The organism is Bradyrhizobium sp. UBA2491, assembly GCF_002341725.1.
Lineage (GTDB): Bacteria > Pseudomonadota > Alphaproteobacteria > Rhizobiales > Xanthobacteraceae > Bradyrhizobium.
This window is the reverse complement of sequence record NZ_DDOP01000050.1, coordinates 102,637-160,307: the sequence shown is the minus strand read 5'-3', so window position 1 is coordinate 160,307 and position 57,671 is coordinate 102,637. Positions and strand designations below refer to the sequence as shown.

At 65.1% G+C, this 57,671-nt stretch carries 45 protein-coding genes (2 of these 45 only partly in view); 22 read left to right on the top strand and 23 right to left on the bottom strand.

Annotated features, from left to right (window positions below):
- Positions 1–134, top strand: partial view of a polysaccharide deacetylase family protein gene (locus tag B2W55_RS17255; RefSeq protein ID WP_080891155.1) — the end only. The gene continues 874 nt to the left of window position 1, outside the view; the window shows 134 of its 1,008 coding nt (coding positions 875–1,008); the start codon falls outside the window, past its left edge; the stop codon is at positions 132–134.
- Between the two features lie 37 nt (positions 135–171).
- Here the strand turns inward: B2W55_RS17255 and B2W55_RS17250 are convergent, their stop codons facing one another.
- The 3 genes from B2W55_RS17250 to B2W55_RS17235 form a co-directional block, all read right to left on the bottom strand.
- Positions 172–4,191: a hypothetical protein gene (locus tag B2W55_RS17250; RefSeq protein WP_081725950.1), complete on the bottom strand. Its 4,020-nt coding sequence runs from the start codon at positions 4,189–4,191 to the stop codon at positions 172–174.
- A complete protein-coding gene (locus B2W55_RS17240) occupies positions 4,127–5,611 on the bottom strand; it encodes a toll/interleukin-1 receptor domain-containing protein (RefSeq protein WP_024582429.1) in 1,485 nt (494 codons plus the stop codon). The genes B2W55_RS17250 and B2W55_RS17240 overlap by 65 nt, the downstream gene beginning before the upstream one ends.
- A gap of 161 nt (positions 5,612–5,772) precedes the next feature.
- On the bottom strand, positions 5,773–6,879 hold the full coding sequence (locus B2W55_RS17235) for a formylglycine-generating enzyme family protein (RefSeq protein WP_160306779.1): 1,107 nt from the start codon (positions 6,877–6,879) through the stop codon (positions 5,773–5,775).
- A gap of 210 nt (positions 6,880–7,089) precedes the next feature.
- Here B2W55_RS17235 and B2W55_RS17230 point away from each other — a divergent pair, with 210 nt between their 5' ends.
- Positions 7,090–7,416 carry a GrlR family regulatory protein gene (locus B2W55_RS17230; RefSeq protein ID WP_024582432.1) on the top strand — a complete coding sequence of 109 codons (327 nt, stop codon included), beginning with the start codon at positions 7,090–7,092 and terminating at the stop codon, positions 7,414–7,416.
- 24 nt (positions 7,417–7,440) lie between these two features.
- Here B2W55_RS17230 and B2W55_RS17225 read toward each other — a convergent pair whose 3' ends face one another.
- Positions 7,441–8,577: an MFS transporter gene (locus tag B2W55_RS17225; protein WP_043855750.1), complete on the bottom strand. Its 1,137-nt coding sequence runs from the start codon at positions 8,575–8,577 to the stop codon at positions 7,441–7,443.
- A 120-nt stretch (positions 8,578–8,697) separates the two neighbouring features.
- Positions 8,698–9,984 carry an ATP-dependent Clp protease proteolytic subunit gene (locus tag B2W55_RS17220; RefSeq protein ID WP_024582434.1) on the bottom strand — a complete coding sequence of 429 codons (1,287 nt, stop codon included), beginning with the start codon at positions 9,982–9,984 and terminating at the stop codon, positions 8,698–8,700.
- Here B2W55_RS17220 and B2W55_RS17215 point away from each other — a divergent pair.
- The 3 genes from B2W55_RS17215 (at position 9,983) to B2W55_RS17205 (ending at position 12,906) form a co-directional block, all read left to right on the top strand.
- The gene (locus B2W55_RS17215) at positions 9,983–10,120 is read left to right on the top strand and encodes a hypothetical protein (protein WP_160306781.1); all 138 of its coding nucleotides are present in this window, start codon (positions 9,983–9,985) and stop codon (positions 10,118–10,120) included. The genes B2W55_RS17220 and B2W55_RS17215 overlap by 2 nt on opposite strands.
- Positions 10,121–10,212: 92 nt before the next feature.
- A complete protein-coding gene (gene thrS / locus B2W55_RS17210; RefSeq protein WP_024582435.1) occupies positions 10,213–12,258 on the top strand; it encodes a threonine--tRNA ligase in 2,046 nt (681 codons plus the stop codon).
- 84 nt (positions 12,259–12,342) lie between these two features.
- Positions 12,343–12,906 (top strand): nitroreductase family protein, encoded by a 564-nt coding sequence (locus B2W55_RS17205; RefSeq protein ID WP_024582436.1) that lies wholly within the window; start codon positions 12,343–12,345, stop codon positions 12,904–12,906.
- A gap of 78 nt (positions 12,907–12,984) precedes the next feature.
- Here the strand turns inward: B2W55_RS17205 and B2W55_RS17200 are convergent, their stop codons facing one another.
- Positions 12,985–15,468: a putative bifunctional diguanylate cyclase/phosphodiesterase gene (locus tag B2W55_RS17200; protein ID WP_024582437.1), complete on the bottom strand. Its 2,484-nt coding sequence runs from the start codon at positions 15,466–15,468 to the stop codon at positions 12,985–12,987.
- 276 nt (positions 15,469–15,744) lie between these two features.
- Positions 15,745–16,815 (bottom strand): hypothetical protein, encoded by a 1,071-nt coding sequence (locus tag B2W55_RS17195; RefSeq protein ID WP_024582438.1) that lies wholly within the window; start codon positions 16,813–16,815, stop codon positions 15,745–15,747.
- 269 nt (positions 16,816–17,084) lie between these two features.
- Here B2W55_RS17195 and B2W55_RS17190 point away from each other — a divergent pair, with 269 nt between their 5' ends.
- Positions 17,085–18,113, top strand: a complete 1,029-nt coding sequence (locus B2W55_RS17190) for a patatin-like phospholipase family protein (protein WP_192827277.1) — start codon at positions 17,085–17,087, stop codon at positions 18,111–18,113.
- A gap of 2 nt (positions 18,114–18,115) precedes the next feature.
- Here the strand turns inward: B2W55_RS17190 and B2W55_RS17185 are convergent, their stop codons facing one another.
- Both B2W55_RS17185 and B2W55_RS17180 read right to left on the bottom strand, forming a co-directional pair.
- A complete protein-coding gene (locus B2W55_RS17185; protein WP_024582440.1) occupies positions 18,116–18,544 on the bottom strand; it encodes a CBS domain-containing protein in 429 nt (142 codons plus the stop codon).
- Positions 18,545–18,729: 185 nt separating this feature from the next.
- Entirely contained in the window at positions 18,730–19,527 is a 798-nt protein-coding gene (locus tag B2W55_RS17180) for a rhomboid family intramembrane serine protease (protein WP_024582441.1), read from the bottom strand.
- 490 nt (positions 19,528–20,017) lie between these two features.
- On the opposite strand from B2W55_RS17180, the gene B2W55_RS17175 reads away from it, so the two are divergent.
- From B2W55_RS17175 to B2W55_RS17165, 3 genes are all read left to right on the top strand, one after another.
- Positions 20,018–20,572, top strand: coding sequence for a PAS domain-containing protein (locus tag B2W55_RS17175; protein ID WP_024582442.1), 555 nt, complete (start codon positions 20,018–20,020; stop codon positions 20,570–20,572).
- Between the two features lie 110 nt (positions 20,573–20,682).
- Positions 20,683–22,416, top strand: a complete 1,734-nt coding sequence (locus tag B2W55_RS17170; protein ID WP_024582443.1) for an adenylate/guanylate cyclase domain-containing protein — start codon at positions 20,683–20,685, stop codon at positions 22,414–22,416.
- A gap of 136 nt (positions 22,417–22,552) precedes the next feature.
- Positions 22,553–23,515: a hypothetical protein gene (locus B2W55_RS17165; protein WP_024582444.1), complete on the top strand. Its 963-nt coding sequence runs from the start codon at positions 22,553–22,555 to the stop codon at positions 23,513–23,515.
- Between the two features lie 67 nt (positions 23,516–23,582).
- Here B2W55_RS17165 and B2W55_RS17160 read toward each other — a convergent pair whose 3' ends face one another.
- Together B2W55_RS17160 and B2W55_RS17155 are read right to left on the bottom strand one after the other, a co-directional pair.
- Positions 23,583–23,969, bottom strand: coding sequence for an ester cyclase (locus B2W55_RS17160; RefSeq protein WP_029879420.1), 387 nt, complete (start codon positions 23,967–23,969; stop codon positions 23,583–23,585).
- A gap of 24 nt (positions 23,970–23,993) precedes the next feature.
- Positions 23,994–25,163, bottom strand: coding sequence for an acyl-CoA dehydrogenase family protein (locus B2W55_RS17155; RefSeq protein WP_080891157.1), 1,170 nt, complete (start codon positions 25,161–25,163; stop codon positions 23,994–23,996).
- A 148-nt stretch (positions 25,164–25,311) separates the two neighbouring features.
- Between B2W55_RS17155 and B2W55_RS17150 the strand changes: the two genes are divergently transcribed.
- Together B2W55_RS17150 and B2W55_RS17145 are read left to right on the top strand one after the other, a co-directional pair.
- Positions 25,312–27,669 carry an Orn/Lys/Arg decarboxylase N-terminal domain-containing protein gene (locus B2W55_RS17150; RefSeq protein ID WP_024582447.1) on the top strand — a complete coding sequence of 786 codons (2,358 nt, stop codon included), beginning with the start codon at positions 25,312–25,314 and terminating at the stop codon, positions 27,667–27,669.
- A gap of 18 nt (positions 27,670–27,687) precedes the next feature.
- A complete protein-coding gene (locus tag B2W55_RS17145; protein ID WP_024582448.1) occupies positions 27,688–28,248 on the top strand; it encodes a GNAT family N-acetyltransferase in 561 nt (186 codons plus the stop codon).
- Positions 28,249–28,606: 358 nt separating this feature from the next.
- Here B2W55_RS17145 and B2W55_RS17140 read toward each other — a convergent pair whose 3' ends face one another.
- On the bottom strand, positions 28,607–28,828 hold the full coding sequence (locus B2W55_RS17140) for a dodecin (protein ID WP_024582449.1): 222 nt from the start codon (positions 28,826–28,828) through the stop codon (positions 28,607–28,609).
- 239 nt (positions 28,829–29,067) lie between these two features.
- Between B2W55_RS17140 and B2W55_RS17135 the strand changes: the two genes are divergently transcribed.
- The gene (locus tag B2W55_RS17135; RefSeq protein WP_024582450.1) at positions 29,068–29,649 is read left to right on the top strand and encodes an HdeD family acid-resistance protein; all 582 of its coding nucleotides are present in this window, start codon (positions 29,068–29,070) and stop codon (positions 29,647–29,649) included.
- A 42-nt stretch (positions 29,650–29,691) separates the two neighbouring features.
- On the opposite strand, the gene B2W55_RS17130 is transcribed toward B2W55_RS17135, so the two are convergent.
- Complete coding sequence (locus B2W55_RS17130; protein ID WP_024582451.1) at positions 29,692–30,432, bottom strand: DUF4239 domain-containing protein; 741 nt, start codon at positions 30,430–30,432, stop codon at positions 29,692–29,694.
- Positions 30,433–30,589: 157 nt separating this feature from the next.
- Between B2W55_RS17130 and B2W55_RS17125 the strand changes: the two genes are divergently transcribed.
- Positions 30,590–31,534 carry an ornithine cyclodeaminase family protein gene (locus tag B2W55_RS17125; protein WP_024582452.1) on the top strand — a complete coding sequence of 315 codons (945 nt, stop codon included), beginning with the start codon at positions 30,590–30,592 and terminating at the stop codon, positions 31,532–31,534.
- A 127-nt stretch (positions 31,535–31,661) separates the two neighbouring features.
- On the opposite strand, the gene coaA is transcribed toward B2W55_RS17125, so the two are convergent.
- The 4 genes from coaA to B2W55_RS17105 form a co-directional block, all read right to left on the bottom strand.
- Positions 31,662–32,597, bottom strand: coding sequence for a type I pantothenate kinase (coaA, locus tag B2W55_RS17120; protein WP_024582453.1), 936 nt, complete (start codon positions 32,595–32,597; stop codon positions 31,662–31,664).
- A gap of 98 nt (positions 32,598–32,695) precedes the next feature.
- A complete protein-coding gene (locus tag B2W55_RS17115; RefSeq protein ID WP_024582454.1) occupies positions 32,696–34,954 on the bottom strand; it encodes a xanthine dehydrogenase family protein molybdopterin-binding subunit in 2,259 nt (752 codons plus the stop codon).
- Positions 34,951–35,433 carry a (2Fe-2S)-binding protein gene (locus tag B2W55_RS17110; protein ID WP_024582455.1) on the bottom strand — a complete coding sequence of 161 codons (483 nt, stop codon included), beginning with the start codon at positions 35,431–35,433 and terminating at the stop codon, positions 34,951–34,953. Before B2W55_RS17110 ends, B2W55_RS17115 begins: the two co-directional genes overlap by 4 nt.
- 4 nt (positions 35,434–35,437) lie before the next feature.
- Positions 35,438–36,298 carry an FAD binding domain-containing protein gene (locus B2W55_RS17105; protein WP_024582456.1) on the bottom strand — a complete coding sequence of 287 codons (861 nt, stop codon included), beginning with the start codon at positions 36,296–36,298 and terminating at the stop codon, positions 35,438–35,440.
- A 343-nt stretch (positions 36,299–36,641) separates the two neighbouring features.
- On the opposite strand from B2W55_RS17105, the gene B2W55_RS17100 reads away from it, so the two are divergent.
- Entirely contained in the window at positions 36,642–38,063 is a 1,422-nt protein-coding gene (locus B2W55_RS17100; RefSeq protein ID WP_024582457.1) for a hypothetical protein, read from the top strand.
- A gap of 137 nt (positions 38,064–38,200) precedes the next feature.
- Positions 38,201–39,811, top strand: a complete 1,611-nt coding sequence (locus B2W55_RS17095) for an ABC transporter substrate-binding protein (RefSeq protein WP_024582458.1) — start codon at positions 38,201–38,203, stop codon at positions 39,809–39,811.
- A gap of 629 nt (positions 39,812–40,440) precedes the next feature.
- Here the strand turns inward: B2W55_RS17095 and B2W55_RS17090 are convergent.
- A complete protein-coding gene (locus tag B2W55_RS17090) occupies positions 40,441–42,450 on the bottom strand; it encodes an SPFH domain-containing protein (protein ID WP_024582459.1) in 2,010 nt (669 codons plus the stop codon).
- A gap of 348 nt (positions 42,451–42,798) precedes the next feature.
- On the opposite strand from B2W55_RS17090, the gene B2W55_RS17085 reads away from it, so the two are divergent.
- Positions 42,799–43,653: a transglutaminase-like domain-containing protein gene (locus B2W55_RS17085; RefSeq protein ID WP_024582460.1), complete on the top strand. Its 855-nt coding sequence runs from the start codon at positions 42,799–42,801 to the stop codon at positions 43,651–43,653.
- Positions 43,654–43,672: 19 nt separating this feature from the next.
- Here the strand turns inward: B2W55_RS17085 and mntR are convergent, their stop codons facing one another.
- Positions 43,673–44,167 carry a manganese-binding transcriptional regulator MntR gene (gene mntR, locus B2W55_RS17080; protein WP_024582461.1) on the bottom strand — a complete coding sequence of 165 codons (495 nt, stop codon included), beginning with the start codon at positions 44,165–44,167 and terminating at the stop codon, positions 43,673–43,675.
- 524 nt (positions 44,168–44,691) lie between these two features.
- Between mntR and B2W55_RS17075 the strand changes: the two genes are divergently transcribed.
- Complete coding sequence (locus B2W55_RS17075; RefSeq protein ID WP_024582462.1) at positions 44,692–47,484, top strand: TonB-dependent receptor domain-containing protein; 2,793 nt, start codon at positions 44,692–44,694, stop codon at positions 47,482–47,484.
- Between the two features lie 31 nt (positions 47,485–47,515).
- Here the strand turns inward: B2W55_RS17075 and B2W55_RS17070 are convergent, their stop codons facing one another.
- The 3 genes from B2W55_RS17070 to B2W55_RS17060 form a co-directional block, all read right to left on the bottom strand.
- Positions 47,516–48,655, bottom strand: a complete 1,140-nt coding sequence (locus B2W55_RS17070) for an amidohydrolase/deacetylase family metallohydrolase (RefSeq protein ID WP_024582463.1) — start codon at positions 48,653–48,655, stop codon at positions 47,516–47,518.
- Positions 48,656–48,714: 59 nt separating this feature from the next.
- On the bottom strand, positions 48,715–50,643 hold the full coding sequence (locus tag B2W55_RS17065; protein WP_024582464.1) for a patatin-like phospholipase family protein: 1,929 nt from the start codon (positions 50,641–50,643) through the stop codon (positions 48,715–48,717).
- A 102-nt stretch (positions 50,644–50,745) separates the two neighbouring features.
- Positions 50,746–51,897 (bottom strand): zinc-binding dehydrogenase, encoded by a 1,152-nt coding sequence (locus B2W55_RS17060; protein ID WP_024582465.1) that lies wholly within the window; start codon positions 51,895–51,897, stop codon positions 50,746–50,748.
- A gap of 141 nt (positions 51,898–52,038) precedes the next feature.
- Between B2W55_RS17060 and B2W55_RS17055 the strand changes: the two genes are divergently transcribed.
- Positions 52,039–52,521: a hypothetical protein gene (locus B2W55_RS17055; RefSeq protein WP_024582466.1), complete on the top strand. Its 483-nt coding sequence runs from the start codon at positions 52,039–52,041 to the stop codon at positions 52,519–52,521.
- 44 nt (positions 52,522–52,565) lie between these two features.
- Here B2W55_RS17055 and B2W55_RS17050 read toward each other — a convergent pair whose 3' ends face one another.
- Positions 52,566–53,663 carry a hypothetical protein gene (locus B2W55_RS17050; RefSeq protein ID WP_145987226.1) on the bottom strand — a complete coding sequence of 366 codons (1,098 nt, stop codon included), beginning with the start codon at positions 53,661–53,663 and terminating at the stop codon, positions 52,566–52,568.
- A gap of 108 nt (positions 53,664–53,771) precedes the next feature.
- On the opposite strand from B2W55_RS17050, the gene B2W55_RS17045 reads away from it, so the two are divergent.
- The 4 genes from B2W55_RS17045 to B2W55_RS17030 form a co-directional block, all read left to right on the top strand.
- Positions 53,772–54,425 carry a GDSL-type esterase/lipase family protein gene (locus tag B2W55_RS17045; RefSeq protein WP_157817282.1) on the top strand — a complete coding sequence of 218 codons (654 nt, stop codon included), beginning with the start codon at positions 53,772–53,774 and terminating at the stop codon, positions 54,423–54,425.
- Positions 54,426–54,528: 103 nt separating this feature from the next.
- Complete coding sequence (locus tag B2W55_RS17040; RefSeq protein ID WP_024582469.1) at positions 54,529–55,464, top strand: acyl-CoA desaturase; 936 nt, start codon at positions 54,529–54,531, stop codon at positions 55,462–55,464.
- A gap of 277 nt (positions 55,465–55,741) precedes the next feature.
- Positions 55,742–57,301 (top strand): FAD-dependent monooxygenase, encoded by a 1,560-nt coding sequence (locus B2W55_RS17035; RefSeq protein WP_024582470.1) that lies wholly within the window; start codon positions 55,742–55,744, stop codon positions 57,299–57,301.
- A gap of 137 nt (positions 57,302–57,438) precedes the next feature.
- Positions 57,439–57,671: the 5' portion of a PilZ domain-containing protein gene (locus B2W55_RS17030; protein WP_024582471.1), read on the top strand. Its footprint extends 385 nt past the window's final position; the window shows 233 of its 618 coding nt (coding positions 1–233); its start codon is at positions 57,439–57,441; the stop codon falls past the right edge of the window.

Sequence of the window (57,671 nt, the reverse complement as noted above, 5' to 3'; positions counted from 1 at the left end):
AGGGCTACGACTTCGTCACCGTGACGGAGCTGCTCAAGGCGGGCGAGCCGGTGATCAGTTCGTCCTGCTACGACCAGACCGTCGGAGACACCGACCAGTATGACGAGTTGGCGCGCCAGATCGAGGCGCATTGAGGTCACGGCCGTGCCCGCCCCACGGCAGCGCAACGCGCTATTGCGCCGAAATATCGTGCAGGACCGATTTCGTATACGAGATGACGTCGTTGCCGTTCTCGAAGTATGGCGCGACATCGACGTCGCCAGCGCCGGAGCCGGTCGCCATCAGGGTGCCGCGTGCGGTCTTGATCACCGCCAGGTCGAGCAAGCTGCTGCGATAGTCCAGTTTGGTCACAAGTTGGCCCGAAGCCACGTCAGTGACGATCAATGAATTGTCGTCCGATACGCTGACGATCGATTTGCCCGATGGTGAAAACTTTGCCGACGTCACATAGGGCGATCCGTGATGATTGATATCCCTCGGTTTGCCGCCCGCCAGGTTCCAGATATCCACGTCGTAGAATTGAGACGATGCGACCAGCGCCGTCTCATCCGGTGAGAAGTCGAGAGAGTTCACGTCTCCTCTGTGGCCGCTGTAGAAGCGCGGCTGCTCTCGATTGCGAAGGTCGAACACCTCGATCGGACAAATTCCCGCACTGACGGCGACCAGATGCTCGCTGCCGGACATTGCGACGTGCACTTCGGAACCAGCCGAGGCGCAGTCCTTGTCGGTCGGTTTCGACGGCAGCTTCGCAGCGAGCGACAGCCCCCCGGTCTTCGACGTTGGACAGCTCCACTGTGTGTCTCCCCGCAATGGGCACAGCATGACGCTTGCCGCCTCGCCGTTTCGCACCTCGACTGCCAGCAGGGCGCCGGACGCACTGATCGCGACGCCGCGGCCGGTCGGAACGGGATCGCCGGGCAAGGCGATCGTCCGGATCGCCCATTCGGCATCGTCTCGCCTGGTCCAAACCGTGAGCAGCGGCTCGACGCCGCTTGCGATGATCACGTTCGGTGACTGGAACAGCACCTGGTTGAAGTTCGGCTGAGCCGGGTGGCTCGCTCCGTCCGACCGGCCGGATGGAAGTGCCTTCGGCAACTTGCCCGCGGATTTCACATAGACTGCGGCCCGGTCGGTAAAGGCGACCTCTTCCCGGGAGGGATTGAGCGCGACCGAATTGATACGTCGAGGCCGCTTGTCGTCGCCCGGCGGCAAACGATAGCTCAGTTCCGGGATGTTCGCCCTGCCGAGCAGCGGCGTCCACACCCGCGCGGTGCGATCAAGTGACGACGTGACCAACATCGTGGATGCAGAATTGAATCGGACGGTCCGCAACGCATTCAGGTCATCCGCCGAAACTCCCGGTTGCAGGCGTCGAGAGCCGCTGCGTGATGCGAACGTGTCCGCAGCGATCTTGTTCAGCAGACGCCAGGTGCCGGTCTGATAGACCCGCACCGATCCATCAAAATCTGCGGTCGCGAGCAGGCTGCCGTCCGGACTGACGTCGAGGTCCCAAATGGCATTGTCATGCTCAAGTGCAAACGGCAACGGTTTCGCGGTTCGCGACGACGTGTCGACATCCCATATGGTGACCTTGGCGTCGTTGCCGGCAGACAACAGGATCGGCTTGTCCGATAGAAACTTGACCGACTTCACCCTGCCCCTCGCCGACTCCTCCGGACAGAACGGGTGATCCAGGTCATCGAGCCGCAGGAAGCAGATGCGTCCGTCTCCCAGCCCCACCGCGATCGTTTGTTTGGCACGATCGATGTCGACGGCCCAGATATCCGCCGGCGGGAGCGTCTTCGTCAGGTCGATATCCTGCTTCAAGGTCCAGCGTAGCGGATCGCCCCCCTTCGCTCCGCCGGGTTGCGCCGGCACGGACCGGGATCGCTCCCAGATCGCGATGTTTCCCGCTCGCGACGACGTCACGAGCAGCATGCCGTCGGCTGAAAACACGATCTTGAAAACGCTGTCGATACCATGCGGGTTCGCGCGCTTGATTTGCAGGGCATCGAAGCGATTATCCGCGCTCGTCAGATCGAGCAGCACGACCGCCCCCTGATTGAATCCGACCGCTGCGACGTCGCCCTGCGGCGAGACGGCCAGCGATCGGCCCTGCGCCCGGTTGCCGTCAGGGTCGCGCTGGCCGAAATCGACCTCACGCAAGACGGTCCGTTCCGTGGTGACCGCCCATTGATGCAGAATGCCGGTCTTGTCGATCGCAAGCACCGATTTTCCATCGGCGGCAAAATCGGCGGCATGCACCTCGTCTGCGGCACTGAACCGATACAGTTCGTAGACCTGCTGCAACTTGCTCCATACGACGCCGAAACTGGCTTCGCCGAGGGAGACCGCCTCGAGTGCGGTATTGACTTGAGAAATGCGCGTGTATTCGGGCGGGAGGCTCCAGGCCGCCAGGTTGGCCGCAGCCCTCAGCTTCTCCCGCTCGGCAACTTCCCTCTCGCGGGCCTTGGCGTTCATGATCTGCAACGACACAAGCGAAACGCCTGCCAGGATCCCAAGCACGAGGACGATCGAAGTCAGCACGAACAGCCATTGTTGCCGCTTCGAGGCGTCCAGCAACGCCACGATCGACTTGAAGATCGCTTCTGGCGCCATCCGCCGGGCGCTGCTGTCGGGCGACGCCGGCCAATCAACATTGGCGAGATAGCGGGCCGCCCAGTCCGAATTCGGACGGGCCTTGTCGAACCATGACTGGTACTGGCCACGCGCGACCCATTTCAGGGCGATCCGTGCGAGCAACCTCTCGAAGGTCGATTGATTGTCCGGGGCGCCGCTCCAGTCGCGCGCCAAGCGGGCCAGCGACATGATGTTGTCGCCCGATCTCTTCTCGTCGAGCAGCCATTCCGCCTGCAATGGCTGCCAGAGGCGCAGGATGCACTCATGGGTGACGTCGACGGTGTCTTCCCTGGCGAGATGAGGATCGTAGCGAAGATACGCCTCCTCGCGGGTCACGAACGCGCGAACGACGGCGCGGGTATCCTCTTCCGAGGCGCCGATGATCTTCGCGAGCGTTCCGAGCTTTTGCGGCTGGCGGATGTCACGGTTTCGGCTGTCGACCGCGGTCAGCGCACAAAATGCCTGCCGCGCCGCCGGCTTCAGTCGATCCTGCAAGGTATCGTAACGCCGCGTCAACCGATCCGACAGGGTACGGCGCAGCGCAAGCCGCCCTTCCGCCGACATCAGGTCGAGCTTCTCGGGAAGGCCGAAGACCTGGACGAAGTCGGCGAGCCCGATGATCACGTCCTTGCGGCCTTCGGCCGACGTCTTCGCCGCGTAGAGCACCCGCAACGCGTGCTGCATCAGCGGAAGCTTGTCGAGTTCGTCCTCGAGGCAGTTCAGCAGCCATGTCGAAAGGTCCGGCAGGATCTGGCCGCCCCACAGCGTGATCGGCCCCTCGATCGCCTGCTGGATCTGGTAGCGATCGAGCACCGGCGTGAGAAACTGGCTGTCGTTGATCAGCCGCACCAGTCCGGGATAGCGCGAGCACTTCTCCAACTCGTCGGTGCGGATGGTGATGACGATATAGATCTTGCCGCTTGCCGCCGCCGTCTTCAGCAATATGTCGACAAGGTTGACGGCCGCCTCGGAGTCCGACTGGGCATAGCGGAACAACTCCTCGAACTGATCGACCAGGATCATGATCGGGCGCGTGCCGATCCCGGCGACCAGATCGAGCACCGTGTTCAGGTCGCTGGTGCGCCGCTGGGCGATGACGTGGCCCTCGAGAAAGTCCCTGATCTGCGCCGACCGTTCGCCCGTGCCGCCCCCGGTATCCTCCTCGACCTCGCCGACGACCGCATCGGCAATGCCGCGAAACAGATTGTCGACCGGATTGTTACCCGGGTGCAGGTCGCAGAAGATCCAGTCGGATCCCCGGCCAGACAGGAAGCCGGCCTCCAGATGGTTCATCAGCCCGGTCCGCGCCAGGGACGACTTGCCGCAACCGGAGGATCCGGTGATGCAAAGGAAATGGCTGCTCGAAAGCTTGACGATCATCTCGCTGATATGATCGTCACGACCGAAGAAGATGTCGCTCTCGTCCTTCCGGAACGGCCGCAATCCCGGGTAAGGCTCAAGACTGCTGGTGTCGCCGGGTTCCACCTTATCGCGCCTCGCGCTGGGCAATGACGACGCCGAGCTTCGCCAGGAAGCTCGAAATCTCGGCATTGTCGACCTGGTCGGTGACGGTGATCACATGGACGTTCGGGCCGCGCGGGAACGGCAGCGCCGTGGGCGGCGCCCCATTCCCCACCGCGAGCTCGAGCTGGCTGACGTTGAGCTCTCCCGTCGGCCGCCGGATCAACCTGAAATGCGCCTGGGTCCGCTTCTGTCCCTCGGTGCTTTTGCCGTAGGCGAGGATCAGGGCGTTGTTGTCGGCGACTGCGTTCGCCAGCGTCTGTCCGGTCAGGTCGTAGTCGAGATGATCGACGTTGACGTGGTCCGCCAGCGCGTCGGCGATCTTCTGCGCGAGTTCGCTGTCGGGGCGCGCCGCGTCGATGACGACAAAAGGCGCCGCAGGATTGCGGCCACGGAATTTTCCGGCACGACGCTCGTCGGACCGCCGCTGCGCGGCAAGGTCGTCGAGCTTCTTCAACAGATATTCCTCGAACTCGACGAAATTTCCGATCTGGCAATCGCTGATGCTCTTGAGAAAGGCGCCGTAGTCGGATTCGAGATCCTCGACATCAAAGCTGGCCGACCGCCAGAGGAATATCGGCTTGCCGGCCTGCCGAGCCATGTCACATTGGGCGCGGACCAGGCGCAAATCGGATCCAGGCACGAGCTTGCCCGGACTAGCCCCGAGCAGCTGAACGTATGCGTCGCATTTGGCCAGCGCGCGCTTGAACGCGGCGGCGAACGTATCGCCTTCGCGAACATCGAGCTCCGGATCGAATGCGCGGACCACGAGCTTGTTCGCTTCCATCGTGGTGGCGAGCCGCTGCGTTTCCGGTTTGACGTCGGTTGCCGGATACGCAACGAAGACGGCCGTGCCGGTCTGATCCGACTGGTCGTTGGTCCGGGCATCCTGATCGTTGGGGGCTTCCGGCGGCAGCATCAGGGCGCGCGCCTTGAGGCCTGCCACGACCTGTTCGAGCGCCGCGCCATACTCATCCCTGGTCGCGGTATCGTTCGGCAATGGATAGCCGTATCTCACCGACCTCTTGTTGCGGTCCGGACCCCAGAACTTGACGAAGATGATGTCCTTGACCGCGTTTCGATACTTCCTGATGCGGTCCTCGTCCTCGTTGAGCGACACCGGCTCGATTTCCACCAGAAACAGCGGCTTTCCGAGCTCGATCAACCGTGCGAATTCCGCTTCGCATTCCTCGGAGCGGCTGAACTCCTCCGAGATGAACAGGATCGCGACGTCACAGGCGACCATCGCCTTGTCAATCTCCACCCGGAAGTTGTCCGACACCCTGGTGATGTCGATGTCGCGCAACACCTCGAACCGCGGGCGGCCGGAGTTGCAGCGCAACTCGTATTTGAGGTCCTCCATGATGAGACCGAGGCGGCTGTTGTCGGACTTGGGACGCGGCTCGGTATCGGCGTGAGAGTAACTGACGAAGATCTTCAGCTTGCGCATCCCAGCCTCCCCTGACCGGCGGAATGCAGCATCTCTCCGTTCCTGGAAATGACCGACCACTTCATCGATTTGATCTTCATTGCTCTCGCGAACCTGACCGGGTTGGTGCAATCGACTTGTCGAGGGAGCGCAAGCGCCGGCGGGCCCGCTCCAGAAAAGCCTCAGAGCGGCCGGGCCACCCTGAAGCCGTAGAAAATGGTGCGCGAGCCGTCGCCATGGCGGTAGGCCGACCTGGCCTGGTTCATGGCGGACGCCCACGATCCGCCGCGCAGCACGCGTGTCGAGCATTGGTCGCTGTCGCCGTCGGCGTTGCTCTTGCCGTCGCCATCATTATCGCCGGCAGATTTCACGGCAGTGCCGTCGGCAGGCGCATTCCTGTAACTGCCGACGTAACAATCCTCGACCCATTGCCAGACGTTCCCCAGCATGTCGTAGAGTCCGAACGGATTCGGCGGGTATGAGCCGGACGGCGCCGTATAGAGGTGACCGTCCAGACATGGAATGAACGCGTCCTTGTGGTCCTTGTCGGTCCCGAAGGTTTGCGCTGCCGCGCGGTCGAGCACATTGGCGTGGCGGCACACCTCGGCATCGTCGCCCACCCAATAGCGCGGGGTCGTCGTGCCGGCCCGGGCGGCATATTCCCATTCGGCCTCGGTCGGCAGCCGGTAGGGTTTCCCCGTCTTCTTGCCCAGCCACGCCGCGTATTTCTTCGCATCGTCATATGACACGCACACCACCGGATCGCGATCGGTCTGCGCAAATCCGGGATTGCGCCAGTTGAGCCCATGCGGGATCACGATGTTCGATACGTCCTCGCTGTGGAATGTGAAGCAATCCTCAGGACGGTATCCGGTCTCCTTGATGAAAGCCGCGAACTCGCCACGCGTCACCGCATATTGTCCGATCGCGAACGGCTTCTTGAACTCGACCTTGTGCTGCGGTCCTTCGTCGTCGCCATCGGACAGCTCGTTGTCCTCGCCTCCGCTCTTGGCGGGATCGGCTCCGGCAGCTTCGCCCTTCGGCGCCCTGGCTTCAGACTGCTCCGACTTGGTGCCCATGAGAAAGCTGCCACGGGGCAAGCCGACCATGGTGGGGCAGACCGAACAGTCCTTGAAGGTCTCGGCCGCCTTCGCGGTGTCCGCCGAGCCGTCCAAAGCAATGAAAAAGACAATCAATATGGCGCAAAAAACAACATGCACGATCGTATCCCCTGACCGAGCAGAAATTTCGGCGGCAGTTTTGCATAGGGGCCTGATATCGTCAATCAAAGGTAGAAATGATCTGCAATGGTTATCGGCGAGCCCCGACCAGCGACCGCTGCGCCGCCAAATCAACGGGCTCGGGCGCCAGCCTCCAGTCCGATTCCGCAGGCATCGCGGTGATGAACACCGAGGGATTTGCGATGCCCGGCATTGCTTGCGCCCGGCGTGCCCCATAGGGTGCGAGCATTGGGACGAACATTTTTCCGGAGGTGGGCATTGCGCGAAGGCTTGTACAAGCTCGAATTTCACACCGTCCATGGCACCGGCGCCGGTGTGCTCTACGCCACAAACGGCAAGCTCCGCGGCGGCAATTCGGCGTTTGCCTTCGTCGGAAACTACGCCGACCGCGATGACGGCATTCACGTCAAGGTCTCGACCCAGCGGCACAATCCCGATCCGGCCTTCCGGCCGCTGTTCGGGACCGACGCGATCACGTTGATGCTGAAGGGCACCGCGGACGGCGACCTGGTCGACTTCGAGGGCGAGGCGCTGCAGCGGCCCGGCGTGAGCTTCAAGGCGGTCCTAACGCGGATCGCCGACTAGCCGCCTGGCGTCGAAGCGAAAGGCCTACTCGGCCGCGGCGGCACGCGCAGCCGGTCGCGGCCGGGTGACGACCACGACCGCAAGCGCCGCGGCGACGAAGGCCGCGGCCACATAGCCCGCGCCATACAGCCATTCGCGCGCGAACAGCAGGCCGCCGATCGCGGAGCCGATGGCTTGGCCGATATACAGCACCGAGGTGTTGAGCGAGACCGACGCCGCGGCGAGCGCCGGCGCCGCACCGACCAGGCGCACCTGCTGCATCGAATTGGTCGATGCGAAGCCCAGGCCCCACACCGCGACCGAGGCGGCCATCAATGCATAGGCGCCGGCGCTCAAGGCCCAGCCCGCGACGCCGGCGAGCAGCAGTCCGGTGAACAGCACCGAGGTCTTCCAGGCGCCCCAGGAATCCACGATGCGCGTTGCGATCGCGATGCCGACGAACCCGAAAATGCCGTAGAGCGCGAACACGATGCCGATGGCATCCGCGTTGGCGCCGGTCAGCTTGGTCAGCAGCGGCCCCATGAAGGTGAACACCACGAACTGGCCGGACATTTGCAGTGTCGTGATCGCCAGCAGCAGGATGACGGTCGGATTGCGGCCGAGATCGGCCCAGGTCCTCAGATCGACCGGCGCGCCGTGCAATCCGCCGGGCAACCGCCACCACAGCAGCAGGCAGCTCGCGAGCCCGCTCAGTGCGATCGCGCCGTAGGTCACCCGAAATCCATAGCGGCTTGCGATCAAGGTGATCAATGGCAGCCCGATCGCAGCCGCCAGCGACCAGCCGAGGAAGACGTAGGCGATCGTGCTGCCGCGCTTCTCCACCGGCACGATCAGCGCGGCGGTGCCGGCCGCTTGCGGCGTGTAGAGCACGCCGATCGCGAGCATCACCATGCGGATGATCAGCAGACTGTCGTAGTCAGGCGCGAAGGCCGATGCCGCATTGGTCAATGTCAGCACCAGCAACGTCGCCGTCAGCAACGCGCGGCGTTCGATCCGGCTGGTCAGCCACGCCGTAACCGGCGACCCCACGCACAACACGATCGCGCCGAAGGTGATCAGGAGACCCGCGGCGTGGATCGTGACGCCGAGTCGGTCGGACAATTCCGCGAGCATGCCGGCCGGCGCCAGCACCGAGCAGCCGGTGACGATGTTGCCGAACATCAATGCAGTGGGAGCGAAGCGTTTCACGCGCCGTTGATAGCAGACCCGAAGATCAATGCAACTGCATCTAAATGCATGACACTTGAGCGAAGCGGCACTTGATTGTCAGGGCGCCCATGCTCATGGCGACGGCGATGCCGCCGGCGTCGCATTGACGCTTGGCGACACCGCTGCCGGAGGCGAACCCGCAGGTTTCGGAGCAGCGGCCGCCGCCGGGCACGACGCCAACAGTTGCGTCCACCCCTGCTCCAGCCCGGTCGTATCGATGTCGAATGTGGTGAGGCCAGACTTGGCGTCAGGCTTGGCGTCGGCCGATGGCGTGCTCTCTGCGACCTCCAGATGCGGCACCGCCAGCATCGCCTTGACGGTGTCCGAACTCACCGGATCGCTCCAGACCTCGTATTTGCCGAACCGCGCCGGCGACCTGCCGAACGCGATGGCCTTGCTGGCGCCGGCCATCATCACCACCGTGCTCTTGCCCGCGGCGCCCTCGTCGAACTCGCGGACGAACATCAGCCGCCCGCGATCCCTGGTCTCGCAGAACAGCCGCCACTCCATCATCCGGTACGCGCTGCCGTCGCCCTTCTTCTCCAACGCGATCTTGCGAACATAGGGCCGCGTTTCCTTCTCCACCGCCCATAAGGTTTCCGGCAACGCCCTGGTGTCGATTCCGAATCGATAGAGTTCCGGCCGCGTCAGCACGTGCAGGTCCTCGAACCTCACCGATCGGATCAGGCCGCTGAGCTCATGGCTGATTCCCATCGCCGCCAGGAATGCGTTGCGGTCGCGATCGGCGCTGACCATCTCGCGCCGCCTGAAATCCGCGACGGCCTGCGGCGGCGGATGCCCGTGAACCACGAACATCAGCTTGGAGTTATGGACTGCGACCACCGCATCGGGCGCCACTTCGCGGCTGGTCGCGCCCAGGAACAGATAGGCGCAGGCCGAGACGCACATCGCGCTGCGCGTGGCGAGTTCGGCCTCGACCTCGCCCTTCGCGGCTTTGATCTTTTGGCAGGCCGCATCGACCTGCGTACCGGTGGAACAGGCCGGCACGCTGGTGCGGCCGACCCGGATCGCCGCCTTGCGGGCACGCAGCAGCCGCGCGATGGCATAGGACTGCTCGACATTGCCGCCCGGCGAATGAACATAGATTGGAAGCTGGGTGTCCTTGACGCCGGCGAGGAAGCGGCGAATCCGCGCCGCGGCATCGCGGTCGATCTCGCCTTCGATCGCGATCCAGCGATCGCAACCGGCACCACAGGCATTCGCCGCACCCGCCGCACCCTTGGCGAGATAGATGGTCAGCCGTTTCGCGAATCCGGCCTTCTCGACCGGTGTTTCCTCCGCCCGCAGCACGCCCGGGACCAGAAGCAACGCCACAAAGAACAGGAGACGGGAAAACATGAACCTTGCAGATAGTGCGATGGCGGAAAACGGCCTTTCGACGTTAGACGATGATCGGCATCGTCGCAACGACTGGAGCCGCCAGAGCCGGGCGAACTTCCTCGGCGAGCTGCGGCCGGAGGCCCCATTTTCTTGATATTGCCGGATTGCAGGCGTCAAATCCCCTGCTATACCGCTGCTTTCCGCTTACCTGCGCTCGTTCGCAGGAGTGAGCTCCAGGAGTCATCGATGACAGAAACGCCTAAATCCGAATCCGGATTCCAGTACAGTCTCTCCAACCTCAAGCCCGCCGAACCCGTGAACAAGATCGCGCTGACGTTTCCCGACGGGGCGAAGCGTGAATTCGCCAAAGGCACCACCGGCCTCGACATCGCCAAGGGGATTTCGCCCTCGCTCGCCAAGCGCACCGTCGCGATGGCGCTGGACGGCACGGTTGCCGATCTCAACGATCCCATTGAAAGCGACGCCAGGATCGAGCTGATCGGCCGCGAAGACCCGCGCGCGCTGGAACTGATCCGGCACGATGCCGCGCATGTGCTCGCCGAAGCCGTGCAGTCGCTGTGGCCGGGCACCCAGGTCACGATCGGCCCGGTGATCGAAAACGGCTTCTACTACGACTTCTTCCGCAACGAGCCGTTCACCCCGGAAGATTTCGCCGCGATCGAGAAGCGGATGCGCGAGATCATCGCGCGCGACAAGCCGTTCACGAAAGAGGTTTGGGATCGCGAAAAGACCAAACAGGTATTCCGCGACAAGGGTGAGGCCTTCAAGGTCGAGCTGGTCGATGCGATCCCCGGCAACGAGCCGATCAAGATCTATTACCAGGGCGACTGGTTCGATCTCTGCCGCGGCCCGCACATGACCTCGACCGGCAAGGTCGGCAACGCCTTCAAGCTGATGAAGGTGGCGGGCGCCTATTGGCGTGGCGATTCCAACAATCCGATGCTGACCCGCATCTACGGCACCGCATTCGCCAAGCAGGAAGACCTCGACGCCTATTTCAAGCAGATCGAGGAAGCCGAGAAGCGCGACCACCGCAAGCTGGGCCGCGAGCTCGACTTGTTCCACTTCCAGGAGGAAGGCCCCGGCGTGGTGTTCTGGCACCCCAAGGGCTGGACCATCTTCCAGCAGCTGATCGCCTACATGCGGCGCCGGCTGCTCGGCGACTACAACGAGGTCAACGCCCCGCAGATCCTCGACAAGGTGCTGTGGGAGACCTCGGGCCACTGGGACTGGTACCGCGAGAACATGTTCGCGGCGCAGTCGGCCGGCGACGAGGCCGAGGACAAGCGCTGGTTCGCGCTGAAGCCGATGAACTGCCCGGGCCATGTGCAGATCTTCAAGCATGGCCTGAAGAGCTACCGCGACCTGCCCTTGCGGCTCGCCGAATTCGGCGTCGTGCACCGCTACGAGCCGTCGGGCGCGATGCACGGGCTGATGCGGGTGCGCGGCTTCACCCAGGACGACGCCCATGTGTTCTGCACCGAGGAGCAGCTCGCGGATGAATGCCTCAAGATCAACGACCTGATCCTGTCGACCTACGCCGATTTCGGCTTTGAAGGCGAGCTCACGGTCAAGCTCTCGACGCGTCCGGAGAAGCGGGTCGGCACCGACGAGATGTGGGATCACGCCGAGCGCGTGATGGCGACCGTGCTGTCGGAGATCAAGGCCACCGGCAGCAACCGGATCCGGACCGAGATCAACCCGGGCGAAGGCGCGTTCTACGGACCGAAGTTCGAGTACGTGCTGCGCGATGCCATCGGCCGCGACTGGCAGTGTGGCACGACCCAGGTCGACTTCAACCTGCCGGAGCGGTTCGGCGCGTTCTACATCGATCACGACGGCTCGAAGAAAGCGCCCGTCATGGTGCATCGCGCGATCTGCGGCTCGATGGAGCGCTTCATCGGCATCCTGATCGAGCACTATGCCGGCAACTTCCCGCTCTGGCTGGCGCCGACCCAGCTCGTGGTCACGACCATCACCTCCGAAGGCGACGAGTACGCCAAGGTGGTGGCGGCCGCAGCGCGGCGCGCTGGCCTTCGGGTCGAGATCGACCTGCGCAACGAGAAGATCAACTACAAGGTCCGCGAGCATTCGCTGGCCAAGATCCCGGCGCTGCTCGTGGTCGGCAAGAAGGAAGCCGAGAGCCATTCGGTCTCGGTGCGCCGGCTCGGCAGCGAGCGCCAGACCGTGATGCCGACCGACGAGGCGATCGCCGCGCTGGTCGACGAGGCGACCCCGCCGGACGTGAAGCGGGCGCGATCGGTCGCCTGAACCTCACAATCGGTCTAAACTGGCTTTCACTGGCCCGGTCGTGTCCCCATCTTGGGGGCACGACTCCCCCTGAAGGACATTTCCGTGCCCGAAGCCATTGAACTTCTGAAGACACGCCGCTCGATGAAACCGCGCGAGATGACCGGCCCCGGCCCGTCCGCGGCCGAGCTCGAGACCATTTTGACGATCGGCGCCCGCGTGCCCGACCACGGCAAGCTCGCGCCCTGGCGCTTCATCGTGTTCGAGGGCGATGCCCGCGCCCGCGCCGGCGACGTGATCGCGAAGGTGTTTGCCCGGAAGAATCCCGGCGCGCCGGCCTCCGACATCGAGGTCGAGAAGAAGCGCCTGACCGATGCGCCACTGGTGATCGGCGTGGTCTCTTTCACCAAGCCGCATCCGAAGGTGCCGCCGTGGGAACAGGAACTGTCGGCCGGCGCCAGCGCGATGAACATCGTCACCGCGGCCACCGCGCTCGGCTATGGCGCCTGCTGGCTGACCGGCTGGTATTCCTTCGACCGCGACGTGCTCGACGGCCTCGGCCTGAAGCCGGACGAAAAGCTCGCCGGCCTGATCCATATCGGCACGCCGACCAAGCCGAGCGAGGATCGCCCGCGCCCTGCGCTGTCGGATGTCGTGACGCGATTCTGACGCATCGTCAGATAGACGTCTCTTCGGAGACCGATGGATGGCCGGGTCAAGCCCGGCCATGGAGAGCAGAGAGAACGCTCACGCCGCCTTCGACGCGCGCTCGGCAAAGCCGGCCAGCAATGCGGCGATCTCGTGCCCCGGCCTGGCCGCGCTGAACAGGAAGCCCTGCACCTCGTTGCAGCCTTCGGCGCGCAGCCAGTCGAGTTGGTCCGTCGTCTCGACGCCCTCCGCGGTCGTGGTGATCTTGAGGCTGCGCCCGAGGCCGGAGATCGCGCGCACGATCGCGAGACAATCGGAGCGTCGCGCCAGATCCTTCACGAACGAGCGGTCGATCTTGATCTTGTCGAACGGGAAGCTGCGCAGATAGCTCAGCGAGGAATAGCCGGTACCGAAATCGTCCATCGAGATGCTGACACCGAGTTCACGCAGCTGATGCAGGATCGCCAGGTTGGCCTCGGTCTCCGCGAGGAACACCGATTCGGTGATCTCGAGTTCGAGCCGCCGCGCCGGCAGGCCGGAATGCGCCAGCGCCGAGATCACGGCCTGGACCAGATTGCGGCTGCGGAACTGGACCGGCGACAAATTGACCGCAACCTTCACGTCGGCGGGCCATTTCATCGCCTCGGCGCAGGCTTCACGCAGCACCCATTCGCCGAGCGCGACGATCAGGCCGATGTCTTCCGCCACCGGGATGAATTCCGCGGGCGAGACCATCCCCTTCTGCGGATGCCGCCAGCGCAGCAACGACTCGAAACCCGAGATGCGGTCGGCCGCGATATCGACCAGCGGCTGGTAGTGCAGCTCGAATTCGCCGTTGGTGAACGCCGCCCGCAGATCGCGTTCCATGTCGCGGCGCTTCTGCGCCTGCTCATCCATCTCCGGTTCGAAGAAATGATGCACGCCGCCGCCCTCGGACTTGGCGCGGTACAGCGCCATGTCCGCATTGCGCATCAACTCTTCCGACGTCGTACCGTCCCCCGGTGACAGCGCGATGCCGACGCTGGCGCCGACCACGACTTCGAGCCCGTCGATGTTGTACGGCGCGCTCAGGGCATCGATCAGCCGCTCGGCGAAAGCGCTCGCCTCGTTCGGCGAGACATCGGCGGCCAGCACGATCGCGAACTCGTCGCCGCCGAGGCGGGCCGCCACATTGTCGTCGCGGACCAGTTCGCGCAGCCGTTCCGCCACCAGCTTGAGCAGCCGGTCGCCGATCGGATGGCCGAAGGAGTCGTTGACGTTCTTGAACAGATCGAGGTCGAGGCACATCACCGCGACGCGCTTGTTGCCCGACCGGCTGCGTTCCAGCGCCTCGCGCAGGCGCTCCTGGTAGAAATCGCGGTTCGGCAGATTCGTGAGCCCGTCATGGTGCGCCATATGTGCGATCCGCGCTTCGGCCGCGCGGCGCTCGGTGATGTCGACCACCGCGACCAGATAGCCGTCGCGGCCTTCGAACGCCACCCTGCGTCCGAAGGTCAGCACATGGATCTCGGTGCCATCGGCCCTGATATGCCGCCAGTCGCGGCTTGATTGATAGACATCGCCGATCTCGCGCAGGGCGGCGCTGTGCACGCCCCACTCATCCTCCGGCCAGATCTGGCGCAGCGTCATGCCGAGAAATCTCTCGCGGCTGTATCCGTAGTGCTGGACGGCGGCGTCGTTGACGCTGAGGAATTCCATCGTGCCGGCGTCGAACACCCACATCGGCATCGGGTTGTTCTCGAACAGCAGGCGGAACGACACCTCGCGCTGCTTCAGCGCGGTGACGTCGGAAACCGTCAGCGACAGCATGTCGCCGAACGCGGTGACGCCAAGCCGCAGGCAGCGATCGCCGCTGTCGATCTCGAACTGGCCGCCGGGACCGCTGCCGACGAAGGCGCGCAGGCGGCCCATGACGTGCGGTGCGGCAAGCGGGTTGCCGCCGGCGCTGAGCCTGCGCCACAGCAATTCCGTCGCAGGCTGCATCAGCAATCTTGCCGCGCCCTGGTTCAGATGCACGATCTGAAAGTCGGCCGGCTCGCCGCGCGCATTGCGGATCGCGGCGAGCGACAGCACGCCCTCGTCGGCGGCCGAGAAGATCGTGTCGAGAAGGTTGTACTGCGCATTGCGCTCGTTGACGTAGACACCGACCAGGATGCCGCCCCAACGCGACCGCGTCGGCAACGCCAGCACGTCGAAGGTCCGCACCAGGCCGTCGCGCACGCAATGCGCCGACGCGAGATAGGGCCGGCAGTTCTCGCGCGCGTTCGCGGCGGCTTCGGTCAATGCGGTGGCGCAATCCGGCGGCAGCACGCTGAGCGGGACGTCCCAGCGATCGTCGTTCAGCCAGGTCTGGACGTAGCGGCCGGTGTGGGACGCGCACAGCACGCCATCGACGTCGCGCAACAAGACGATGTGGTCCGCGAGCCGGCCGAGACTGCCGAGCATGACGTCCTCATAGTGCGGCAGTTTTTCGCCGGGCCGAACCGCGGCCTGCCACTTGCGTTGCAGGACCGGAACGTCGGCGAACATCTCTGAACTGAACTTGGCCGATGTCTTTGCTGATTTCTTGTTGGCCATGACCATGGCACGCCCCGTTCACGCAAACGCCAGGCATGATCCGGAAAGTGCGACACGGATTTCCGAGAAGACCATGCTTAAATAGAATCCCGAGCGTGATGACGATTGATCCCAATCGGCGCGCTCAAGTCCCCGCGACATCCAAGTCATGCAGCGGCTTAACGCCGTGTAAAAATGGCGACGCTGCACATCGCCGCAAGCGATTATGACGGCTGAAATTCGCGCGATGGTTAGTTGGCATTAGAGACTGTGACAGTTGCATGAAATGCAACCCGTCGCAGATCAGCGCGCCACGACCTCGACCTCACCATCGACGCCGTTGACGACGTTGAACGGACGCTCGAACACCTTGCCCTCGTTCTTGGCGATCGCGCGATATTCGCCTTCGGAGAGCACGACGCGCGGGAACGCGCCGATCGATTCCTTGATCACGTCGCCGCCCGGCGTGATCACCGACCACGCGGTGTTGGCGAGCGCCTCGCCACCCTTCTCGCTGACCAGCTTGAGCGTGATGACGGCGGCGCGATGGGTGACGGTGACATCGGTCAGCTTGCCGGCCGCGACGCGGATGTCGGAACGCACCACCGAATTGGCGTCGCCATAGTTGGAGACGATGTAATAGGTGCCTTCGGGCAGCAGCGCGACGTCGCCGGCGGACACGTTGGGCACCAACGGACCGCGGTCCGAGCCGTCGAACTGGCTGCCCTTGTAGATCGAGAATGAAATCTGGTTGGCCGGGATCTTGCTGCCGCCGACCCGGCCTTCGATCCGCAAGCCGCCGGCCGGCAGCACGAAGGCTTCGCGATCGGTCTCCGACTTCAGGCTAACCGCGCGCACCGCGCTGACCAGGCCAAGCGCGACATGGACGACGTAATTGCCGGGCGGCAGCACCACGTTGGGCGTCGCGCCGCGTTCCTCGCGGATCAGCTTGTAGGTGCCGTTGTCGTCAGGCTTGTCGGCGAACACCCGCCACACCAGCCCGCCATTGATGACCGGCAGGTCCTTGCCGTAGCGGGCCGTCAGCGACAGCACCGCCTGCCCCGCGGTCGGCGAGCCGGCCGGCGGCGTGACCGGGGGCACCGTCGCGATCGATGGCTGGACGATGGTCGGCTGGTTCAGCGGGCCGGGCAGCACGGGCCCCGAACCGGCCCCGGACGGTGGCGCCAGATTGAGCGCCGGGCCAGACGGTACCTCCGGCACCGAAGCGGGCGGAATCGGCGGCGGGCGATCGCTGAAGAACTGCGCCGACACGGAACCGGGGATCAGGGCCAGCAAAAATGCCGCAAGCGCCAGCAGCGGAAGGAGCCGCACGCCCCGCCCGCATCCACCGATGCCGTTGCCCCTCGAAGTCATCTCCATGCTTTTCAACGAAAACGCGGCAAATTCAAGCCTTGGTCCGCCCCTTAGTCACAATCCCGGCGCTGACACCCGGCCAGGAACCCGGTTGATCAAGCCGATGTTAGCCATGCCGTCGCGGTCCAGTCACATTCCCTGCCTACGGCGGTCGGGTCGGGCATGAATCGTGCCTGCGGGAATAACCATGAAAACGGACGATGCTGGCGCCCCCGTGCGGCGGGGCCTAGTCTCGCGCTGGCAGGAGATTTGTCGTGTTGGATAGCTGGATGGGCCGAGGCCACAAGAGCTCCGACGGCCCCGACAAGGTAGGACTGGGACCGGTTCGCCGGCCGGTGATCGGGCTTGCGCTCGGCGGCGGGGCCGCGCGCGGCTTTGCCCATATCGGTATCATCAAGACCCTGCTCGCCCATGGCATCGTCCCCAATGTCGTGGTCGGCACCTCGATCGGCTCGGTGGTCGGCGGCGCCTATGCGGCCGGCCATATCGATACCCTGGAGCAATGGGCCCGCAGCCTGCAACCGCGCAGCGTGCTCGGTTACCTCGACATCCGCCTCAACGGCTCCGGCCTGATCGGCGGCACCAAGCTGGCCGCCGAGATCGAGGCGGCGCTGGGCCAGGTCATGATCGAAGACCTCACGGTCAAGTTCGCCAGCGTCGCGACCGAAGTCCGCACCGGCCACGAGATCTGGCTGACCCATGGCCGCGTGGTCGACGCCATGCGCGCCTCCTATGCCCTGCCCGGCATCTTCGCCCCGGTCCTGATCGGCGACCGCTGGCTGGTCGACGGTGCGCTGGTCAACCCGGTGCCGGTCTCCGCCGCGCGCGCGCTCGGCGCCGAGATCGTCATCGCGGCAAATCTCTCCAGCGACGTGTTCGCGCATTCGACCACGATCTACAATCATGGCGCCGCCGCGCCCGAGGTGACGGTCGCGGTGTCCGCCGAGGCGGAGATCGAGCCGGAGCCGCCGAAGCGCCGGTTCGGCCGCTTCTTCTCGGCCGAGCGCACCGTGAAGCGCGAATTCTTCGGCAGCGCCACCCGGCCCGGCATCTCCAGCGTCATGGTCGACGCCTTCAACATCATGCAGGACCGCATCACCCGCGCACGGCTCGCCGGCGATCCGCCTGACATGCTGATCTCGCCCCGCGTCGGCCAGATCGGCTGGTTCGACTTCCACCGCGCCGATGACCTGATCGCGCATGGTATCCGTGCGGCGGAGCGCTCCATCGGCGCCATCGAGGAAGCGATCGAGATCCTGGTGCCGCCGTCGACCGGCGCCGGCAGCACCGGCAAATAGTCTCAGGCAGTCTTGATGTAGTCGCGCAGCGCTTCCTGCTCGCGCTCGTATTCCTGCACGCGGCTCTTGACGATGTCGCCGATCGAGATCAGCCCGACCACCTTGCCGTCCTCGACCACGGGGAGATGGCGGAATTTTCCCGTCGTCATCATCTCCATGATGGCGCTGACGGTGTCGGACTGACGGCAACTGACGACCTTCCTGGTCATGACCGCGCTGACCGGCTCGTCCAGCGCACCGGCGCCGCGCTCGCTGAGCACGCGCACGATGTCGCGCTCAGACAGGATGCCCTCCATGCGCCCTTGCTCCATCACCAGCACCGCGCCGATCTTGCGCTCGCCGAGCAGCTTGACCGCAGCCGAGAGCTGCGCGCCCGGCGCGACGCTCATGACCTGATGGCCCTTTGCATCGAGAATGGAACGTACCGTCATTGTCGCCTCCCTGAATCCGTTCGCGTCCCTCTTCAGCGGGGGCGCGCCTGTTCGCCAGAGTCTTCAATCAACAGTTCCGCGCCGATTTCGGTTCCGGGGCGCGGTCAGTAGCAAGGGCCGATCGGCCCGCTCAATTTTGTGTCGTGAGGATGATGGAGGAATTCGATACGAGCCGCAAGCGGCGATCAGACGCGGCCCGATTGGTCCACCGACGACGCATCTGCAACATCGTCTCGCGCACGCGGAATCGGATCGAACAGCGAGAACAGCAACAACCCGGCGAGGAAGCCGCCGATATGGGCTTGCCAGGCGACGCTGCCGCTCTCGGCACCGAGCGACAGCGAGGTGGCGCCGAACAGGATGTTCATGCCGAACCAGATCGCCAGGAATGCCAGCACCCGTCGATTGCTCAGCGCCCGCAGCAGCGACAGTGCCGGCACCTTGGCCGCCGCCTCGGCATCGCCCCGGCTGAACGACAGGAAGCTGCCCTTCACGAAAGCAAACCGGATCGCTGCGGCCATCGTCCCCGACACCGAAGCCGACGCGCCGATCATCGGCGCGATCGCGTGCTGATGGGTCAGCAAATGCGCGAGCGCGCCGGCGGCCGCGGTCACCGCCATGAAGACGAAGAAGCGCACCGTGCCGAAGCGCCGCGCCAGCGCGCTGCCGAACGGCAGCAGCCACAGCACGTTGAAGCCGATATGGGTGAGGTTGGCATGCAGCAGCGAATAGCTGACGAAGGTCCAGATCTTGGCACCCTCGCCGCCCGGAAAGGTGACGTTGAGCAGCGTCGAATCGTAGCGCTTCGGGATGAAGCCGAAGACGTCGATGGTCCAGTTCTCCAGCTCCGGCGGCAACAGCACCCGCAGATGGATCACCGCGATCAGTAGGATGTAGGCGGTGAGCGCCGGCGGCAAGGTCAGGATCGGCTCGCGCGGCGCCTCCGGCGGCGGCTGGAACGTGGCTTCGGGATGGGAGTCCAAGGGGTCGGCGACCTCGCAGGCGGCTGTGAATCAGAGATAGGCGGCTTTCGCACCCCCGTGCAAGTGCACAATCCCGAAATCGGACGCCCGGTGCCTATGCCGGCCCGAGCCAACGCAAAAGGAAAAGGGAGGGTGCTGAGAACACCCTCCCTGATCGGCTGGTCTTGTCGTGTCCCAGAGGGATCGGGACGACATCCCCACCCCTCCCCGCACGATGACCAAACTGTTTGACGCCACCTGTGTACCAACCACGCCGGCGCTTGGGGCAGCCGGCGAACGGGAACGCGGCGACCCTACGCGGCCCATCCCGGAACGCCAAGGACATAGTTAAATTTACGTTAACGACACAAAGCTGCCGATAAGCCGCCCAAAACGCGGCCCCGGCATGGACGCTGCACAGCCTTCCCGGCACAACAGAAAAGGGAAGGCACTTGGGCAAAACCGGGACAGATGTGTCCCGCCGAGACAGGTGCCGGGCAAGGTTCTTTAGATGAAACACAGTTCGAGCCGCGCGTTCTTCGCCTATTGGAATGCGAAGCGCGGCGACGCACGTGCACCTGACCGGAATGAGTTCGAGCCGTCGGCGGTGCGAGAGCTGCTGTCCGACATCTTCGTGCTGTCCTACGACGCCGAGACCCGGTTTCCGTTTCGCGTCGCCGGCACCCGCACCTCCGCCCTGCTCGGCTGCGACCTCAAGAACCGCAGTTTTCCCGCCCTGTTCACCGGCGCGAGCCGCGGCGAGATCGAAGACATCATCACCTGCGTCGCCGAAGAGACGCTGCCGGCCATCGCCGGCGTGACCGCAACGACCGAGAGCGGCGCGAAGGCGCATCTCGAATTGCTGCTGCTCCCGTTCACCGCCCGCGTCCATATGCCGGCAAGCCTCACCGGGCTGCTGGCCCCGTTCGAGGACGACGCCACCCGGCTGCACGATTTGGTGCTGACCTCGTGGCGTTACCTGCATCCACCGGAGCGGCTGGTGCCGCGGACCCTGCGCAAGCTCGCCGTCGCGCGCGGCTTAATGGTCTACGAGGGCTTGCGCTAGCCTCGGGCCGTCGCCGCCGGGCGCTTGCGCCAAGGACCGTGGAACTCTATTAGCTGTCTCGCCGCCACGGCGGGGGTGACCCGCTCATTGCAGCTGCGGCGGGGCGCGCCATGTTTCGCAATTCGATCAGGCAGAAGATCGTCGGCATCGCCGCGGGGCTGATCGTGCTCGCGGTGATCACCTCGCTGCTGTCCATGGTGATGGCGGCCCAGGTCGGCCATCTGCTGGACGAGCTCACCAACCGCTATATCCCCGCTTACGGCCACCTCGCCCGCGTCAACATCCGCGCGCTGGAGCGATCGCTGGCGATGCGCCGGATGATGATGGCGAAGATGCAGCCGCCCGGCGAAGACACCGGCTATGCGTCGGCGCGCAAGACCTTCGACGAGGTCGAGCCGCTGATCAAGCGCGAGGCAGATGCCGCGCGCGTGCTGATCGATGCGATCATCGCCGATCCGTCGACGCCGTCCGACGACGCCGCCCTCGGGCGCCTCGACGACCGCATCGACAATGCCGTCAACGACCTCTTGATGCGCCTGAATGCCGAGAACAGGACGCTGCTCGAGCAGCTCGATGCCAAGGACTTCATCGCCGCGCGGCAGACCACGTTGCGCGCCGACGCATTGCGCGACGAGTTCAACAACAGGATCGAAGCGATCCGCGCCGACATGCTGGCGCAGGTCCGCGCGGCCGCGGCCAAAGTGATGTCGACCCAGCAGCGGGCGATCATCATCTCCGGCGTCGTCACCGCTATCGCTGCGATCCTCGGCTTCGTATTCGCGATGCTGGTCGGCAGCGGCATCACCCGCCCGGTGATGCGCCTGCTGGAGGGCACCCGCGAGGTCGAGGCCGGCCGGCTCGACGGCACCATCACCATCACCACGCAGGACGAAATCGGTCAGCTCTCCGCCGCCTTCAATCGCATGATCGAGACGCTGCGCCACAACCAGCGCATCCGCGAGACCTTCGGCCGCTACATCAACCCGCGGATCGCCGAGGGCCTGCTCGAGCAGCCGGCGATCGCCGCCACCGAAGGGCAGCGCCGCATCATGACGGTGATGTTCTGCGACATGAAGGGCTTCACCAGCCTGAGCGAGGGCGTCACGCCGCGCGGCCTGGTCAAGATCATGAACCTCTATCTGTCGACGATGTCGGCGCCGGTCCACGCCCATCGCGGCATCATCGACAAATATATCGGCGACGCCATCATGGCCTATTGGGGCGCTCCCTTCGTCGAGGAAGCCGAGCAGACCCATCTGGCCGCGCTTGCCGCCATCGACATGGTCGGCCAGGTCAGCCAGCTGCGCAAGGATTTGCCCGAACTGCTCGGCGTGCGCGCGATCCCGGCCGATTGCGACATCAGGATCGGCATTGCCACCGGCGAGGCGCTGGTCGGCAGCATCGGCTCCGAATTCATGATGAGCTACACGGTGCTCGGCGACACCGTGAACCTGGCCTCGCGGCTGGAAGGCGCCAACAAGTTCTACGGCAGCCGCAGCCTGATCTCGGAAACGACCGCGGCGGCCTGTGCTGCGACCATCGAGCTGCGCGAGATCGACCGCCTGGTCGTGGTCGGCCAGACCCACCCGGTTGCGGTGTTCGAGATCATCGGCAAGAAGGACGAACTGACGCCGGCGCAGGCGGCATTACGTCAGCACTATGCCGACGGCCTCGCCGCCTACCGTGCGCGGTGCTGGGACGATGCCGAGCACGCCTTCACCGCGGCACTTCACGCAGCGCCCGGCGACGGGCCGTCACTGGCGATGCAGGCGCGGGTCCTGGATTTCCGCCGCAGTCCGCCGCCGGCCGATTGGGACGGCGCCTGGCATCTGGAGCACAAGTAGCGGCAACCCAACCGGATATCTCCGCGCGCCGCGCGCAATTCACGCGACCGTGCACAATCTTAGAAACATTTTTTCGGCTTCCACTACTAGACAGCGAACGCTATCTTTATCCGGGTTTCCCTGGCGTTCCGTGCAAATGAGTAATTTCCGGCGTGTCCTGAGTTCCGGCCTGAACAAGGTTCTCGAATTGCCGGCAGGTCTCGGTTGCCGCATCGTCGCCTTGCCGCAGATCGCCTCCCGCCTCGACGCCGGCTACGAAAAGACAAAGCGCCAATACGCCCGGCACCTCCCCGCGATTGGCGGGAACGACCGGGCCATCGTCGATGGACTGAGGACGAACGGCGTTTTCGTCACGTCACTCGAGCAATTGAATCTTCCGAGTGCGGAGCATTTCCTGCAACAAGCCGACGCGCTCGAGCGCCAACACCTGCCCCTCCGCCGATCGTTCCAGGCTGGAGCCGCGGCCATCATGGCTCATCGCCAGATCTACCATTGGGGACTTCATGGCCGGCTGCTCGACATCGCCGAGAACTATCTCGGCGTGCCGGTCGGTTACGACGGCATCAACGTGTTTTTCACGCTGGCCGATGGCCGCGAGAGCGGCGTTCGTCTCTGGCATCGCGACAGTGAAGATCGTCGGATGCTCAAGATCGCCGTCTACATCCACGACGTGGACGAAGGCAATGGCCCATTCCAGGTGTTGCGGCGCCGGATTCCCGCATACGACCATTTGCCCGGCGGCAGGCTTCCCGGATTGACCCAGCACCAGTTGGAAGGAGCCCTGCCCGATTTCGACATGGCTCGGGACGTCGTCACCTGCACTGGAAAACGCGGCACGGTCGTCTTCTCCGACACCGCGTCATTCTACCATCGCGGGATGCCGGCGATCACGCGCGACCGCTACGCGATCTTCTTCAACTATATCGGGCGCGTGCCGCTGCGGCCATTTCGTTGCGAGCGCAGCATGATCTCCCGCGCGCAAATCCATCAACTCGCGAAGGAGCTGCCGGCGCGCCAGCGGGATTGCGTGCTGTGGAGAAACGCCTTGCCGCTCGTCGCCCGCATCCTTCCGCCGGCCCCGACATACAGCAGCATGTGACGGCGCTGCTGGACGCTGCCACGCGTTCGGTTGGGCCATCCCGGCTGCGGGGGTGTCGTCGGCACGCTCACAGCAATTGCGCCTCGATCGCAGCCTTGTCGATCACCGACCAGACTTCTGCGATCTTGCGGTCGCGAAATTCGTAGATCGCATTCTCGGCAAAGGCGACGCGCTTGCCGTTGACGGCAAGACCGAGGAACGTTCCCGTCGGCGAACATTCGAACATCAACCGGCTGGCGACACGGCCCTCATCCACCACCATCAACTCGACGTCGAAATGAAGGTCGGGTATCTCGCGAAAGTCACGCTTGAGCATCTCGCGGTAGCCCCGCAGGCCGAGCGACCTGCCATTATGGACCACGTCGTCCGCCACGAACTCGCCGAGTTCGGACCAGCCCTGGCGATTGAGGCAGGCGATGTACTGATGGTAAATGTAGTAAAGCGCGTTCTGCATCGTGATGTCTTAATCCTCTACCGGCTAGAACCGCGTCGTACCAAGCGGCAGGCCGAGCTTGAGCCGCCCGGTCAGCGCGTAGCTGTTCGATGTCATCGCGACATGCTTGATCGCCGCCTGGACGTCGCGGATCGATCGTTCGAGCGTGCCGGTCTCGAAGATCGCCGCGGTGCCTGCGGGCGCGGCGATCATCTCGACCACGCGCGCGGCGCTTTCGGCGGCATTGGCGCAGGCGATCCGGTGCAGCAGCCTCGCCTCGACCAGTCGCTCGCCCCCGCTGTCGCAGGCCGCCATCAGCTCGGTCATGCCTTCGACGAGCAGTGCCCGGGCGGAGCGCAGCGTGGTTTCGGCACGGCCGACCATGGCCTGGACCAGTTCACCGTCGCGCAGCTGGCCGACGCCGCCCATCCGCGGCTTCCTGGCCGCGAGCGCGATGAAGGCGTCGAGCGCACCACGGGCAATCCCGAGCGGCACGACCGAGACGGTCCAGGAAAACGCCGATACGCCCGGCAGGCGGTATGGAATGCCCGGCTGGGTCGGCTTGAAGTCGACCAGCGGATGGCTGTGGCTCGCCGGCACGAAGCAATCCTGCATCTCGAAGTCCCAGCTTCCGGTGGCGCGCAGCCCGGACACGAACCAGGTGTCGTGGAGGCGGATGTCGGCCCGGTCGACGTAGCAGCAGATCGGCGGGCTGTCCTTGCCGTCGGGGCCCTTGACGCTGGCGAGCCCCATGAACTTCGTGGCGTGCGGCGCACCACTGCCGAATGGCCAGCGTCCGCTGACGCGATAGCCGCCCTCGACCTCCACCGCCGTCCCGATCGCGCCGGTCGCGGCGGCGATGAACGCCAGCGGATCGGCGAACCAGCCCCGCACCACCTCCTCGGGCAGATAGCCGCCGGCCCGGCTCATGCCGCCGCCATTGGCGACCAGCCAGCCGACCGAGCCGTCGAGCGCCGAGGCCGCCTCGACGATGGTCATGAAGTCGAGCGAGGAGAATTCCGGCCCGCCGAGCGCCCTCGGCAGATACAACCGAAACAATCCGGCCTCGGCCAGGGCGCGGATCACGGCGTCGGGAAGCCGGCGCGCGCGGTCGAAATCCGCCCGGTGCTCGGCAATCAACGGGACAAGCCGCTCGATCGCGGCCAAATAGTCGGCAATACTGGCAATGGCAGGGTCTTTGGCAGGCTGGGGCATGGCGCCGTCCTCTCCGAAAGCTGGGCAATATCGTGAGTTCAGCGCGGCGACGGGGATTTGACCATCTGGCGTGGCGTCGCAGAATGATTGTCATCTCTTTGTCATGAATTGTGCAGACAGGTTCAGCCGGTACAGTTCGAGGACACGCATGGACTATTTCAAACGCTTCAACTTCCTGTTCGCGGCGCCGGTTTTCGAGGCCGACGACCTCGAAGGCATCCGATTCAACCAGATCGTCGCCGAAATCGAGCGTTCCGGCTTCGAGGTGGTCCGCGCCCGCAAGCTGGAAGACGCCGAGATCGCGGTCCAGACCGATGCCGCGATCGGCTGCATGGTGGTCGACTGGGGCAAGAAGGGCCTCGAGGGCAAGACCGCCGCGCTGATCAACCTGATGCGCCGCCGCGGCCTCGACTTCCCGATCCTGCTGCTGATCCGCCGCAAGCGCTTCGAGGACCTGCCCGTCGAGGTGCTGGATTTCATCGACGGCTATGTATTCCTGTCCGAGGAGACCCCCTCCTTCATCGCCAAGAACCTGATCTCCCGGCTGAAGCAATATGCCGAGAACCTGAAGACGCCGTTCTTCGGCGCCCTGGTCGACTATGCCGAGGAAGGCAACCAGCTCTGGACCTGCCCGGGCCACAATGGCGGCGTGTTCTACAGCCGCAGCCCGATCGGCCGGGTGTTCGTCGAGCATCTCGGCGAAGCCGTGTTCCGCGACGACCTCGACAATTCCGTGCTCGACCTCGGCGACCTCCTCACCCATGAGGGGCCGGCGCTGCGCGCGCAGAAGGAAGCAGCGCGGATCTTCGGCGCCGAGAAGACCTATTTCGTGCTCAACGGCACCTCGACTTCCAACAAGGTCGCGCTCGGCTCGCTGGTCACCGACGGCGACCTCGTGCTGTTCGACCGCAACAACCACAAGGCCGCCCATCACGGCGCGCTGCTGATCGGCGGCGGCATCCCGGTGTATGTGCCGACCGTGCGCAACGCCTGGGGCCTGATCGGCCCGATGCGTTGGGACCTGCTCGACGAGGGCGCGCTGCGCGACGCCATCCGCAAGCATCCGCTGGTCAAGGACGAGAACGCCTGGAAGAAGGAGCGGCCGTTCCGCGTCGCGGTGGTGGAGCAGTGCACCTATGACGGCACCATCCACTCGGCCGAGATGATCCTGAAACGGATCGGCCATCTCTGCGACTACATCCTGTTCGACGAGGCCTGGGCCGGATTCATGAAATTCCACCCGATCTACGCCGGCCGTTTCGCGATGGGCCTCGCCAATCTCGGCCCCGAGGCGCCCGGCATCATCGCCACCCAGTCGACCCACAAGCAGCTCGCGAGCTTCTCGCAGGCCTCGCAGATCCACATCCGCGACCGCCACATCAAGGGCCAGAAGCGCCGGGTCGAGCATCGCCGCTTCAACGAAAGCTTCATGCAGCACGCCTCGACCTCGCCGTTCTACCCGATCTTCGCCTCGCTCGACGTGGGCGCGCAGATGATGAAGGGCCGCTCCGGCGAAGTGCTGTGGGACGACACGATCCGGCTCGGCATCGAGCTGCGCAAGAAGATCCGCGCGGTGAAGCGCGAGTTCGAGGAGAAGGAGGCGCGAGCCGAGCGGCGCTGGTTCTTCGAGCCGTTCGTGCCCGACCGCGTCATGATCCCCGACGTCGCGCGCGAGAACGGCGTGCACAACGTCGCCTGGGAGACGATCTCGACCGACCAGCTCGCGACCACGCCGTCCTATTGGCAGCTCAGCCCGGGCGAGACCTGGCACGGCTTCCCCGAGCTGACCGCGGGCTTCGCCATGACCGACCCGAACAAGCTGACCTTGCTGACGCCGGGCTTCGATCACTCAACCGGCGCCTATGCCGATCACGGCATCCCCGCCCCGGTCGTGGCGCAATATCTGCGCGAGAACCAGATCGTCGCCGAGAAGAACGACCTCAACTCCCTGCTGTTCCTGCTGACGCCCGGCGTCGAGGCCAGCAAGGCCGGCACGCTGGTGTCCGGCCTCGTCGCCTTCAAGAAGCTGCACGATGACAATGCGCTGATCGAGGACGTCATCCCGGAATTCTTCCGCCGCCGCCCGCAACGCTACACCGGGGTGCGGCTGCGCGACCTCTGCGGCGACATGCACCGCTTCTTCCGCGACGCCGGCGTCAGCAAATTGCAGGCCAGCCAGTTCCTGCCCGAACATCTGCCGGAGATGGCGATGTCGCCGCGCCAGGCCGCGCAATACCTGATCCGCAACGACGTCGACTATCTGCCGATCGACCAGATCTTCGGACGCGTCGCGGCGACGCCGTTCGTGGTCTACCCGCCCGGCATCGCGACCATCGTTCCCGGCGAACGGCTGACGGAACGAAGCAAGCCGATGATCGATTATCTCCGGACCTTCGAGGCAAGCTTCAACGCCTTCCCGGGCTTCGAGGTCGAGGTCCAGGGCATCTACAAGGAGATCGACGAATCCGGCCGCATCCGCTTCTACACCTATGTCGTGTCCGAATAGGCGATCGGACGCAGCACAATGGAGAATGATCACAAGATCACCGTCCGTCCTTCGCGCGACAGCGACGTCGATGCGATGCTGGCGATCTACCGCCACCACATCCGCCACGGCATCGAGGAGAGCGTCGACGACAGCGGCACGCCCGAGCCCGACGATCTGCGCGACCGCCGCAAGAATCTGCGCAGCACCCGCCTGCCGCATCTGGTCGCGGTGTGCGAGGGCGAAGTGGTCGGCTACGCCTATGTCGTCCAGTTCCGCAAGCGCCCGGCCTACCGCTACACGGTGAAGCATTCGATCTACATCCACCACCGCTTCACCGGCAAAGGCGTCGGCGGCCGGCTGTTGCAGGAGCTGGTCGACACCTGCGCCGCGGCCGGCTTCCGCCAGATGATCGGCTACATCGACAGCGACAATGCCGCTTCGCTCGCGCTGCACGAGCGCTTCGGCTTCGCCCGCGTCGGCCATCTGCCGGGGGTCGCCTATCGCTACGGCCGCTGGTCGGACACCGTGATGGTGCAGCGCTCGCTCGCCGCCGGCTCCACCGCGCCACCGCCGCCCGCACCGCTGTCGCGGCGGTGATGGGCCAAGCTCTTTCAATTTGTCGTCCTGGCGAAGGCCAGGACCCATAGCCACCGCATCCGGTGATGAACGAGATGGCGGCCCCGGCGTCACGTAACAATCAAGATTTGGGGTAATGGGTCCTGGCTTTCGCCAGGACGACGGTGAAGACGGATTTCCACTCAAAACGTCAAACACGCGATGTCATACCCGCGATAGCGGGTGATCCAGCATTCCAGAGGCAGTCGTGCTTGAGCCGAAAGGCCGCGGCGTACTGGATCGCCCGGTCGAGCCGGGCGACGACAGTTGAGGATGGGATCGATCTCGCTACACTCCACCCATCCGACAAGCCGACCACCAGCACGTTGCTGGAGCCCGCCTACTCCAGCGTGAAGCCGACCCGCAGCGTCACCTGATAGTGCCGGACCTTGCCGTCCTCGATGTGGCCCCGGGTCTGCACCACCTCGAACCATTTCATTTCCCGGATCGTCGTCGACGCGCGGCTGACGGCGTTCTCGATCGCCGCCTCGATGCTCTTGTCCGATGATCCGACCAGTTCGAGGATTTTGTAGACGTGATCCTTGTCGTGCGTGGTGGGCATGTCGACCTCCTCTCGGGATGCGCGATCCGGACGATTTGCAGTCCGATCCGGACAGCCGGTCGTCCGGTGTCAGCCGGCTGTCGTCGCCAATGCTGCGCGGCAGCACAGCCGTTGATTTGAATCAACGTGTCGCGGCGCCTTTGGTGCCATCATGCAGTTGGTGCCATCCGTACACCTGCCCTTGTCGGCGCGCTCACCTATGGTAGCATGATTTCGGTTCAGTATTCGGGAGCGATACGATGTCGACTGCGTCCAGCTCACCCGCCACACCTCCTCACAGCCTCGGATCCGGGCTTGCCAACCTTCGCGCGAAGTGGGGCTGGATCGTCGCCCTTGGCGTCATCTACCTGATCGCAGGCGTGCTTGCCTTCGGCAGCGTGTTCTTCGCCACCGTCGTCAGCGTGTTGTTCGTCGGCGCCATGATGATCGTCGCTGGCGCCGCCGAGATCGTGAACGCGTTCCAGTTCAAGTCGTGGGGCAAGTTCCTGTTCTGGCTGCTGCTCGGCGCGCTCTATGTCGTGGCGGGCTTCATCACCTTCGAGAACCCGCTGCTCGCCGCAGCGACGTTGACGCTGTTCCTCGGCGTCGCCCTGGTGGTCTCCGGCATCGTCCGCATCTTCCTCGCCTTCGGCATGAACTCGGCGGCGCCCTGGGGCATGGTCGCGATCTCGGGCGTGATCACGCTGGTGCTCGGCGTGATGATCCTGGCGCGCTGGCCGGTCTCGAGCCTCTATGTGCTCGGCATCTTCCTCAGCGTCGATCTGATCTGTGCCGGCGTGAGCTGGATCAGCATGGGCATGGCGCTGAAGCAGAGGACGTGAGGCGCGATTGCTGGGCGGGTTGGCGTCGCGTACCCGCCCGCCCTACTTCCTGATCTGCTCGGCCGCGCGCACCAGCGGGCGGTCGGAGAGCTGGATCGGGCCGGAGAACGGCGTGCTCATTTCCAGGATCAGATAGATCGCAGCCGAGATCAGCATCGCCGCGGCGATGGTGATCGAGATCACGACGGCGTTGCGCGGCGCGCGAAAGCCCAGCGTCGCGAACATCAGCGTCAGCCATCCGACCAGGATGCAGATCAGCGGTGACGGAAACGAGCCATCGGACTGCTCCGCAAAGGTCCAGCGCTGCTGCACCGCTTGCCGATAGAAGGTTCGGGCGTCGTTCCACAGCGCGACCTTCTGCTCGTCGTCGAACTTCAGCTCGCGAAGGCTGGTGCCGACCTCGTCGAGCAGATGTTCGGAGACTTCGTTCGCGCGCGAGATCGGGGTATCCTTGAGCGCCTGCTCGACATAGGCGAGCAGCCGCTTGCGCGGCTCGTCGGCGCTGGGGCCGAGCGGCCGCATGCTGCGGTCGAGCAGGATGAGATCGGTGGCGAAGACGTGCAGGTTGCGATCGACCGCCACATAGGTGTTGGCGGCGCTGTTCATCATCAGGCCGAGCAGCAGCGACGGCATGGTGACGAACAGCGTCGCGACCAGCCGTACCGAGGTATTGGTCTCGTCGCTGCGGTGATGTTCCGCGAGACGGCCGTGGATCGCCATGGTCGCGAGCGCGGCGCCGCTCAGCAGCATGAAGATCAGGATGGCGACGACGACTGCAACCACGGCTTGCGAAGACCTGCGAGAGAATCAGGTGTACAGGATAGCAAGTGACGCGGAGCGGCGCATGTCCGGTTGACTGGCCCTCCCCACGCGCTATCCAGTCCGGACCGGCTTTGGTGCGCCTCGCGGAGGCGCGCAACGGCGCCTGAGGAGAGCAACCGTGCATTTTGTCGACGACAGCGAGGTCAATCGCGTCCTGACCTTTCCGATCCTGATCGAGGCGATCGAGGCCGCGCACCGGCGGCCCAAGATCGCCGTCAGGGACGGCTATCTCGGCGACGACAAGGGCCAGCAGTTGGTGACGCGCAGCGCGGTCGACGGCGGCCGCTTCATGATGACCAAGCTCTACACCAGCTTCCCGGGCAACCTCGCCCACGGCAAGCTGCCGGCGGTGCAGGCGGTCTGCGTGCTGTTCGACGGCAATGACGGACGACCACTCGCGGTGATGGATGCTGCCGAGATCACGCATTGGAAGACCGCGGCGGACTCCGCGCTCGGCGCCAAGCTGCTGGCAAGGCCCGACGTCGAGACGCTGCTGGTGGTCGGCGCCGGCGAGATGGCGCAATGGCTGGTGCGCGGGCACCGCACGGTGCGGCCGTCGCTGAAGCGGGTCCGGATCTGGAACAGGACCATCGCGCGCGCCGAGGAACTCGCCGCGCAGCTCGAAGGCGAAGGGATCGCCGCCGAGGCCGTCAGCGATCTCGACGCCGCGACCCGCGAGGCCGACATCATCACCACCTGCACCCGCTCGCGCGAGCCGCTGGTCAAGGGCGCGAACCTGAAGCCCGGCACCCATCTCGACCTGGTCGGCGGCTTCACCCCCGAGACCCGTGAGTCCGACGACGAGGCGGCGCGACGTTCGCGCATCTTCGTCGACCGCCACGAATCCGCCTTCGACGGCGTCGGCGACATCCTGGCGCCGATCGCAAGTGGTGCGATCAAGGAGAGCGACGTGCTCGGCGACCACTACGACCTCGCCAGTGGCAAGGTCAGAGGCCGGCTGTCGGACACCGACATCACCTTCTTCAAGAACGCCGGCGGCGGGCATCTGGACCTGATGACCTGCGAGACCGTGTTCGCGCGGCTGGGGAAAGAGTTGCGGTAACGGCGAGAACGTAGGGCGGGTTAGCGAAGCGTAACCCGCCGACGCAACTCGACGCGCGGTAAGACGGCGGGTTACGGCTTCCGCCTAACCCGCCCTCCATTTTCCAATCCGCCCTACTCTGCCTACGCTACGTCTCGCGCAACCAGATCTCGCCGATCGAATGGTCGGAGCGCTTGCGCAGCACGACGTCGGCGCGCGTCCGCGTCGGCAGGATGTTTTCCCTGAGATTGGCGCGATGATGCTCGCGCCATAGCCGCTCGGCGACCTCGCGCGCATCGCTCGGCGGCAGGTCCCGGTAGTGGTGGAAATAGGATGCCGGATTCCGGAACGCGGTCGGCTGCAACTTGAGGAAGCGTTCGACATACCAGGACTGGATGTCGGCCTCGTCGGCATCGAGATAGATCGAGAAGTCGAAGAAGTCCGACACCACCACTGGTGCTGCGCCGCGCGCCAGCAGCACGTTGAGGCCCTCGAACACCAGGATGTCCGGCTGCCGGATCACCTGCCGTTCCGACGGCACGATGTCGCCGATCAGGTGTGAATACACCGGCAACTCCAGCTCGCCCTCACCCGCCTTCGCCGCCGCGAGGAAGCGCAGCATCCGCGGCAGATCGTAGCTGTCGGGAAAGCCCTTGCGCCGCATCAGGCCGCGCTCTTCCAGAGCGGCATTGCCATGCAGGAAGCCGTCGGTCGTCACCAACTCGACGCGCGGATGGTCGGCCCATCCGGTCAGCAGCGCGCACAGCACACGGGCAAAGGTGCTCTTGCCGACGCCGACACTGCCGGCCAGCGCGATAATGTAGGGCGAGCGCCGTGCCGGCCGGCCAAGAAACTCCGCCTTGACCTGCGCCAGATTGCGCGCTGCCGAGAAATGCAGGTTCAAGAGGCGCGTGAGTGGCAGGTAGACGTCGGAAACTTCGGCAGCCGTGATCGGCCCGTTCAGGCCGCGCAGTGCGGCGAGGTCGGCGTCCGACAGCGTCAGCGACGTGCTGGCGCGCAACGCCGCCCAGTCGCTGCGGCTGAAGATCATGTAGGCCGAGAGCTCGTCGTCGGGCTGGATCATTCCCTGATCTTGCCGAGACAGAGCCGGAAACGTCAATGGCCGTTGTCGGCGGAGAACCGTAGGGCGGGTTACGCTAACGCTAACCTACCCTACGCTCCCTATTCCGCCGCTTGCTGCGCTGGCGCATCGAGCACCGCCGAGACCTTCGGTGGCGACATCGGCAGGCTGTAGAAGCGTTTGCCGAGCGCGTTGTGAACCGCGTTGGCGACTGCCGCCATGACCGGCACCAGCGGCACCTCGCCGACGCCCTTGACGCCCTGCGGGTGCTTCGGGTTCGGCACTTCGACCAGGGCACAGTCGAGCATCGGCAGGTCGGAGCAAACCGGCATGCGATAGTCGAGGAAGCCCGGATTATCGACCTTGCCATCCTTGTTGTAGATGTATTCCTCGTTCAGCGCCCAGCCGATGCCCTGCGCGACGCCGCCCTGGAGCTGGCCCTCGACATAGCTCGGATGCACGGCGCGGCCGACATCCTGCACGGCGGTGTAGCGGATCACCCTGACGATCCCGAGTTCGACATCGACCTCGACGTCGCAGATGTGGGTGCCGAAGCCGCCTTCGGCGCCCTGGGTGTTGAGCTGCACGCTGGCGCCGATCGGGCCGCCCTGCGACGGCGCCTTCTCAGCCAACTCCGCCAGCGTCAGCGGCTTGAACTCGCCGGCGTTCGGGCTGACGGGATGCGCGGCACCGTTCTCCCATTTCACGGCTTCCGGATCGATCTCCCAGATCTTCGCGGCGCGCTCGCGCAGGGTCGCGATCACCTTGTCGGCCGCCTGCGTCACCACCATCGAGGAGGCGAACAGCACGCGGCTGCCGCCGGTGAGATTCGAGAAGCCGACCGTTTGCGTATCGCCGATGATGACGGAGATCCGCTTGTAGTCGATGCCGAGCAGCTCGGCGCAGATATTGGCGATGCCGGCACGCGAGCCACCGATATCGGGATGCCCTGTTGTGACGACGACATTGCCATCCTCGGTGATGTTGACCTGCGCGGAAGATTCACCGCCGGCATTGAACCAGAAGCCCGAGGCCACGCCCCTGCCCTGAAGCTTGCCGAGTGGTGCGGCATAATGCGGATGGTTCTGCGCGGCTTGCAGCGTCTCGATGTAGCCGATGCGCGGGAACACCGGACCGTGCGCCGCCTTGGTGCCCTGCTTCGCCGCGTTCTTCAGCCGCAGCTCCAGCGGATCCATCTTCAGTGTCTCGGCGAGCTCGTCGAGCACGCATTCAACCGCATAGGCACCGATCGGCGCGCCGGGCGCGCGATAGGCCGCGACCTTGGAGCGGTTGGAGCAGACGTCGAAGCCTTCCGACAGCACATGCGGGATGTCGTAGGGCGCGAAGCTGCACCCGACCGCGCCGCGGATCGGCGAGCCCGGGAAGGCGCCGGCCTGCAAATAGAAGGTGCCGTGAGCGGCGACGATGGTGCCGTCCTTCTTCGCGCCGATCTTCACCGTGCTCTTCGAGCCCGAGGTCGGGCCGGTGGCACGCATCACCTCCTCGCGCGTCATCACCATCTTTACCGGACGGCCGGACTTCTTGGCGAGCAAGGTCGCCAGCGGCTCGAGATAGACGATGGTCTTGCCGCCGAAGCCGCCACCGATCTCGGCGGGGATGGCACGGATGTCGTTCTGCGGGATGCCCGTCAGCATCGAGGTCATCGCGCGCACCATGAACTGGCCCTGGCTCGACGACCAGATCGTGGTCTTGCCGTCGGCGGCGACCGAGATCAGGCAGGCATGCGGCTCGATATAGCCCTGGTGCACCGGGCGCGTCGTGAAGGAGCGCTCGATCACGATCTCGGCGTCCTTGAATCCCTGTCCGATGTCGCCCTTCTTGGATTCGATCCGGCCCATGATGTTCGAGGGCTTGCCGTCGAATGTGTTGAACTCGTGCAGGATCGGCGCGCCGTCCTTCAGCGCGTCGTCGATCTCTATCGCCCAGGGCAGCACGTCGTAATCGACCTCGATCAGCTTGCAGGCTTCCGCGGCGATCGCCTCCGTGGTCGCGGCGACGGCTGCGACGGGGTGGCCGGGGAACAGCGCCTTGTCGCGCGCCATCACGTTGCGGCACATCCAGCGCATGTCCTGGATACCGAGCATGACCGCGCCCTTCTCGATTCTGAAGTCGACGATGTCGCGCGAGGTGACCACCGCCTTGACGCCGGGCAACGCCTCGGCCATGGCGGTGTTGATCGACTTGATGCGGGCGTGCGGATGCGGGCTGCGCAGCACCTTACCCCAGATCATGCCGGGCATGGTGGTGTCGGCGGCGAACGCCGCGCGTCCGGTCACCTTGTCGACGCCATCGGGCCTAATGGTGCGCTGGCCGATCCACTTGTTGTCGACGACGTTCATCGCACAGCCTCCCGCATTTCAGCCGCGGTCTCCATCACCGCGCGGACGATCTTGTCGTAACCGGTGCACCGGCACAGATTGCCGGCGAGCCAGAAGCGGACTTCCTCTTCGGTCGGATCGGAGTTCTTCGCCAGCAGCGCCTCGGAAGCCACCAGCATGCCCGAGGTACAGATGCCGCACTGGAGCGCAGCATGCTCGAGGAACTTCTGCTGCAACGGATGCAGCTCGCCGCCCCTGGCCATACCTTCGATGGTCCCGATCTCATGGCCCTCGGCCTCGGCCGCGAGCATCAGGCAGGAGCAGACCAGCCGGCCGTCAAGCGTGATCGAGCAGGCGCCGCAATCGCCGGACGAACAGCCCTCCTTCGAGCCGGTGAGACCGAGTTGGCCGCGCAGCGCGTCGAGCATGGTGTCATAGGGCTCGCACAGGAATTCGACCGGCTCGCCGTTGACGGAGGTGGTGACGTGCAGTTTCGCCATGGTGCTAGTGTCCTCCCGCGCGCTGGGCGGCGATCGCGGCGGTGCGCTTCAGCAGCACGCCGGCGGTTTTCGTGCGATAGGCGATGGTGCCGCGCTTGTCGTCGATCGGACGGCAGGCGGCGCGGCACGCCGCGGCGGCGGCTTCCAGCGCCGCATCGTCGAGCCTCGAGCCAACCAGCGCTTGCGCAGCCGGCGCGACCAGAAGCGCGGTCGGCGCCACCGCGCCGAGACCGACCCGAGCCGCGGTGCAGACGCCGTCCTTTAAGGTCAGGCTGACCCCGATGCCGACCACCGCAATGTCCATCTCGGTGCGCGGGATCATCCGCAAATACGCATCACTCGAACCGTTAGGCCGTGGTGGCAACGCAAAGCTGACCAGGATCTCGCCCGGCTTGAGGTTGGTCCGTCCCGGTCCGGCCGGAACGTCCTCGACCTTGATCTCGCGGCGGCCGTTGGGGCCTTGCACTGTGACGACGGCGCCGGCCGCAATCATCGCCGGCACGCTGTCGCCTGCGGGCGAGCCGTTGCAGAGATTGCCGCCGGCAGACGCCCGGCCCTGCACCTGCTTGGAGCCGATCAGGTTGACGGCCTCGAGCACGCCGGGCCACACCTTGCCGAAGCGCGGATGCTCTGACAGCGCCATGCCGGAGACGGCGGCGCCGACGCGGAAACCGCCATCGGCGGTCTCGGTGATCTCGGTCATCTCGCCGATCTTCTTGATGTCGACGATCAATCCCGGCCGCACCAGGCCGGAGCGCATTTGCACCAACAAATCGGTGCCCCCTGCCATAATGCGGGCGGCACTTCCGGCGGCAGCAAATGCGCCAATCGCTTCATCAAGCGTGCGCGGTGCTACGTATCGGATATCGGTCATGACGGTTCTTTGAGTCTCCCTCGGCTGCGTGCTCGCGCTGCTTGTTCCCTTTGGAGGATATGGCCTTGTTGCCGGCCGGCAGGACCGCAAGCCTACACGGCGGATCAAGGTCCGAACAGCCCGTGAGGTGCGGCAGGAAGCGCGGGCTCCCATGCAGGATGCGGACTTGTGCGGGGCCGCCGCAACGCGCGCTGCGCGCGGTGATGCGAGGCAGGATCACGCGATAGTGTTGCGTATGGCACAAATTCCTCATCTGCCGACGTCATCGTAAGCTATGCAATGCAGCTCATTTGTTCGTGGCCAGCGCTGGCCGCGTGTCGCAGCCCTTGCCGCCATGCTGATGGTTTGGGCGGCACCGCCGCCTGCCTCCGCCGCGCCTGCGAGCAGCGACGTCTGCGTCACCTGCATTCGAATCCGTGTCGGCGTCCCCACCATCGTGCGCGGACCCGCGGCCGACATTGCCGATAACCACTTCAACGAGATCGCGCTGCCGAACGGCCGGTTTCGCGGCTTCGACGCCCATGGCGAGACGCGGGCGATCGACGGCGCCCGGCCGTCCGACATGAGCGGCCCCGCCCGCGTGGTGCTGCGGGCGGGACCACAAGGCAGCTACGATTCCTGCGGCCGGTGGCTGAATCACGCCGAACGCAAAGGCGCGGTCGTGCTGGGCTTCATCCACGACGAGACCGCGTGCAATTACGCGGCGGGCCAAACCCACAAATCGATGTCGCTGGCGACGTCATCCGATGACGGCCTGACCTGGCGTGAACTCGGGCAGATCATCACGGGCACCGACAAACCGACGCCGGGCAAGGACACCGGTGAAGGCGATTGCACCGCTGTCGATGGACATGACGACTTCTACTATCTCTACTGCTTTCGTTCGAGCGACGGCAGTCTGATCGTGGCGCGGGCGCCGCTTGCCGATCCCGGCCCGGGCAAATGGACCAAGTATTTCGACGGACGGTGGGACCAGCCTGGACTCGGCGGCCAGGCCACCCGTCTGAGGAACGGCTCGGGTACGAGCGTTGCCCGTTGGGCGGCAAGCGGAGAACTGGTCCTGACCGGCTGGGTGCCGGGCGGCCTCGGCCTGTTCCTGAGCCGCGATCACGTCACGCTGAAGGCGATGCCCGAGCCGCTGCTGGTGCTCGATCCCGGCATCTGGCAGCGTCCGGCGCCGTCAGAACTGGTCACCTATCCGGTGCTGCTCGACGCCATCAATGGCGGCAACCAGCTCTCGAACAAATGGATGCTCAGCTACGCCTACTGGCCGCCGGGCGGCAGTCATGCCGACCACTATCTGGTGCTGAGGCCGATCGAGGTGGCGCGCAGCGATACGGCGTCCGGCCCGCAGGTCGGCGTGCAGCTCGCGCGCTGGTACAATTCAGGGCTGCATGACCGCTGGTCCACCACGGGCCCCGTTCCCGGCAACGGCACCGCGTACCGGCTCGAAGCGCGGTCCGGCTACCTGATGACATCAGCGCAAACCGATGCGACGACCACCGAACTCGAAGATTGCGTCAGCCAGCGGGGCAGTCATCCGGATCACCTGCTGGCGGAGAAAGGCTTCTGCGAAGCACACGCCTATCAGCGGCTGCGCACCGCCGGCTGGGTCTATGCGCAACCGCGGCCTGACGCCATCCCGCTCTACCGCTGCTACAGCGCGCGGGAACAATCGCACTTCGCCTCCAACGCCGCCGATTGCGAGAAGCTCGGCGGCAACGAACATCTGCTCGGCTACGCGCTGAAGCAATGAACCTGTTCGGCTGCGCTATGTCGCAGCCGCATTGGGCGCGCTGGCGCGGCTCTTGCTTGCTTTCGACAATGGATTGGTGAAGCATGCGGGTCGCTGTGGCATGGGTGCCGGCGCAACGAAAAATCGGGAGACGGCGAATGGTCGATGTTTCGCGCAGAACGCTCCTCAAGCTCGCGGCCAGCGTGCCGCCGGCGATGGCGGCCCCGGCCATCCTGTCATCGGGCGCCATCGCAGCAGCCAAGGGCAAGACCATCACCGCGGTGATGCATTCCGACCTGCGCATCATCGATCCCGGCTTCACCACCGCCTACATCACCCGCGACCATGGCTACATGGTCTACGATACGCTGCTCGGCATCGATTCCAGCTTCAAGGTCCGGCCGCAGATGGCGGACTGGACCATCTCGGACGACAAGCTGACCTACACCTTCACGCTGCGCGACGGGCTGAAATGGCATGACGGCGCGCCCGTCACCGCCGAGGACTGCATCGCTTCGCTGAAGCGCTGGACCACCGTCGACGGCATGGCGCAGAAGCTCGCCCAGTTCACCGCCTCGCTCGAGGCCGGCGGGCCGAAGACCATCGTGCTCAAGCTCAGGGAGCCCTACGGCCTGGTGCTGGAAACGCTGGCAAAGGCCTCTTCCTATGTCGCCTTCATGATGCCGACGCGGCTCGCCGAGACGCCGGCGGGCAAGCAGATCGCCGAGCAGATCGGCTGCGGCCCGTTCAAGTTCGTCGCAGGCGAATTCCAGCCTGGCGTCAAGGCGGTCTATGAGCGCAACGCCGACTACGTGCCGCGCAAGGAAAAGCCGGACTGGCTGGCAGGCGGCAAGGTCGCCAAGGTCGATCGTGTCGAATGGATCACGATGCCCGACGCGCAGACCGCGATCAACGCGCTACAGTCCGGCGACATCGATTTCCTGGAACAACCGTCGGTCGACCTGCTGCCGGTGCTGGAGGCCAATTCCGATCTCACCGTGGCCGTGCTGAACAAGTTCGGCTTCCAGATCGACGGCCGGATGAATTTCCTGCATCCGCCATTCGACAATGTAAAAATCCGCCGCGCGGCCTTCCTGGCGATGAACCAGAAGGACGTGCTCGACGCCACCGTCGGCAATCCCAAATATTACCAGATCTGCGGCGCCTATTTCGCCTGCGACACACCGCTCGCCAGTGACGTCGGCTCCGAGACGCTGGTCAAGGCCAGCGGCATGGCCGAGGCCAAGAAGGCGCTCGCCGCCTCGGGCTATGACGGCACGCCCGTCGTGATCATGATCCCCGGCGACGTGCAGACGCTGAAGGGGCCACCGACGGTCGCGGCGCAGCTGTTGCGAGAGGCCGGCTTCACCGTCGACGCGCAGGTGACGGACTGGCAGACCCTGGTGAGCCGCCGCGCCAGCCAGAAGCCGCCCAAGGAAGGCGGCTGGAACCTGTTCTTCACCTTCACCGGCGCGACCGAGGTGATGAACCCGATCGTCAACAACCAGATCGCCGCGAACGGCAAGAAGGCGTGGTTCGGCTGGCCCGAGGATGCCAAGCTCGAGCAGTTGCGCGATGCCTACGCGCGCGCCACCTCGCCCGAAGAGCAGAAGAAGGTCGCGGTCGAGATCCAGCAGGAAGCCTACGAGCAGGTGATCTATATCCCGCTCGGCCAGTTCCGCTTGCCGAGCGCCTGGCGCAAGTCGCTCACCGGCGTGCTGGAAGGCCCGGTGCCGCCGGTGTTCTGGAACGTCGACAAGAGCGAATAGCACCGGGCTGTCCGCAAGCTCGCTTCGCCCCTACCGCTGGCGGAACCGGCCGCACCCGCGCGCGGCCAAAAATATCGAAAACAACCCCATGCAAAGCATGCCGGCGGCGGCCAGCGATCGACAGGGCAAGTTGACACGTCGGTCAGAGGACGCTCACCGCGTCCCCCGGAATGCGATCGACCTGGTGTGATCGCTGTTCATCACCAGTATGGCCATTGCCATGCTTCATAGAGATCCCATGACGACACCAGCGGAGGAGCGTATGGATCGACGCGGTCGTCTTCAGGGCGATAACGATATCGTGGAACAATGTTATAATCCCACGGAGTTGGGCTTATCACGGGCGCCGTGATAACAACCCTCCGCCGTTCATGAACGATTTGTGCCTTCCGCGCCCGGGCTTCAGCAGCCGACGTCGCAAGATTGCACAGCACCAGGGTCGCTCCGAGAGCGCACGCAACGGTCATTCTTTTCATGCATCCGGCCTCCTTACCTCAGAGTGCAAAAGGACTCAAAGCAAGGCAAGCTAATTCGCTCTCGACTGGCGGGTGGGGCTTCCTCACGATACGCCGAGCCCTCCCCCGCAAGCGGGAGAGGGTGCGCATTTGCATGCGGCTGCTATCGCGGCCTCACTGACCGTTGGTCCGGCGCGCCGCCTTCGGCGCCTCGTCCTTCAGCTTCTCCAGCGCGCCGGGCATCATCTGCCCGAACATCGAGCTCAGCATCGCGGTCGGGATCAGGCCGGCGCTGTTGCCTTCCTGCCCCTGCCCGCCCGACATCAGGAACTGCGGCACCAGCGGCTGGTTGATCCGCGTCAAGGCGTCGGCGAACTTCGCGAAGTTCTGCTCGGCAAGCCGGTACTCCGGCCCGCCATAGGCATCGACCGACAGTTTGGTCGCCTGCGCGTTGGCGGCGCCGACGGCGAGCACCCGGTCGGCCTCGCCCTGGCCTTCGAGCCGCGACTGCTCGCCGACCGCGGCCGCGGTCACCTTCCGCGTCTCGGCATCCTTCTGCGCACGGGCGAGCGCGGCCGCGCCCTCGTTCTCGTTGACCCTGACCTGGATCAGCGATTGCGTCAGCGCGCTCTGTGCCGCCGCCGTCGCCTTGGCCTCGTTCAACGCACGCTCCTGCACCGCGGCCTTCTCCTGCTCCTGGTAGGTCTCGATCTGCTCGCGCGCGATTTGGCGCGAGCGGAGCTGGATCAGGATGTTCTCGATGGTGTGGTCACCGGCCGCCGCCCGCGGCGTGCCGATCAAAACCTCCTGGAGGTCGAGCGAATAGCTCTCGAACTTCGCCTTCATGTCGTGCGCCGCCTCCGCCTGGATCGCGGCGCGGTTCTGTAGCAGCTCGATCAACGTCATCTTCTGCGCGATGTTCTTGAAGAACGCAGAGACCATCGGGTCGAGCGTCTGCTCGACCAGCTTCTTCACGTCGCCGAAGCGCTGGATGATCATCGGCGCCTTCTTGTAGTCGATGTGCATCACCACCGAGAGCGGCAAGGTCGGCTCGAACGCGTCCTTGGTGATCAGCGAGATCTCCGACAGGTTCTCGTCGAGCTTCATCGCGCCGACCTCGCCGCGCACCCATTTCAGGATGAAGTTGACGGTCGGGATCACTTCGATCTTGCCGGCATAGGTGTTGAACGCGTATTTGCCCGGCAGCAGCGGGTCCTTCCAGACGCCGCGACTGCCGTTGAGCACCAGTTCGCCATGGCGATACTGCTCGCCCGAAACGTCGTCGGTGCGCGGGCCGGTGTAGAAGATGACGACGCCGACATTGCCGACCGGGATCACCGTCTTCGGCACCGCCTCGACGGTCGCAAACAGCCGGTTGATGTACCAGGTGCCCTCGACGATGACCTGGAGCTGGCGGCCGCGATAGCCGCCACCGCGCAGGAATTTCTCCGGTTCCTGGAAGTTGTTGTGGAAGGTCGCCGCGTCGCGCAGCTCGATGCCGACCTCGGGCGCGATGATCTCGCCCGGAGGCAGCGACGGGCCGTCATGCACCGTGACGATGCCGACCAGATCGTGATCGGCCGCCAGCACCACCGGCGCAAAACCCCAGCGTTCGGAGATCGTGAGCTGCATGCTCTCGAGCACGCCGCGCTCGCGCTCGCTCAGCGCGTGACCATAGACGCGCTCGTCGGTGATCACGGCAAACTGCGTGGTGTTGATCGCATAGGTACCCTCGCGCAGGATCTTGCGCTGCGGGCCCTTCTGGCCGCCACCGCGCAGGAAGCGGCGGGTGTCCTGGAAGTCCGACTTGTCTTCGATGTCATTGGCGCCGAGCACCTGCGAGGGCTCCAGCGGCGCACCGTCGCGCGCGAATACATAGGCGATCTTGCCCTGGCCAACGGTCACGAGGTCCGAGCGATGGATGCGGTACATGAAGGGAAACATCACGTGGAGGCCACCACGCAGCACGTCAGGCTCGTAGCCGGCCTCGCCGTTCAGCGCGATGAAGCCGTCGTCGATCGAGCCCTTCGCCGACCACAACTTCTCGACGATGCCGACCTGATTGTTCGGAATGTAGCGAAACACGTTCGATATGCGCAGCAGGATCACAAGCGCGATCGAAACTGCGCTCCAAATGGCCGGTTGGGTCAAACCTGAGCCATTAAGAAAACCGAGGAAGTCCATAGTCCATCTCCACAATTCGCAACTGGGCGGCTTGGGAACCCAAACCTGCACCAAGAATTGCGGTGCGGACATGTGGTGCGGGGCTGCCGGCGCAAGGCAGCGAACATTATTCGCGGTGCCAATCTTTTTTTTGATGACTGGATGAACCGCTGCGCGAATCACGCGACGTGAAGCCGCGACGTCGCTGCTGCACTTGCGGATCAATCGCAGATGAGCTCACCGCCCTGAACGAGGTACAGGTCAAGCGCTATCAAGCGGGCGCTTCGGGGAAAGCCTAGCCTGCGGTCGCCCTCACACAAACATCCATCGCAAAGGATGCCGCGGGCGATCGATTGCAGGAGGCACATCATGATGCTGGATCAATACCGAAAGCCGGTTGCGATGAGCGACCCCGGCCAACATGCCGCGCGACTGTCCGGCTTGCCGCGCGAGCCCGACGCGCTCGCAAGGACCGTACAGGGTCTCATGATCCACCAGCATATCGCGCCCAGCTATGGTGTGACGCTCAGTCCGGACCAGCGCGCCCAATCTCATGTTCGGGCTGTCGGGACGATGCTCGACGCGATCACGATGCGCGACGCGCGGCCGCTGTCCGTGGCACGCGCGGCCGGCGAGCGGCAGGTCGGGGTCTGCCGGCACTTCACGCTGCTCCATGTCGCGATGCTGCGCACCCACGGGATCGCGGCCCGCGCCCGCTGCGGCTTCGGCGCCTATTTCGAGACGGGCCGCTACATCGACCATTGGGTCACCGAATATTGGAGCGAACCGCACAATGCCTGGCTGCTGTTTGACGCCCAGATCGACGATCATCAGCGCAAACTGTTCAAGATCGGGTTCGACACCGCAAACGTGCCGCGCGATCAGTTCGTGGTTGCCGGCGATGCCTGGCGGCTCTGCCGCAGCGGAAAGGCCGACCCGGGCGCCTTCGGCATCCTCGACATGCACGGGCTGTGGTTCATCGCGGGCAATTTGATCCGCGACGTCGCCGCGCTGAACAATCACGAATTGCTGCCGTGGGACATCTGGGGCGCGATGCGCCGGCAGGATGACGAGCTCGATCTCGCCCTGTTCGATCGGCTGGCGCTCGTCAGCCGCGAACCCGACGCTCATCCCGACGAACGCGCTACGCTGTTTGCCGACGAACGCGTTCGCCTGCCAAAGGCCGTGCTCAACGCCGAGCTCAATCAACTACAGGAGCTATGAGGCGGCGGTCGGCCAGCGATTAGCTGGCTTTCTTCACCCGTGATCCCCTGAGGAAATCCGAAAACGCCTTCAGCGTCGCCTCCGATACGTGATGCTCGATGCCTTCGGCATCGGCCTCGGCGGATTCGCGCGGCACGCCGAGCGCGAGCAGCACTTCGAGCACCAGACGGTGCCGGGCGCGCACCCGCTTGGCGAGCGCGTCACCCTTCTCGGTCAGGAAGATGCCGCGGTAGGGACGTGCCGTCACCAGGTTCTCGCGCTTCAGCCGCGTGATGGTGTTGATGGCGGTGGGATGCGAGACCCCGAGCCGGCGCGCGATGTCGGTGGCGCGCGCCTCTCCCGTCGATTCGATCAGGTCGGCGATCAATTCGACATAGTCCTCCAGGATCACCGACGACCGCGCCGAGCGGGCCTTGCCGAAACGGCGCGCCTGCACCTGCTCGGTCGGCAGCTCATGCAGCGACGCCGTGCGCGTTGGTGACGCCTTCCGGCGTGTCGGAGAATCCGTGGCCATGACCGGCGAACCATGGTCCCGCCGGCAGGACATTGCAAGCTGGCGACAGGCGCCCCTTCTTGTTGCAACAGCCTCGCAATTGCAACAACTGCTTGACTTCGTAGCCTCGCCTCTTCAAATGTAGCTAGAGCTACATATTGGTGTGTTTACTAAGCCTGCTGAGGGCGTGTCGGAGGTTGGGAATGCGTGTTTGCGTCGCCCGTTGGGCCCTGCTGGGCACGACGTCGGTCGCCTTGATCGGTTTGCAAGGGATCGCGGGAGCCCAGCAAGTGACCCCTGCCGCGACCGATAGCCCGGCAGCGCCACCCGCAACCCGTCCGCCAACACCGGATGCGTCGACCGCCCCGACACAATCCTCGCCGCCCCCGGCCTCATCGGCGCAGACCAATGCTGCGACCCAAATCGAACTTCCCCCGGTCACGGTCGAAGCACGGCGGCCCCGGGCGGCGCGCCGCATCACCCATCACGCGCGCGCCGGCCGGACCGGTTCGCCTGCCGCCGCAGCACCACCGGCTGCGCCGCCCGTGGCAACAACCAGCGCCGCGCCGTTTGCGCCGTCGGCGCTCTCCGGCAACCAGATCCAGTCGAGCACCAGCCCGAGCTTCGGCAATCTGTTCTTCACCGCGCCGGGCGCGACCTCGGCCGGCCTTTCAACCCAATCGTCGCGCCCGGTCCTGCGTGGCCTGTCCGACGCCAAGGTCCGGATCCAGGAGAACGGCATCGGCAGCGTCGACGTCTCCGACATTGCGCAGGATCACGGCGTGCCGCTCGATCCGCTGGCATTGCAGAACACCGAGGTATTTCGCGGTCCTGGCGCCTTGCGCTTCGGCTCACAGGCGGTGGGCGGCGTCGTCGACGTCACCAACAACCGGATTCCGACCGCCGCCCCGATCGGTGGTATGGCAGCCGAGTTGCGCTCCGCCGTCACCTCGGTCGACAGCGGCTGGGAAAGCGGCCTGCTGCTCGACGCAGGCGCCGGCAATGTCGCCGTGCACGCCGATGTCTATGGCCGCGGCGCCCAGGATTACCGGATCCCGAGCTATCCCTATCTGGTGCCGCCCAGTCCGGCGCCCGCGTTCAACGGACGGCAGCCGAACTCGGCGACGCAGAGCGCGGGCGCCGCGATCGGCGGCTCCTATCTGTTCGACGGCGGCTATGCCGGCCTGTCGATCTCGCGCTTCACGAGCGACTATCACGTCCCGGGCATCGCATCGGCCGACAGCCAGCAGCACAATCAGCTCGAGCAGACCAAGATCATGAGCAAGGGCGAGTATCGCCCCGATGCAACCGCCATAGCAGCCGTGCGGTACTGGCTCGGCTACTCGGACTACCGGCACGACGAGATCGACCTCAACCAGACCGCCTTCGGCAATTTCGAGACCATCGGCGCGACGTTCAAGAACCGCCAGACCGAGGGCAAGCTCGAAGTCGTGAGCCAGCCCGTGGCGACGCCACTCGGCGCGCTGACCAGCATCATCGGCCTGCAAGGCGCCTATCAGCGCCTCGACACGCTCGGCCAGGCCATCCTGCTTCCGGCCCAGACCACGACCGCCGCCGGATACTTTTTCGAGGAGATGCGGCACACCGACACGCTGCGGACCCAGTTCGCCGCCCGCGTCGAAGCCGTCGACGTTGCCGGCACCGCGTTTGGGTTTCCGTCGAACTATCTGCCGCCGCCGAACGAGCCGGCGAGTTCGCCGTCGCGGTCCGACTTCCTGCCGACCAGCCTCAGCGTCGGGGTGATCAAGGACCTGCCTTCCTATCTGCAAGCGAGCGTGACGCTGCAACGGATCCAGCGCGCGCCGCGCGCGCTCGAACTGTTCGCGAGCGGTCCGGACGACTCGGAAAAGACCTTCAAGATCGGCAATCCCGACCTCACGCTCGAGACCGCCAATACCGCTGAGATCGGCCTGAAGCGTACCCGCGGCGATGTCAGGTTCGACGCCAACCTCTATTACACCCGCTACGACAAGTTCATCTTCGGTGCGGCGACCGGCAATTTCTGCGGCGCAACCTTTGCGACCTGCGCTGCGGGAGGCAGCGGCGACTACATCCAGGTCGCCTACTCCCAACGCGACGCCATCTTCCGCGGCGGCGAATTGTCCTGGCAATGGGACGTCTCGGCGCTGTCCGGCGGCATCTTCGGGATCGAGGGCCAGTTCGACATGGTGCGCGCCACCTTCACCGACGGCAGCAACGTGCCGCGGATTCCACCGATGCGGCTCGGCGGCGGCGTCTACTGGCGCAGCGACGCGTGGTATGCGCGGCTGAACCTGCTGCATGCCTTCACGCAGAACGACTACGCACAATTCGACACCCCGACCGACGGCTACAATCTGCTCAAGTTCCAGCTCGAGCACCGGCAGCGCTGGACGGATTCGCCGTGGGGCGCGGTGGAAGTGGCAACCGGCCTGATCGGCGACAATCTGCTCAACGCCGATATCCGCAACTCCGTGCAATTCCACAAGGACGAGATCCTGCAACCGGGCCGGACCGTCAAATTGTTCCTCAATGTCAAATACGGTGCCGATGCGCCGGCGAACACGACGTTTGGTGCCGCGCGGGATCGCGACGTCGCATCGATCTTCCGCAAGGCGCCGGACGCCCCGGCGTGGGACTGGAGCGGATTCTACGCCGGCGGCAGTGCCGGATATTCGTGGGGCGCGGCCCGCACCTATGCGGGCTTCATCGACGATGCGGGCGAGACACCGCTTGCCGGCCAACGCCCGAGCGCCGGCCTCGATCATGCCGGCATCGGTGTCCAGGCCGGTTACAACTGGACGATGGGCCGGATGGTGGCGGGCATCGAAGGCGATTTCGTCTACGCCAACCAGCGCGGCCAGTCCCAGGCCACTTGCCCGGCAGCCGCCTGCAATCCGGCGCTGCTGCCGCTCGATGCCGCGATGACGGCCAGCATGAACTATCGGCTCGACTGGCTGGCGTCGCTGCGCGGCCGCGTCGGCGTCGCGGTCACGCCGACGACGCTCGCCTACCTCACCGCCGGCGTGCCGTTCGGCACCGTGTCCTCATCGGGAACGGTGTCCGGATTCACCACGACCGGCGCGGCTACGACGACGCCTTTCAACGTCGACACGTTCAGCTTCGGTTGGGCTGTCGGCGCCGGACTTGAAAGCCGGCTGTTCGCCAACTGGACCGGCCGGATCGAATATCTCCACTCCGACCTCGGTTCGTTCCGCGCCAGCCCGCCTCCCGCGGCAGGCGTCGCAACATCGTTCGATTCCGATGCGCGGGTGCGCTTCGACGCGATCCGCGTCGGCGTGAACTACAAGTTCGGCGCGACGACCGTGAGCGACTAAAGCGCGACACCTGTGCAAACACTCCTGGCCGTCATCGCGGATGCCACCAGCGGCCGCCGATCACGACGGCCTCGGAGACGATCTTGCGATCGCCCGTCAGGTGCTCGCCGACCACGTCGACATAATCGAACTGTCCTTCCCTGACCGAGATCAGCGTGGCGTCGCCGACACAGCCCGGCTTCAGGCTGCCGAGTTCCGGACGCCGCAGCGCCATCGCGGCATTGACGGTGGACGCCGCGATCACGTCCGGCAGTGACATCCCCATGCAGAGGAATTTCGACATCGTCGTCACCTGGTCGAACGCCGGGCCGTCGATGCAGAGCTGGTGGATGTCGGACGAGATGGTGTCGGGTGAGAAGCCGTTGGCGAGCATCGCGCGCGCGGTCTTGAAGGCGAACGAGCCCTTGCCGTGGCCGATGTCGAACAGCACGCCGCGCTCGCGCGCCTCCAGCACCACCTTCTTCACCGTGCCTTGCGCGGTCGCGGGCGTGTTCGGGAACGGCCGGAACGCGTGGGTCAGCACGTCGCCCGGGCGCAACCGTGCCAGCACCTCCTCATAGCTCGGCGGCGGATGGTCGATATGCGCCATCAGCGGCATGCCGACCTCGTCCGCGACCTCGAGAGCGATCTCGAGCGGCACCAGCCCCGACGTGCCCGAGGCGAACAGGCCGACCCGCACCTTGATGCCGACGATGAGATCGCGGTTGGCGTCGGCGACGCGCACCGCATCGACCGGATTCATCAGCCGCAGTTCCTCGCTCTCGCCGACCATCACGCGATCCGAGAAGCCGAAGATGCCGGCATGCGAGACATGCAGATAGGCCAGGATACGGACCTGGCTCGGCTCGATCACATGCTTGCGGAAACCGGCAAAGTTGCCGGGGCCGGCGCTGCCGGTGTCGACCGCAGTGGTGACGCCGGAAGCGCGGCAGAATTCCTCCGCGTCGATGCCGAGCGAGGTGCCGCCCCAATAGACATGGGTGTGCAGGTCGATGATCCCCGGCGAGACGATCAAGCCGGAGACGTCGCGGACGTCGGTGGTGGGATCGGCCGTGAGCCGTGGTCCGATTGCGGCCACCTTTCCGCCCGCGAAGGCCACGTCAGTCACGGCATCGAGTTTTTGCGACGGGTCGATCACTCGCCCGCCACGCAGGATCAAATCGAAAGGCATCGTCGTCTCCGGATTTCCGTCACGAACGATGCTCGACTTCGCAGGCGCCCGCAAGCGGCTCAGCCGACGCGCACGGCATCGGGAATAGCCGGGCTCACCGCCTCGTCTGAACCCATGTCGATCCGCCTGGTCGACGCGACGATCGCCGCAATGGCCGGATCATGCGCCGCTTCCAGCCCCGCAATCGTCTCCCTGGCCCAATGGTACGACGACTGGAAGATCTCCTGATGGCGATCGAAGTCGGTCACGTCGATGCCGTCGGGCGTCGGCGGGCGCATCACCATGTCGAGCGGCGTGGTCGGCAGGGTGTCGTAGCGCTGGTGCGCGACGAGGCTGCGCCACAGCACGTTGACGGCGCTCGGCGCGGCCGGAAGCGCCTTGCGCCGGAACGGCATCAGCAGCGATGCCAGCAGTTCGAACCGTCCCGGCAGCGCGGCATAGTCGACGTCGAACATCTCGGTCGCCGGCTCGCCGAAATGGACCACGAGATTCGGCCCGCTCTTCATCTGATGCATCGGCCCCAGCGGAACGTTGTCGACCAGGCAGCCGTCGACCAGCATCACGCCATCCCTGGTGTAGAACGGCGGCAGCAGGCCCGGGATGGCGCTGGAGGCGCGCACCGCCTGCCACAGCAGGCCGGTCCTGATCAATTCGAGACTGTGCGTCGACAGGTTGGTGGCGACCGCGGCGAACGGCCGCCAGCAGTCCTCGATCCGGCAGTCATGGCCGTACTGATCGGCCAGCGCGGCATCGAACGCCTTGTGGTCCAGCAAGGCATAGCGCGGCCAGGTCGGGCGGCGAAAGCTGCGGCTGGAGACGAAGATCTCATGGGTGCCGCGCTCGAGATGCTCGGCGTCGTAGTTCTTGGCAAAGCCCGCCGCCATCGCCGACCCGACGCTGGTGCCGACGAAGATGTCGAACATCACGCCGCGCTCGCGGAACGCCTTGTAGACGCCGACATGCGCCGTGCCGAGGCTGCCGCCGCCGCCGGCGACGAAGCCGATCGCCCGACCGCAGAGAAAGCGGACCAGGCTGTCGATATCGATCATGTCCTCGAGCGCGACGTGATGATGCATGAAGCATGGCAGCCGCGCCAGCCAGGCCGCGGTGCCGCTGACCTCGCTTCGCCGCCGGTCATGGACGCGCACCAGACGCCGCGCCGACGCCGGATGCACGCCGCAGGCGAAGCTCTCGATCTCGGTCAGGACGGGCGCGGGCGCATCGCCGCGGCAGGCGAACACCACGAGGTCGGCCTGGCGAATGGCCTTACGCGACCAGTCCGAGGCGCCCTCGCCGCCGACATAGACCACCAGCGGCGCGTCATACTCGATCCTGTTGAGCCAGTCGGCGACCTCGGAGGTATCGAGCGCGCGCCCGGGAAACATCGCCTCGAGCCGCGCGAGGTCGACGATCTCGGCACCGGCGGCGGCGAGGCTGTTTCGCAACCGCTGTTCGAACTCGGGCGGGACTGGCCGGTGTCCGCCCGTGACCAGCGCCACGGTGCGCGCCTTCGGCGATGCGCGGGCCGGCAGCAGCCGCGCGGTCTCGGTGGCAAACCGCCGCGCGAGCGCCGCCAGCACGGCCTCGACGATGGCCGGCGCGTCCTGCGCGAGCTTGGCATAGGCCGCGCGCGTCAGCACCATCACGCTGGTGTCGCGAATCGCGATCACATTGGCGGTGCGCGGGATGTTGGCAAAGAACCCGACCTCGCCGACCAGTTCGCCGGCACGCAGTTCGGCGATCGGCTCGGGTTGATCGGTCCGGTACACCGCGAGCGCGCCGTGCAGCACCAGGAACAAGGCGTCCGAGGCACCGCCCTGCTCGACCAGCAGCTGGCCGCGCACGAGGTCGCGCCGGGTCATGGCGGCAAAGGCGATCACCCGCTGCTCGGCGCTCAGCGTCCTGAACAGCGCGAAGTCGTCGGAGGGGTTTCCCCACGCAAACGTCGCACCCGTTGCGTGCGTCGGCGGCACCCGGTTCGATTGCATGACCGGATGTTAGCGCCGCGCAGCCGTCCCGGCGAGCGATATCAGGGTCGGCGCAGGCATTGCGCTCGCCGGCATTGGACGCAGTGCAACAGGATCGCGCACTCAGCCGACCAGGTCCGGCCACGGCACGATGGTCGACTTCACCGTCTTCATCGCCATCGCGTCGGCGACGGCGCGCGCGACGCCATCTTCGGTGAAGGGATAGATCGTCTGCATGTCGAGCCAGGGATATTTGTCGCGCGTGCGGTAAAGCATGTCGACGCCGAGCGGCAGGTCGTTGCCGGTGAAGCCCCAGGAGCCGAGCACGTTGAGATCCTTGGTGCAGATGCGGTGCCACGACGTCTCGATCGAGCCGGCATCGGTGAACTGGCCCATCTCGACATAGGTGCCGCCGTCGCGCAGCATCTCGATGCCCTCCGGACCCGCGGTCGGATGGCCCGAGCAGTCCATCACGAGGTCGGCGCCGAAGCCACCGACGATGTCGCGCACCGCCGCGATGCGTGCCTCCGGCGTCCTGAGCTGCTCGATATCGACGGTCGCCTCCGCGCCGAACTTGCGCGCCAGCTTTAGCCGCGGCGTCTCCGGCGCGCCGACGCAGATCACGCGCCCTGCCCCCATCTCCTGCGCCGCGGCAACCGCGAGAATGCCGATCGGCCCGGAGCCCTGGATCACCACCGTGTCGCCCCAGCTGAAACCGCCGGCACGCGTGGCGCGATTGAAGGCGCGGATGCAGGAGGTCAACGGCTCGGAGAGCGCGCCGAGCCTGAGCGACATGTCGTCGGGCAATTTGTAGATCTTGGTGCCCGGCAGCATGTCGAGATCGACATAGACATATTCGGCCCAGCCGCCCCACATGTGCGGCGGCTTGTCGAAGCCGAGATAGCGGCCGTAATAGACCGGCGTCAGGCACTTGTTGGCGCTCTGCGGATAATGGATGCAGTAATAGCAGCGGCCGCACGGCATCAAGGGCGGGATCATCACCTTCGATCCCACCTTGAGCGGCTTGCTCATGAAATCCTCCGAAAATTCCGGACCGCATTCGACGATCACGCCGCCGAGTTCGTGGCCGAGCGTAAACGGCCATGGCAGCGGCTTCGGCCAGTGCCCTTTCAGGATATGCAGGTCGGTTCCGCAAACGCCGCAGGCGCCGACCTTGATCAAGGCCGCCTTTTTGCCGACATCCGGCCATGGCACGGTCCGGATTACCGGCTTGGCTCCTGGTCCCTCGTGGGTGCAGACGCGGATCTGCTGCATGGTTCGCGCTCCCTGGTCTTGTCGTTGGGCCGGGTTCGGCCGCGACGACATTAAGTCAGGACGATCGAAATGTCAGGATGATCGAAATGTCATGAAGGCGGCTTAGAGCGAACAGGATTGCAGCATCGCGGGGACGGCGACATGAATCCGGGTATCGAAGCTATCGTTGGCGTCTACGTCAGACTGGGCGAGCTGGACACACTGGAACGCATGAAGGCGCATCGCCTGAGCTTGCTGGACCAGTGCGTCGATACCGAGCATTTCAGCTTCGACGTCACGAGATCGACCTATCAGAGCGACCTCGAGGTGATCGAGGCCGGCATGGAAAGTCTCTATGGCGAGATCTCCGGCCATGTCGACGCCTTCAACGAGAACAGGATTGCCGGCTGGGCCCTCTACGACCAGCACCCCGACAAGCGGGTCAGGATCGAGATCTACATCAATGACGAGCTGGTCGCCGAAGTCGTGGCCGATCAGTTCCGCAACGATCTGCTCAAGCTCAACAAGGGCGACGGGCACCATGCCTTCACGTTCGTGCCACCAGGCGGGACCTATCAGCCGCCGCTGCGGCTCGAGGTTCGCGCGGCGAACAAGAAGGTCCTGAAGATGGTCGCCGTCGAATAGGCAATCGGCGCCGCAACCGCAACCACCTGTCGGACACAACACAGTCATCGTTCCCAGCTAACCTGCGCCAGCTTGCGCGCGCTCCTGGGCGCCCAGCGCAACATCTGTCCGTTCGCGGGACGCCGCGACCCGTAGGTGAAGAGATCATACCCCCGCTCCACCATGATCTCCGATGCCTCGACGAAGCCGAGATCGTCTTCAGGCGCCTTCGTGCTGTGAAAGGTCGTGTCGCTCTCGGTCGCTGCGCCGTCGACGACCGTCAGTGCAATCGTTCCATCTGCGTCCCGCAGCGGCTTGCAGATCGGAACCAGCCGCACCTCGAAGGGCGTCGGATGATAGGCGCGCAGCCGCAGGTTCTTGTTGAATTTCCGGTCACCCTCGATTTCAAGCACGCCCTTGCATGCTGCCGAATTGAGCATCATGCCGCTTAATGCGCTGATGCCTCCGAGCTTCAGCTCATAGCTCTTGCCCCGTTCCAGACGCACGCCCCTGAACTCGATCAAGGACGTCTTGTAATTTGCCACGGGCGCCGCGAGCCGGTCCTGCAAATTGATCACCTCGAAACGCGTGATCGGGAACATCCTGTCCACGGCAACCATCGGCATCGCCCGAATTTCGTCGATCAATTCCTTCAAACTGTCAGCGATCAGTTCCGACAGTTCCACCCCGGGATGGCTCGGGTCCTTGTAGAGAGTTTCCGGGCGTCCGGTTCCGCCCTCGAGAAGCTGCGCGATGCAATCGCGTACATCGAGATAGAACCACTCGTTTCGTTCAAAGACCGAGATGCAGTTGGAGATCAAATGCTTGGAGTATTCGACGGTGCTCACCGGGATGCACACGAAGATCGGTTCGCATCCGTTCCGCTTGGCGCTGTGTCCGATCCATTCGATCCATTTCACCACGTCGTAAAGCCCGATCGCACCGGCCGACAGCAGCGAGAAGTCGATCGCGCACATGTCGACGATGCAGAATTCCGCGTTCCGAAAGAACGCGCGGTCGGCAAAATACGGGCCAAGCAGTGAAGGGCTGGCGCCGACGCGCCCCGTCGACACCACGTCGATCGGCTGATGACGATCTAAAAATTTGTTGAAGAAGCCTTCCTTGAGAATGCTGTTGGATTGACCCAAGATCGCGATCCTCATCGTCATTCACTCCCCAACGGCTGTCAGCATATGCGCAAACTTCGAACCATCCCGGTTGCATTGTCAATCGTTGCAATGGCCACGATCGCGTCAGTCGGTGCCGCGCCATTGAGCGGACCTGCGTGCGACGAGGCGGATCAGCAGATAGCGTCGACGCCGACGATCCCCGATTCCGCCAACGCGCTTCGGCGCGACCTGAAGAATGTCGGCTCGCTGCCGGCCGACGCGTCGATCGTGTTGCTCGGCGACTCCCTGGTCGAGGCCTGGCCGCAGGACCTGTCGTCCTCGCTCGCTGCCGGACGTCCGGTCCTGAACCTCGGGGTCGGCCGCGATCGCATCCAGAATACGCTCTGGTTGCTGACGTCGTTCGAGCAACAGCTCAAGCGCGTGCAACCGCAATCCGTCATCCTGCTGCTCGGCACCAACAACGTCTACCTGGACAAGCCGTGCGGCGTCCGGCTCGCCTTCGACCACGTGTTCGATCGCATCAGCCGGATATGGCCGAAGGCCCGCGTGGTGCAGATCCTGATCCTGCCGCGCGGACCGAACATGACGGGCGCAAGGGAAACCATCTCGGAAGTCAATGCGTCGCTGCAATCGCGCGAGAAGTCGGTGCAGAAGTACCGCGTCCTCGATGCCTCGGCGATCGCCTGCCGCGACGGCACGCCCTGCGCCAATTATCGCGACGACCTGCTCCACCTCACGCGGACAGGATATGAGGAGTTGACGCAGATCGTCAGGACCAATCTCAACGGCAACTGATCCGGTTCAGCCGCCTCGGATTCTCGACGAGGAGCGATCTTCCTGACGGATTGACAGCGATGGGCGCCCGGTCCCACCCTGCGGTACAACCTCAGGCGAAGGAATGAGTCTGCAACCCGGCTCCGAACGAATCTTCACGGATGCCAGCACCGATCCGCTGGATGGGCGCGTGCGCTGGGCTCCCGCCAAGTCATTGTGGCTCAGCAGCATGACCGCCGTTGCAATCGTGTTTGGGCCGCTCACATTCTCCTGGAGTGCGTTCGCGCTGTTCATCGTGACCAGCGCGATCACGCTGTGCTTCGGGCATTCGGTCGGCATGCACCGGCGGCTGATCCATGCGAGCTTCGACTGTCCGTTGTGGCTCGAGCGGCTCTGCGTCTATCTCGGCACGCTGGTTGGAATGGCCGGTCCCTACGGCATGGTGCGACTGCACGATTTCCGCGACTGGGCACAGCGCCAGTCCATGTGTCACGACTATTCCTGCCACCGCGCCGGCTTCTGGCGCGATGCCTGGTGGCAGCTGCACTGCACGCTCGTGCTCAAACATCCGCCGGCATTCCAGCTCGAACCGCGGCTCGCCGCTGATCGCTTCTACGCCTTGGTCGAGCGGACCTGGATATGGCAACAACTGCCATGGGCGCTGCTGCTCTTTTCGCTGGGATCATGGAGCTGGCTGGTCTGGGGCATTTGTGTGCGCGTCAGCGTCTGCGTCACCGGCCACTGGCTGATCGGCCACTACTCGCATCGCCAGGGCAGCCAGACCTGGATCGTCGAAGGCGTCGCGGCCCAGGGCTACAATGTCGGCATCGCCGGGCTGATCAGCATGGGCGAGAGCTGGCACAACAATCACCATGCCTATCCGGGCTCGGCGAAGCTTGGCCTGCTGCCGGGCCAGATCGATCTCGGCTGGTGGCTGATCAAGGCGTTCGAGGCAGCCGGGCTGGCAACCAACATCAAGACACCGGACGATCTTGCGCCGCGCCCGGGTGCACGCCGCGTCGATGGCGGGGGCAATGCCGACACGGTCGCCGCGACATAGCAGCGGCCAACTGCCCGCACGACGGTTGCATATCTGGCGCCACGCCGCTATACGGCTCCCCGTCGGAAAAGGCAGACTTGGTTTGGTAAGCCCAAGTCCTTTCGTGGACGAACTGCTTTCAAAAGTGCAGTCCTTCGGAAACGAATGCTCTGGTCTCCTGCCTCGTGCATGAGATCCCCACGACGAACACCGGACGCCTTCAGTGCGTCCATTGTTCGTCCGTGTGGTTCTCAACCCGACGAACCGCTCCGGTCGAACACCGACAGAGGAGCAGTTCATGCACAACTCTCACCCCGTTTCCCATGATGTCGTGATTGCAGGTGGCGGCCCCGTCGGCCTGTTGCTTGCCTGCGAGCTGCGGCTGGCAAGAGTCTCGGTGTTGGTGCTGGAGCAGGCCGCGGACCCGAGGTCGCCATTGAAGCGGCTGCCATTCGGCATGCGCGGACTTTCATCACCCACCATCGAGGCGCTCTACCGCCGCGGCATGCTGGACGACATCGCGGCACTTCAGCGCGCCAAAGATGGCGCGCACCGCGGCGCGTCGCATGACGCGCATCGCCAGCAACCGCAGCGCCAACCGGCGGGCCATTTCGCGGGCATCCAGTTCTACCACGACACCGTCGACAGCTCGAAGTGGCGGTATCGCCTGCCAGGTCCGGCCGGCACCAGCATGGCGATCGACATGGAAACGCTCGAAACCGTCCTGGCCACGCGCGCAACCGCCATGGGCGTCGAGATCAGGCGCGGCCTTGCCGTCGAAGCGTTCGATCAGTCGGATGACGGCGTGGCCGTTCGCGCCGATGGCGAGACGTTCCACGGACGCTGGCTGGTCGGTTGCGATGGCGGCCGCAGCACGGTGCGCAAGGCTGGCGGATTTGCCTTCGTCGGCACCGATCCCGAGTTCACCGGCTACTCGGTCGACGTCGAGCTGACCGATCCGGACCAGCTCCGCCCCGGCCGCCACTACACGGCGACAGGCATGTACACCTACGCACGGCCCGGCACGATCGCGATGGTCGCGTTCGACGGCGGCGCCTTCCACCGCACCCAGCCGATCACGCGCGAGCATGTCCAGGCGATGCTGCGCCACATCTCCGGCACCGACGTCACCCTGACCGCGCTCAGGCTTGCGACCACCTGGACGGATCGCGCCTGCCAGGCGACGGACTACCGCCGCGGGCGCGTGCTGCTCGCCGGCGACGCCGCGCACATCCATTCGCCGCTGGGCGGCCAGGGCCTCAACCTCGGACTTGGCGATGCGCTCAACCTCGGCTGGAAGCTGGCCGCCACGATCCGCGGTGACGCGCCGGCCGACCTGCTCGACAGCTATTGCAGTGAACGGCATCCAATCGGAGCGCAGATTCTCGATTGGTCGCGCGCCCAGGTCGCGTTGATGCGGCCAAGCCGGAGTTCGCGCGCGCTCGAGGCCATCATCCGCGATCTCATCGACACACCCGACGGCGCGACTTATTTTGCCGAGCGGCTGTGGGGCATTTCGCAGCGTTACGATCTTGGCGGCAGCCATCCGCTGGTGGGCCGCAGCGCTCCCGATTTCGAGCTCCGCTGCGGGACGAGACTCGGCGATCTGCTCAGCGATGGGTGCGGCCTGTTGCTCGACTTTGACCCACGCCGGTCATTGCGAGCGATTGCCGATCGCTGGCGGAGCCGGATCAGCTATGTCGCAAGCGACGCCAAGGATCGGCTGGGCTTGACCGCGGTGCTGGTGCGTCCCGACGGGTTTGTGGCTTGGGCCACAGACATCGAGCCGGATCTGAAGGAGACTGCTCAAGCCGCGGCGCGATGGTTCGGAGAACCTGACGCAGCATATGAGTCCTAACACCCCTGGCTACGGCGCATGTGAATTTCGCTGAGCGCTCCGTGTCCGGGTCCCTATCTCACAACCGTAACGCCCCGTTAACCCTATCAGCTTTAGGGTCATCGGGGCTCCGAATGGACGGTGGCCGGGTTGTCGTGATGTCGTTTGCACAGAAGAAAACTACCGTCGTCCCTGTTGCCGAGGAGCGCCGGCGCTTCCAGCGCGTCAAGGTGCACCTGCTCGGCCGCTACATGCTGCCCGACCGGCGCGAGTTTCCCTGCCAGATTATCAACATGTCCCCGGGAGGGCTCGCGCTGCTGGCGCCCGGCATCGGCAATGTCGGCGACCGCGTGATCGCCTATCTCGACCACATCGGCCGGGTCGAGGGACG

Excerpts from the sequence above, each read along its gene's own strand:
- B2W55_RS17035 (WP_024582470.1), top strand. The coding sequence starts at position 55,742 with ATGCACAACTCTCACCCCGTTTCCCATGATGTCGTGATTGCAGGTGGC.
- B2W55_RS17160 (WP_029879420.1), bottom strand. The coding sequence starts at position 23,969 with ATGCAGAACGCGCTTTACTACATTTACCATCAGTACATCGCCTGCCTC.
- B2W55_RS17090 (WP_024582459.1), bottom strand. The coding sequence starts at position 42,450 with ATGGACTTCCTCGGTTTTCTTAATGGCTCAGGTTTGACCCAACCGGCC.
- B2W55_RS17175 (WP_024582442.1), top strand. The coding sequence starts at position 20,018 with ATGAAACACAGTTCGAGCCGCGCGTTCTTCGCCTATTGGAATGCGAAG.
- B2W55_RS17065 (WP_024582464.1), bottom strand. The coding sequence starts at position 50,643 with ATGCAATCGAACCGGGTGCCGCCGACGCACGCAACGGGTGCGACGTTT.
- B2W55_RS17115 (WP_024582454.1), bottom strand. The coding sequence starts at position 34,954 with ATGAACGTCGTCGACAACAAGTGGATCGGCCAGCGCACCATTAGGCCC.
- B2W55_RS17095 (WP_024582458.1), top strand. The coding sequence starts at position 38,201 with ATGGTCGATGTTTCGCGCAGAACGCTCCTCAAGCTCGCGGCCAGCGTG.
- B2W55_RS17195 (WP_024582438.1), bottom strand. The coding sequence starts at position 16,815 with ATGACTTCGAGGGGCAACGGCATCGGTGGATGCGGGCGGGGCGTGCGG.
- B2W55_RS17085 (WP_024582460.1), top strand. The coding sequence starts at position 42,799 with ATGATGCTGGATCAATACCGAAAGCCGGTTGCGATGAGCGACCCCGGC.
- B2W55_RS17170 (WP_024582443.1), top strand. The coding sequence starts at position 20,683 with ATGTTTCGCAATTCGATCAGGCAGAAGATCGTCGGCATCGCCGCGGGG.
- B2W55_RS17240 (WP_024582429.1), bottom strand. The coding sequence starts at position 5,611 with ATGCGCAAGCTGAAGATCTTCGTCAGTTACTCTCACGCCGATACCGAG.
- B2W55_RS17185 (WP_024582440.1), bottom strand. The coding sequence starts at position 18,544 with ATGACGGTACGTTCCATTCTCGATGCAAAGGGCCATCAGGTCATGAGC.
- B2W55_RS17150 (WP_024582447.1), top strand. The coding sequence starts at position 25,312 with ATGGACTATTTCAAACGCTTCAACTTCCTGTTCGCGGCGCCGGTTTTC.
- B2W55_RS17055 (WP_024582466.1), top strand. The coding sequence starts at position 52,039 with ATGAATCCGGGTATCGAAGCTATCGTTGGCGTCTACGTCAGACTGGGC.
- B2W55_RS17250 (WP_081725950.1), bottom strand. The coding sequence starts at position 4,191 with ATGCCGAGATTTCGAGCTTCCTGGCGAAGCTCGGCGTCGTCATTGCCC.
- thrS (WP_024582435.1), top strand. The coding sequence starts at position 10,213 with ATGACAGAAACGCCTAAATCCGAATCCGGATTCCAGTACAGTCTCTCC.
- coaA (WP_024582453.1), bottom strand. The coding sequence starts at position 32,597 with ATGATCCAGCCCGACGACGAGCTCTCGGCCTACATGATCTTCAGCCGC.
- B2W55_RS17070 (WP_024582463.1), bottom strand. The coding sequence starts at position 48,655 with ATGCCTTTCGATTTGATCCTGCGTGGCGGGCGAGTGATCGACCCGTCG.
- mntR (WP_024582461.1), bottom strand. The coding sequence starts at position 44,167 with ATGGCCACGGATTCTCCGACACGCCGGAAGGCGTCACCAACGCGCACG.
- B2W55_RS17050 (WP_145987226.1), bottom strand. The coding sequence starts at position 53,663 with ATGAGGATCGCGATCTTGGGTCAATCCAACAGCATTCTCAAGGAAGGC.
- B2W55_RS17225 (WP_043855750.1), bottom strand. The coding sequence starts at position 8,577 with ATGTTCGGCAACATCGTCACCGGCTGCTCGGTGCTGGCGCCGGCCGGC.
- B2W55_RS17110 (WP_024582455.1), bottom strand. The coding sequence starts at position 35,433 with ATGGCGAAACTGCACGTCACCACCTCCGTCAACGGCGAGCCGGTCGAA.
- B2W55_RS17100 (WP_024582457.1), top strand. The coding sequence starts at position 36,642 with ATGCTGATGGTTTGGGCGGCACCGCCGCCTGCCTCCGCCGCGCCTGCG.
- B2W55_RS17165 (WP_024582444.1), top strand. The coding sequence starts at position 22,553 with ATGAGTAATTTCCGGCGTGTCCTGAGTTCCGGCCTGAACAAGGTTCTC.
- B2W55_RS17200 (WP_024582437.1), bottom strand. The coding sequence starts at position 15,468 with ATGGTCATGGCCAACAAGAAATCAGCAAAGACATCGGCCAAGTTCAGT.
- B2W55_RS17060 (WP_024582465.1), bottom strand. The coding sequence starts at position 51,897 with ATGCAGCAGATCCGCGTCTGCACCCACGAGGGACCAGGAGCCAAGCCG.
- B2W55_RS17155 (WP_080891157.1), bottom strand. The coding sequence starts at position 25,163 with ATGCCCCAGCCTGCCAAAGACCCTGCCATTGCCAGTATTGCCGACTAT.
- B2W55_RS17145 (WP_024582448.1), top strand. The coding sequence starts at position 27,688 with ATGGAGAATGATCACAAGATCACCGTCCGTCCTTCGCGCGACAGCGAC.
- B2W55_RS17215 (WP_160306781.1), top strand. The coding sequence starts at position 9,983 with ATGAACCTTGCAGATAGTGCGATGGCGGAAAACGGCCTTTCGACGTTA.
- B2W55_RS17190 (WP_192827277.1), top strand. The coding sequence starts at position 17,085 with ATGGGCCGAGGCCACAAGAGCTCCGACGGCCCCGACAAGGTAGGACTG.
- B2W55_RS17140 (WP_024582449.1), bottom strand. The coding sequence starts at position 28,828 with ATGCCCACCACGCACGACAAGGATCACGTCTACAAAATCCTCGAACTG.
- B2W55_RS17135 (WP_024582450.1), top strand. The coding sequence starts at position 29,068 with ATGTCGACTGCGTCCAGCTCACCCGCCACACCTCCTCACAGCCTCGGA.
- B2W55_RS17040 (WP_024582469.1), top strand. The coding sequence starts at position 54,529 with ATGAGTCTGCAACCCGGCTCCGAACGAATCTTCACGGATGCCAGCACC.
- B2W55_RS17220 (WP_024582434.1), bottom strand. The coding sequence starts at position 9,984 with ATGTTTTCCCGTCTCCTGTTCTTTGTGGCGTTGCTTCTGGTCCCGGGC.